This window comes from Nocardia anocheti, assembly GCF_029675105.1.
Taxonomy (GTDB): domain Bacteria; phylum Actinomycetota; class Actinomycetes; order Mycobacteriales; family Mycobacteriaceae; genus Nocardia.
In genome coordinates this window covers 461,374-517,748 of sequence record NZ_JAQQFV010000002.1, presented here as the reverse complement: position 1 = coordinate 517,748, position 56,375 = coordinate 461,374, and the positions used below count along the sequence as shown (strand labels likewise).

Below are 56,375 nucleotides of genomic sequence, written 5' to 3'. Positions count from 1 at the left end.
CGAGCTGCGATGTTCGCTGATGTCGAGGGTCTTGCCCAGCGGCGGGAAGGCGCGCTGGGGGCAGTTGGAGCGGACGCAGACGCGGCAGCCAGCGCCGATGGGGGTGGCGGAGGCTTCGCCGAGATCGATGCCGTCGGCGTAGACGACGCGGCTCGCGTGGCGCAGTTCGCAGCCGAGGCCGATGGCGAAGGTCTTGCTGGGTTGGCCGTAGCGGGTGGCGCGGCGTTCGACGGTGCGGGCGACCCAGAGGTATTTGCGGCCGTCGGGCATCTGGGCGATCTGGGTCATGATCTTGCCGGGATAGGCGAAGGTCTCGTAGACATTCCAGAGCGGGCAGGTGCCGCCGCTGGAGGAGAAATGGAAACCGGTGGCGGACTGGCGTTTCGACATGTTGCCCGCGCGATCCACGCGGACGAACGAGAACGGGACTCCGCGTAGGGAAGGCCGTTGCAGCGTCGAAAGGCGGTGGCAGATCGTCTCGTAACTCTGCGAGAAGAACGCCGAGAGGCGCTCGATATCGTAGCGGAAATCCTCGGCGACTTCGTGGAAGTGGTTGTAGGGCAGCACGGTCGCGGCCGCGAAGTAATTCGCCAGGCCGAGCATGGCGAGTTTGCGCGACGCCTCGGAACCGAAATTGCCCTCCTCCACCAATTTGTCCAGCAGCGGCCCGCATTCGAGATAGGCCAGTTCGGCGGCGAGTTTGAAGGTGCGCTGGCCGCCGGACAGGTGCGGGGAGATCTCGAGCTGTTTGGTGTCGGGGTCGTAGCGGTGCAGTACGCCTTCGCCGAGGTCGATGCGCTCGCTGATCCGCACGCCGTGCGCGCGCAGCAGCCGCACGATCTCGGTGCTCACCTCGCCGCCGTGGAAACGGATACGGGTGGTGAGATCCTCGGCGGCGGTATCCAATTCGTGGATGTAGTTCTGCCGCTGGTAGAAGTAGTCGCGCACTTCCTCGTGCGGCTTGGAGATGGCGGCGCTGCCGGAGCCGTCGGAGAAACGGTCCTCGGTGGCGGCGGCCAGCTGGGCGCTGGTGTTGCGGTACCGGTTGTGCATGGCGACCAGGGCGCGCGCCATCGACGGATGCGCCGAGACCATGTCGGCGATCTCCTTGGTGTCGGCCTCGATGCCGAGTTCGGCGTCCATCACGACTTCCTGGAGTTCGGCGATGAGCCGGGTGTCGTCGTGGGCGGAGAAGAAGGCGGGATCGACGCCGAAGACCTCGTTGATCCGGGCCAGCACCGGCACCGTCAGCGGGCGCACATCGTGCTCGATCTGATTGAGATAGCTCGCCGAGATCTCCAGTTTCTGGGCGAGAGAAACCTGGCTCAGACCGCGTTCGGTACGGAGCTGGCGCAGCCGCGCACCGACATAGGTCTTGGCCATATGTCCAGTTTAGGGGCGCTTTCGCAGGGTTGCCAATGGATTCTTAACAGCGTGGGCTGAGCGATGTGTCACACCCCGTCGCTAGGGTCGGGGGGTGCTGTTCAGCGAGGTGGTCGCCGCGTCGGCGGCCGTACGGGAGACCCGGTCGCGCAAGGCGAAGATCGCCGCGCTGGCCGCGCTGTTCGGTGCCGCGAGCACCGAGGAGATCGGGACCGTGGTGGCGTGGCTGTCCGGCGAGCTCACCCAGGGCCGCATCGGCGCGGGCTGGCGCACGGTGACCGGCCTGGACACCCCACCCGCCGCCGAGGCCCGGCTCACCATCGACGCGGTGGACGAGGTCTTCGATCAGCTCACCGGGCTCAGCGGCACGGGGTCCACGCTGCGCAGGCGGGAGCTGCTCACCGCGTTGTTCACCGCGGCCACCGCCGAGGAACAGTCGTTCCTACTGCGGCTGCTCACCGGGGAACTGCGCCAGGGTGCGCTCACCGCGATCGTGGTCGAGGCGCTGGCCGTGTCGACCGGGATTCCGGTCGAGGTGGTGCGCCGGGCGCACATGCTCTCGGGGCGGCTGCCCGAGACGGCCGTCGCCGCCGTCACCGGGGGCGCCGAGGCGCTGGCCGCGTTCCGGCTCGAGGTGGGCAGGCCGATCTCGCCGATGCTGGCCTCGCCCGGCGGCTCGCTCGACGAGGCGCTGGCCGAGCTGGGCCCGGAGGTCAGCGTCGAACACAAGCTCGACGGCGCGCGCATCCAGGTGCACCGCGAGGGCGAGCGGGTGTGGGTGTTCACCCGCACCCTGCGGGACATCACCGCGAGCGTGCCCGAGCTGGCCGCCCTGGTCGCGGGGCTGGACTGCGCGAGTGTCGTCCTCGACGGCGAGACCCTCGCGCTCACCGACGCGGGCCGTCCGCGCCCGTTCCAGGAGACGATGAGCCGCTTCGCCACCGTCAGCGATCCGGGCGAGCTGCTGCTGCACCCCTATTTCTTCGACTGCCTGCACCTGGACGGGCGCGACCTGCTCGACGAGCCGCTGCGGGTGCGCCGGGCGGCGCTGGAAGGGGTGGCGGGACCGCACGTCATCCCGGCGCTCATCGCGCCCGCCCCCGAGGCGGCCGCCGAGTACTACGACAACGCGCTGGCCGTCGGCAACGAGGGCATGATGGTCAAATCCCTCGACGCGCCCTACGCCGCGGGCCGCCGGGGCAAGGCGTGGCAGAAGATCAAACCCGCGCACACCCTCGACCTACTGGTGATCGGCGCGGAATGGGGATATGGCCGACGCACCGGCTTCCTGTCGAATCTGCACCTGGCCGCGCTCGACCCGGAAACCGGCGAGCCGGTGATGGTCGGCAAGACCTTCAAAGGGCTCACCGACGAATTGCTGCGCTGGCAGACCACGGAGTTCCCGAACCACGAAAGCCATCGCGACGCGCAGACGGTCTATCTGCGTCCGTCGCTGGTCGTGGAGATCGCGCTCGACGGCGTGCAGACCAGTACGCGCTATCCCGGCGGGGTCGCGCTGCGTTTCGCCAGGGTGTTGCGGTACCGGCCGGACAAGGAACCGGCCCAGGCCGACACGATCGCGACCGTGCGGGCCTTACGCCCCAGCTCATGAGACTTTCCCGCAACGGTTTGGCAATCCGGCGGCAGCATACGACACACTGTTCGGGTGAGCGCCGAACTATTGGTCCTGTTGATCGTCATCGTCACAGCTCTCGCATTCGACTTCACCAATGGATTCCATGACACGGCCAACGCCATGGCGACCTCCATCGCCACCGGCGCGCTCAAGCCGCGCGTGGCGGTCGCGCTGTCGGGACTGCTGAATCTGATCGGCGCGTTCCTGTCGGTCTCGGTGGCGGCGACTGTGGCCAAGGGCATCGTCCAATTGAACGAAGTGAGCGGGCAGGACCTGCTGGTCATCGTGTTCGCCGGGTTGGTCGGCGGCATCCTGTGGAACCTGCTGACCTGGCTGCTGGGCCTGCCGTCGAGTTCCTCGCACGCGCTGTTCGGCGGCCTGATCGGCTCGACCATCGCCGCGCTCGGCTGGAACGGTGTCATCTGGGCCTCTGGCTCGGAGGGCGTGCTGATCAAGATCGTGCTGCCCGCCGTGCTCGCCCCGGTGATCGCGGCGCTGGTCGGCGCGATCGGCACCTTCCTGGTCTACCGGATCACCCGCGGGGTCGATCAGGACAAGGCGGCCGAGGGCTTCCGCTGGGGCCAGGTCGGCTCGGCGTCGCTGGTCTCGCTGGCGCACGGCACCAACGACGCGCAGAAGACGATGGGTGTCATCTTCCTGGCGCTGGTCGCCTACGGCTCGCTCGACAAGGACGACCACCTGCCGCTGTGGGTGATGGCCTCCTGCGCCATCGCCATCGCGCTGGGCACCTACCTGGGCGGCTGGCGCATCATCCGGACCCTGGGCAAGGGCCTGGTGGAGATCGACTCGCCGCAGGGCCTGGCCGCGGAGTCGACCTCGGCGGCGATCATCCTCACCTCCGCGCACTTCGGTCTGCCGCTGTCGACCACCCAGACCGCCACCGGCGCGATCCTGGGCACCGGCATCGGCAAGGGCGCCGAGGTGCGCTGGCGGGTGATGGGCCGCATGGCGGTGGCCTGGCTGCTGACGCTGCCGATGGCGGGCATCGTCGGCGCGATCTGCTGGGCATTGGCGACCGTCATCGGTGGGCTGCCGGGCGTGCTGGTGGTGTTCGGGGTGCTGATCGCCGGTTCGCTGGGGATCTATCTGCGGTCGCGCCGCGACCCGGTCGGCACCCACAATGTGAACGAGTGGCCGGAAGGGACGCCCACTCCGTCGCCGCAGTCGTCGATCGAACAGAACCACGCCGGGTAGAAGGAAACGATTGTGCAGACTGTGATCACCAATCTGAGTTCCCTCTGGGAAGTGGTGCTGGCCGCGGTGGTGTTCGGGGCAGGGGTACCGACCGTGTTCGCCTTCGCCGTGCGGTGGTGGGCCCAGGCCGAGACCGTCGACGCCGACGGTCGGGTGCGGCGCAACTATCCCGCGCTGGCCGGGGCGCTGGCCTGCCTGGTCGTCATCGTGGTGGTGGTGATCGCCGGAATCCTGTTCACGGCGAAGGCCTTCATCGCCCACCAGTTCGGTATCCACCTGTTCGGCGAAGCGTGAGTGAGGGAGATTCGATGACCGAGACGCCAGAGACCCCCGCGGTTCGCGGAAATCTGCTCTCCCGTGTCCTTGGCTGGCTGCGGGCCGGATATCCGCAGGGGATTCCGCAGTCCGATTATGTGGCGCTGTTCGCGGTGCTGCACCGTCATCTCACCGACTACGAGGTGGTGGTGATCGGCGAGAAACTGGTCGAAGCCAATCCGAATCGGGAATCGATCAGCGAGGCCGAGATCGAGGCGGCGATCACCGATTTCGCCAAGCAGCAGCCCGCGCCCGACGACGTCTCGCGCGTGGCCTCGCACCTGGCCGCCGGTGGCTGGCCACTGGCCGAACCGCTCGACGACAGCGAACCCGCCACCGAGCCGGAGTGACAATTCCACGCGGCCAGGGGAATTCACGGTATACCGCTGTTGGCGAATCGACTGGCAGCACGACGGGCGCACGCTAGCATTCATGCGTGGTTCGGCGTGTGAATGAAACCGAGAGTGGTCGCAGTTACGGTGGATTGTCGCGCCAGCAACGAGTCGCGTTGCGCCGCAGCCGATTGACCGACGCGGCACTGGAACTATTCGGCACCCAGGGATATTCGGCGACCTCGATCGAGCGCTTGTGCGCGACCGCGAATGTGTCGACGCGCAGTTTCTACGAAGACATCGGCAGCCGCGAAGCGCTGCTGATCGCCCTGGTCGACCGGCTCAACACCACCGCGCTGCGCCGCCTCGACGAGGCGCTCGAGCGCACCAGCGAGGAACCGCTGGTGGTACGCGTGGTGGAGAGTTTCCGGGCCTTCCTGGCCGTGACCTGCCGTGATCGTCGCGCCGCCCGGGTGTTCTATGTCGAGGTGGTCGGGGTGAGCCCGGCGGTGGAGGAATGGCGGCGCGGTCAGCGTCGCGCCATTTCCGGCCTGCTCACCCGCGAGGCCGAACGCGCCGCGGAGCGCGGCGAAGCGGAATCGCGCAGCCTGCACCTGTTCGGTCTGGCGGTGATCGGCGCGGTGAATTCCCTGGCCCAGGAGATGGTGCACGCCAGCGTCCCCGGCGACGCCATTTCCGTCGACGAGATCTGCGACGAGATCGCCTACTTCATCCGCTCCGGACTGACCGTCCGCCCGGCGGTGCTGCCCGCGAGCTGAACCGTCCGACGAAAAAGGGAGGCATCCGAATCGGATGCCTCCCTTTCACCGGCTGTGATCAGGCCGGGGTTGCCATGCCTTCGGCGAGCAGCGGCCACGAGTCGTGCAGCGCCTGCTCCCAGTAGGGCCAGTAGTGGGTGCCCATCGGAGTGAACTGGTAGGTCGCCGGGATGTTCAGCGAATCCAGCTTGTTCTTCAGGTTGTGGGTGCAGGCATTGGTCGCGGCCTCGATACCCACACCGAGACCCAGGTTGATCACGCCCATCGGGCCGGGCGCGCCCTGGAGGTAGTACTCCACGTCGGCGTTGGTGGGCATACCGCTACCGCTGGAGACGTAGAGCAGGGTGCCGCGCAGCTTCTCGGCGTTGATGACCGGGTCGTTCTCCACCCAGGCCGGGTCGTCGTCGGCGCCGTACATGTTGGCGACCTTGCCGCCCGCCCAGGTCTCGACCGAGAACTTCACGGCCTGCTTGCCCATCGGGTCGGCGATCTGCGCGCAGCCGGAGTAGGCGGCCACCGACTTGAACAGGCCGGGCTTGGCCTCGGCCAGCTGCAGCACCGAGGTGCCGGAGGTGGACAGACCGGCCAGCGCGTTGAGGCCGGTCGAGTTCAGGGTGGAGTCCAGCAGCGGGGGAAGCTCCTCGGTGAAGAAGGTCTTCCACTTGTTCAGACCCAGGCGCGGGTCTTCCTGCTTCCAGTCGGTGTAGTAGCTGCCACGGCCACCGATCGGCAGCACCACGTTGACGTGCTTGTCGGCCAGGAAGCCGAGCGCGTCGGTCTGGGCCTGCCAGCTCGCCGAGCCCTCACCGGCGTCCAAGCCGCTGAACATGTAGAAGTTCGGCGCCGGGGTCGACTCGTCGGCCGGACGCTGCACGTCGACCGTGATGTCCTTCTTCATCGCCGCCGAGTACACCTTCAGGTGCCAGGTGCGCCCGTCCTTGACCACCGAGGTCACGGCGGAGGGCTTCTCGGGCGCGGCGGAGGCGGCGCCACCACCGACGATCAAGGCCGCCGACAGAGCGGCGGTCAGGGCCACGGCGGTGGTGCGCAGGGCGGCCACGTTTCGTAGTGCGGAGAGCTTCATCGAACAGTCGGTTCCAGTCCACGGGCCGTAGCGGCGCCGTCGTCGCAGTGGTTCCCCCCTGGGCACGGCGATGCGCTCGCCGCCACGGGGCTGTCAGTCCTTCTCGACACTCTATGTCCTATGGCAGGACCGAATCGTTACCGGTTCACATTCGACGGTGATCTCGAGCACCGTCGACGCTGGTCGACGGCTCAGATCGCGAGGCCGACGGCGGAGGAGCCGTAGTCGCGCTGGGCGGCCAGGCGCAGCCCGGCACGCGAGGCCAGGAAGTCGGCGGTGACGAACACGGCCGTCTCGGCGGGCGTGCGGGCGCCGGATTCCAGTCCGGCGGGCACGTGCAGCCGGGCCAGGGTCGACTCGTCGAAGCCACCGGCGCGCAGGTCGTCGAGGCGGCGGGCCTGGTCGGCAGGGGAGCCCAGCGCGGCCAGATAGCCCAGTTCGGGCAGCCGCAGGGCCACCGTGAGCAGCGGGATCTCGAAGCGCGGCTCGTTGGCCAGCACCACGATGCCGGTGGTCGCGTCGATCTCCCCGGCGGCGGCGAGGGTGTTGAGGTAGCGGTGCGGCCAGTCCACGACCACCTCGGCACCGGGGAAGGAGGCCGGGTCGGCGAACTCGGGCCGCGAATCGCAGATGCTGACCCGGTAGCCGATCATCCGCGCCTGGGCGGCCAGGGTGGCGGCGTAGGCGTTGGCGCCGAAGATCAGCAGCCGCGGCGGCGGGCAGTAGGAGGCGACGAACAGATCCGACTCGGGCAGCGCGACCAGTTCGGTGGCGTGCTTGCGATCGGTGACCAGATGCTGACCGATGACATCGGGGTCCTGATTCCACACCACGGTGAACACGGTGACCCGGCGATGGGCCTGGATGTCGGCGGCGATGGTCGGGAACTCCGGGAAATCGCGGCAGGAGAACGGCTCGATGAAAATGTCGACCAGGGTGCCGTCGTCGGAGGTCGATTCCATCCCGGTGATCATGCTGTAGCGGCGTAGTTGCCGGATGCCGGTGCGCGCGGCCTCCAGTGCCGCCTCGTACACGGTCTCTTCCAGCCGCCCGGACGCGATGGATCCGAAGACGCCGCCATTGGGAGTGACGAGCATCGCCGAACCGATCGGCAGCGCGCTGGTGCCGATGGTGCGGACCACCGTGGCCATGCCACCGGTACGGCCCGAATGCCACACTCGCAGAAGGTCATCGACGATATCGCGCATATCTCAAACTCCGATCACTGTGCGCCGACTTCCGGGAAATCGCGATCGGTCCCTGTCGCCAAGTCGTCGCACGTGACGCACACCATATCCTGTCGGGCGCCCAAATAGGAACCGCCCCCGCGATCGCCTACGGCCACAGCGGAAATCGCTTCCCAGTGCTTGTTCTTTATCACAGCGGGATGGCCGGGTGTGTTGTGGAACACAGCACGTGCCAGTCCGCTCTCGCTCGCGCGGGCCGCCGTGAGGACTCGGTCGACGACCCGGGCGTCGATATCGGGGATGTCGACGGGCAGGAACGCCACGTACTCCGTGCCCGCCTCGGCGGCCGCGCGCAGGCCCGCGCGCACCGTCGCCCCGAGCCCGCTCGCCCAGTCCTCGACCCACCGCCACGCGACGCCGGGAGGCAGGTCGACCGCCGCCGGATCGGGGCCCGTCGCACCGAGCAGGACGACCACCGGGTCGCAGCCGCCCTCGCGCAGCGCGGTCACCGCGTTGCGCAACCAGGCGCCGTCGTGGGCGAGCACCTTGGGTGCGCCGTAGCGGCGCCCGGCACCGGCCGCGAGGACGATGCCCGTGCAGGTCAGCGGCGCGATCGGGGGCATGGCGGCCAAGGTAGCGGCGCAATGTTGCCCGGTGATTACGGACGCGCGGCGCCGGGACGACGACACGCCGACAGGCGGACTCCCGCAGCGGTGGCGGGCCGAGCGCGATGGGGTGATGCTGGACCGATGGACAGCGAAGCGATCGGCCTCGCCGGTTTCAACGACCTGTCGGCGGCGGCCGCCGAGCGGGCATTGCTTGCCTGTTGCGCCGCGCCTACCTGGGCGCGGGTGCTGAGCGAGACCCGCCCCTATCCCACCGTGGCCGCGCTGCTGGCCACCGCCGACGCCGCGCTGGCCGGGCTCGACGAGGCCGCCGTCGACGCGGCGCTGGCCGCGCACCCGCGCATCGGCGACCGGACCGATTCGCCCGCCTCGGCCCGCGAGCAGGCGGGCGTCGAGGACGAACTGCGCACCGCGCTGGCGGCGGGCAACAGCGCCTACGAGGCGAAATTCGGCCACCGCTATCTGGTCTGCGCGGCGGGCCGCACCGGCACCGAACTGCTGGCGATCCTCACCGCGCGCCTGGACAACGATCCCACGACCGAAAGGCAGGTCATGCGAACCGAATTGGCGAAGATCAACCGGCTGCGCCTGGCGCGATGGGTGGGCCGTTCATGACCGGGCTGAGTACGCATGTCCTCGATGCCGTACGCGGAATTCCGGCGGCGGGCGTGGCGGTGTGGTTGCTGCGCGGGGACCAGCGGATCACCGAGGCGCTCACCGACGACGACGGACGCGTGCGCGAACTCGCGGCCGGACTGAATCCGGGCGACTATCGCCTCTTCTTCGACACCGGCGCCTATTTCGCGGCGCAGGGCACCGAAACCTTCTATCCGGAGGTGTGTATCGCGTTCACGGTGGATGGGCAATCGCATCTGCATGTGCCACTGCTGTTGTCGCCGTACGCCTATTCCACCTATCGAGGGAGTTGAGCGATGGCATTGAGCGGTCCGATCGTGTTGACCGACAACAGATACGGCAAATCCGAGAACCGGATCGTGCGTTTCCACAAGGAGAACGCGCGCCACGAGATCCGCGATGTGAACGTCTCCACCACGCTGCGGGGGGATTTCGCGGCGGCCTATACCGACGGTGATCAGCGGCAGGTGCTGCCCACCGATTCGCAGAAGAACGCCGCGTTCGTCTTCGCCAAGAAGCCGGGTCTCGACACCATCGAGGATTACGCGCTCGCGTTGGGACGGCATTTCGTCGAGACCGTCGGGCCGGTGACGAGCGCGCGGATCGATGTGGATTCCTTCGGCTGGCAACGGGTCTCGGTAGACGGCACCGAGCACGACCACACCTGGGTCCGGCGGGGGCCGGAGGTGCGCACGGCGGCGGTGACCGTCAGCGGGGAGGGCGCGTGGGTGCTCGGTGGGGTGCGGGATCTGGTGCTGCTCAAGTCGACCGGCTCGGAGTTCGCCGACTTCCTGGAGGACGAGTACACGACCCTCGCGCCGACCCGTGATCGCGTGCTCGCCACCTCGCTGACGGTGTGGTGGCGCTTCGCCGAGAGCGGCGGGGTCGACTGGGACCAGACCTACGACGGTATCCGCGCGACCCTGCTGGAACTGTTCGCCACCACCTACTCCAAGGCCGTGCAGCAGACGCTCTACGCCATGGGACACGCGGTGCTGGAACGCTTTCCGGTGCTGGCCGAGATCCGGCTGTCCGCGCCGAACAATCACCATTTCGGCTACGACCTGGCCCGGTTCGGCATCCTGAACGCCGACGAGGTGTTCTGGGCCGCCGACCGGCCCTACGGGTCCATCCACGCCACCCTGGCACGCGCGGACGCGCCGGACGCGGGAATCGCGTGGCAGCCGTGAGCGGGCCGGATCTTGTGATCGAGGGGTGCGCGGTGGTGACCGTCGACGCGGCGGGCACCGAGTACCGCGACGGTTGGGTTTCGGTGCGCGGCAACGTCATCGAGGCGGTCGGGTCGGGCCGAGCGCCCGCTTTCGGACCGGAGACCCGCCGGATCGACGGGCGCGGATGCCTGCTCACGCCGGGACTGGTCAACACCCATCACCACCTGTACCAGTGGATCACTCGCGGGGTGGCCGCCGACAACACCCTGTTCGAATGGCTGACCACGCTGTATCCGGTGTGGGCGCGTATCGACGAGAAGTCGGTGCGGATCGCGGCGACCGGGGCGCTGGTGTCGCTGGCCCGCAGCGGCTGCACCACCACCTCCGATCACCACTACGTATTCCCTCGGGGCGGCGGTGATCTGCTCGGGGCCGAGATCGGCGCGGCCGCGGCGGTGGGGTTGCGGTTCCATCCGGCGCGCGGGTCGATGGATCTGGGGCGGAGCCAGGGTGGGTTGCCACCGGATGAGGTGGTCGAGTCGATCGACGACATCCTCGCCGCCTCGGTGGCCGCCGTCGAGCAGTGGCACGATCCGTCCTTCGACGCGATGGTGCGGATCGCGCTGGCGCCCTGCTCGCCGTTCTCGGTGACCGCCGATCTGCTGCGCGAATCGGCGGCGCTGGCCAGGGCGCACGGCGTGCGGCTGCACACCCACCTCGCCGAAACCGTCGACGAGCTGGACTTCTGCCGCGAGAACTTCGGCTGCGCACCCGCCGAGTACATGGAGCGGTTGGGCTGGCTGGGCGAGGACGTCTGGTTCGCGCACGGCGTGCACCTCGACGATCCGGCCATCGCGGCCATGGCCCGCACCGGCACCGGCGTGGCCCACTGCCCGACCTCCAACGGCAGGCTCGGCGCTGGCATCGCGCCCACCGCGGCGCTGGTGGCGGCCGGAGTGCCGGTGGGGCTCGGCGTCGACGGGGCGGCCAGCAACGAGTCCAGTTCGATGATCGAGGAACCGCGCAACGCGCTGCTCTACGCCCGCGCGGTCGGCGGGCCGCGCGCCATGACGGTGCGGACCGCGCTGGAACTGGCCACCCTCGGCGGGGCGCGGGTGCTGGGACGGGCGGCCGAGATCGGCTCGATCGAGCCGGGCAAACTCGCCGACCTGGCGCTGTGGCGGCTCGACACGCCCGCGCACGCCGGGATCGAGGACCCGGTGGTCGCGCTGGTGCTCGGCGCGGCGCCGCCGCTGGCACTGACGCTGGTGAACGGGCGCGAGGTGGTGCGCGACGGGGTGGTCACCACGGTGGACGAGGCGGGCGTGGGTCTGGAGGTGGCCGCGGCGCAGGCGGCGCTGCGGCTGGGAAGTTGATCTTCTCTGGCGCGCTGAACTGTCGTTTCGGCGAATTCGGAGCACACTGGAGGTCATCGGGTTAACCACGGCGCGGTCGTCGCGCAACGTCGTGGCAACTCCCCGCCCCTAGCCTGGCCGGTGAGGTAAGCGAGGTGGAACGTGGATCTGGATACCGTCCGGGAGGTGGTTCTCGCCCGCGACCGCGCCGACCTGGCCCAGGTCGGCGCGCACAGTGCGGTGCTCGCCGGTGGCACCTTCCTGTTCTCCGAACCGCACGACCACCTGCACCGCCTCGTCGACATCACCACCCTGGGCTGGCCGCCGCTGCTGGGCCGCTCCGACGGGCTCGAGATCGCCGCCACCTGCACGCTGGCGCAGTTCGCCGGAGCGCGACCAGGCCGCGAACTCGGCACGCCGACGCTGCGACCGGAATGGCCGGGGACCGCGCTGTTCGCGCAGTCGTGCCGGGCGCTGCTGGCCTCGCACAAGATCTGGCGCACGGCCACGGTCGGCGGGAATGTGTGTCTGTCGCTGCCCGCCGGGGCGGTGCTCGGCGCGCTGGTGGCGCTGGACGCGACCGCGGTGATCTGGCCGCGCGGCGGCGGTGAGCGGCGGATCATGCTGCGCGACTTCGTCACCGGTCCGGGCGAGAACATCCTGTCGTCGGACGCGGTGGTGCGGTCCTTCGTGGTGCCGATGGCGAGTCTGTTGGCGCGCACCAGCTTTCGCAAGATCTCGCTGGCGCCACTGGGGCGATCCGGCTCGGTGGTGATGGGCAGGCGGGAGGCGAGCGGGCGGTGCGCGATCACCGTCACGGCCGCGACCGTGCGGCCGGTGGTCGTCGAGTTCGCCTCGGTGCCCTCGGAATTCGAGGTCGAGGCGGCGCTGTTGGAGTTCGAGCCGGAGCTGTGGTTCGACGATCCGCACGGCGCGCCGGACTGGCGCAGGCACGTCACCGGGCTGCTGGTCGGTGAGGTGGCCGCCGAGCTCAGGAGGTCGTCGTGAGGTCAGGACCGGGCGTCGTAGGCGGCGCGGGCGCGCAAAACCTGGTCCATGTGGTCCTCGGCCCAGCTCTTGATGGTGCGCATCACCGGGAGCAGTTCCTCGCCGAGCGGGGTCAGCCGGTAGTCGACGCGGACCGGGACCTCGGGCAGCACGGTGCGGGTCAGCAGGCCGTCGCGTTCCAGATTGCGCAGGGTCTGGGTGAGCATCTTCTGACTCACCCCGGCCAGGCGCTGGTTGAGCTCGCTGTAGCGCAGCGGGCCGTCGGCCAGGGCGTTCACGGTCAGGCTCACCCACTTGTCGCCGATGCGGTCGAGCAGTTGTCGCGCCGGGCAGGCGGCCACATAGGCGTTGTAGGCCGCGCTCGCCTCCGCGCGGCGCTGGGCGGCGGTTCGTGTGCTCATCGCTCTCCCTCGCGTGCGATACGCACTTCACGGTGCGTACTTCCCGACAGAGAGTAGCTCTCCCTAGGTTCGTAAGCACCTACGGAAGAGGAGAAACCAGCATGCGCGCAGTGGTCGTCCAGCGATTCGGCGGACCGGAAGCACTCGAACTGATCGAGGTCGCGCGGCCGGAGCCGGGGCCGGGGCAGGTGCGGATCCGGGTGGCGGCCGCGACGGTGAATCCCGTCGACGCGGCGACCAGGTCCGGTGCGCTGGTGGCGGCCGGGTTGATGGCGCCGCGCGCGGTGACCGGGATCGGCTGGGATGTGGCCGGGGAGATCGACGCGGTCGGCCCCGTGGTGGCCGGGTTCGCGGTGGGTCAGCCGGTGATCGGGCTGCGTGACCTGCTGGATCGGTCGCTGGGCAGCTACGCCGAGTACCTCGTGGTGGACGCGTCGGCGGTGGCGCCCGCACCCGCCGGGGTCACCGCGGTGGAGGCCGCGACGCTGCCGCTGAACGGGCTCACCGCACTCCAGTCGCTGGATCTGCTCGCGCTGCAATCGGGTGACACCCTGCTGGTCACCGGTGCGGCCGGTGCGGTGGGTGGGTTCGCGGTGGAGATCGCCGCGCGGTGGCGTGGGGTGCGGGTGATCGCGCAGGTCGGGGACGCGGACGCGGCTGCCGCGCGGGGGCTCGGGGCGGAGTGGGTGGTCTCGCGGGAGACGCCGGACTTGGCCGAGGCGGTGCGCGCGGTGGTGCCGGGTGGGGTCGATGCCGTGCTCGACACTGTCGGCCTCGGCGCCGCCGCGCTGGCCGCCGTGCGCAATCGCGGGGCCTTCGTGACCGTCGTCGGTGGCGCTGACCCGAAACCGTTGCGCGGCATCCGGGTTCACCACACCTGGATCACCGCCGACGGTGCCGCCCTCGCCACCCTCACTGGCTACGACCTCCACCTGCGCGTCGCTGACACCTTGCCGCTGGACCGCGCCGCCGACGCCCACACGCGGTTGGCCGGGGGCGGATTGCGCGGGCGGATCGTGCTGACCACCGGTGGTGGCCTATGAGTCGGGGAGGTGGGGTATGCGACTGACTGTCGACGGTTCGTCCGCCGAGGTGACCGCGCGGCCCGGTCAATGTCTGCGCACGTTGCTGCGCGAACAGGGGCATCTCGCGGTCAAGAAGGGTTGTGACGCGGGCGATTGCGGTGCGTGCTCGGTGCTGCTGGATGGTGAGCCGGTGCATTCGTGCCTCATCCCCGCCCACCGTGCGGAGGGGCGGGTCGTCACGACCGCTGCCGGGCTCGGTGCCGTTGACGCGCCTGATGCGGTGCAGCGCAGCATGGTTGCGCGGGCTGGGTTCCAGTGTGGGTTCTGTACGGCCGGTATGGTCGTCACAGCCAGTGGGCTCGCTGCCGCCCGGCAGGTCGAGCTGCCCGGGTCTGTCGATGATCCCGGACCTTCGATCATCGACGATGAGCGCGCGGAGCTGTTGAAGGGGAACCTGTGCCGCTGCACGGGTTACCGCGCCATCGCCGACGCCCTGTCCCCCTCCTGTGCATCGGTGTGCACAACTTCAGATGATGCGGTTGCGACGCCGGACGGTGTGCGGTCCGTGGGTGAGGGGCGCGGAGAGTCAGGAGAGAACGGCCGTCGCGGGCCTGAGGGTGAAGGTGCTGCGGAGTCGGTAGCGCCTGGGAGTTCGCAGCTCGCCGGTGAAGTGGAGCTGCTGACCCCCAGGCGCGCGAGTGATGGGGGCGCGGGAGATCGTGGTGCCGAGGCATCGGGTGTGGTGGCGGAAGGGCCTGGGGTCGAGTCGTTTCTGAGGCCGGACGCGGGGGAGTGGACGGCGGTGTCGGTGGGGGCCGGGCCTTCGGTGGGAGCGGCGGAGGTGCTGGGGGCGGCGGCCGCGGTGAGTGCGGGGCGGCGGTTCGGGGTGGGGCGCGTGGGGGATGGGGTGGGGGCGCCGGGTGGGGAGCGGATTGTGCGGGGTGGGGAGGCGTTCACGCTGGATGTGGCAGTGGGGGAGCCGGGGGCGGGGGCTTGGCATCTGGCGGTGTTGGGGAGTCCGGTGGCGTATGGGCGGGTGGTGTCCGTCGAGGTGGCGGGGGCGTTGGCGGTGCCGGGGGTGCGGGCGGTGTTGACGGCGGAGGACGCGCCGGGGGTGGCGTTTTCGACGGCTCGGCACGAGTTCAGGGAGGACGATCCGGACGACACCGTGGTGATCGATCGGGTGATGCGGTTCGTGGGGCAGCGGGTGGCGGCGGTGGTGGGGGAGACGCTCGACGCGGCGCGGGCGGGGGTGCGGGCGTTGCGGGTGGAGTACGAGGAGTGGCCCGGGGTGTTCACGCCGGAGGAGGCGTTGGGTGCGGGGGCGCCGAAAATCCATGCGGACAAGACGGAGGCGGCGCGGATCGCGGACCCGGAGCGGAATCTTGTCGCCGAGATTCATGGCGGGGTGGGTGATTTCGCCCGTGGCATGGCGAGCGCCGCGAAAGTAGTGCGGGGAGTGTGGCATTCGCCCCGGGTGCAGCACGTGCATCTGGAGACGCACTGCGGGATCGGCTGGCTCGATGACGCGGGGCGCCTGGTGGTGCGGTCGAGTACCCAGGTGCCGTTTCTGGTGCGCGACGAGTTGTGTCACATTTTCGGGCTGACGCGGGATCGGGTGCGGGTCTTCGCGACTCGGGTCGGTGGGGGGTTCGGGGCCAAGCAGGAGATGCTGGTCGAGGATCTGATCGCGCTGGCGGTGCTGCGGACGGGGCATCCGGTGCAGTACGAGTTCACCAGGAGCGAGGAGTTCACCGCGGCGATCTGTCGGCATCCGATGCGCGTCGAGGTGACCGCCGGGGCCGACGCGGACGGGATGCTCACCGCGCTCGCCGTGGACGTACTGGCCGACGCGGGCGCCTACGGCAACCACAGCGCGGGCGTGCTGTTCCACAGCGTCGGGGAATCGGTCGCCGTGTACCGGTGCCCGAACAAGCGCGTCGACGCACAGGCGGCGTACACCAACAACATTCCCTCTGGCGCGTTCCGTGGCTACGGGCTCGGCCAGGTGATCTTCGGTGTCGAATCGGCCATCGACGAGCTGGCCCGCGAGCTGGGTATCGATCCCTTCGAATTCCGCCGTCGCAATGTCGTGGTGCCCGGCGATCGGTTCACGGCCGCCGAAGTGGACGAAGGCGACCTGGTCTTCGGCAGTTACGGGCTCGACCAGTGCCTCGACACGGCCCAGAACGCCTTGCGTCGGGGGAATGGGGTCACCGCGCCCGGCCCGGACTGGCGGGTGGGCGAGGGAATGGCCGTCGCCATGATCGCGACCATCCCCCCGCGCGGACATCACGCCGACGCCAGCGCGCGCCTGCTCGCCGACGGTCGGTACGAAATAGCCGTGGGCACCGCGGAATTCGGCAACGGGACGACCACCGTGCACGCCCAGCTCGCGGCGACCGCGCTGGCCACGAGTGCGGACCGCGTCGCGGTCCGCCGCGCCGACACCGATCTCGTCGGCCACGACACCGGCGCCTTCGGTTCCACCGGCACCGTCGTCGCGGGTAAGGCGGTCTACGCGGCGGCATTGGAACTGCACGCGATGCTGCTGGCCAGGGCCGCGAAGATCACCGGTCATCCCGAACGGGACGGTGTGCTGGAGGCGGCGGGGGTGCGCTGTGGCGCGGAGTTCGTCGGTCTCGGTCAGCTGCTCGCCGAGGGTGAGCTGATCGCGCACGGGACCCACGCGGGCACGCCGCGCTCGGTGAGTTTCAATGTGCACGCCTTCCGGGTCGCGGTGCAGCCCAGCACCGGGCTCGTGCGGATTCTGCAGTCGGTCCAGGTGGCCGACGCGGGCACGGTGGTCAATCCCGTGCAGTTGCGCGGGCAGGTGGAGGGTGGGATCGCGCAGGCGTTGGGGACCGCGCTCTACGAGGAAATGCGCACCGAGCAGGGCGTCGTCAGCACGCGCACGCTGCGGCACTATCACCTTCCGCAGTTCGCGGATCTGCCCCGCACCGAGGTGTATTTCGCCGAAACCAGTGACGAGTTCGGTCCGCTGGGCGCCAAATCGATGAGTGAGTCCCCCTACAACCCGGTCGCGCCCGCGCTGGCCAATGCCCTGCGCGACGCCGTCGGCGTGCGACCGGACCGATTGCCGATGACCGCCGATCGCGTGTGGCGGCACATCCAGGAAGGAGCCGCCGGGTGAGCGCCCGTCTGCCCGAACACATCCGCGCGCGTGTCGAGTCGGTGCTCGACAGCGTCGACGCCGAACTGCGGGCCCGATACCCGGGTGCGGGGGAACGCGCGCAGCCCGTGCACACCGCCTACGTCAGCGCCGACCGCGCGTCGACCGACACCCCGGCCGAGTGGGGCGCCGCCGCGCTGGACCTGCTCGACCGGCACCCAGACTTCCTCGCCGACCTCGACGCCACCGGCTCGCTCCCCGCCGTCCGACGCAGGCTGACCGAGCAGCCGATCCAGGACCTGCGCATCGACTTCGAGGACGGTTACGGCATTCGCGCCGACGACGAGGAGGACGCTGCGGCCGTGGCGGCTGGCGAGGCGCTGGCGAGCTGGGCCGGAAAGGACAGTGCGCCTTCGTCGTTCGGTGTGCGGATCAAAGGGTTGGCCGGTGGAGAGCGGAGCCGGGCCCTGCGCACGCTGGAACTGGTCCTGGCGGGTGCGGGCGGCGTGCCACCGGGATTCGTGTTCACGGTGCCGAAGATCAGGGCGGCCCAGCAGGTATCGGCGCTGGTGGACCTGTGCGCCGGACTCGAGCGCGGCTACGGGCTGCCCGACCACACCTTGCGCTTCGAACTCCAGATCGAGAGCCCGCAGGCGATCATCGCCCCGGACGGCACCGCCCCGATCGCGCGCATGATCCAGCTGTCCGACAAGCGATGCGGCGCCCTGCATTTCGGCACCTACGACTACACCGCCGCCTGCGGCATCGCCGCCACCGACCAGGCCCTGGACCATCCGGCCGCCGATCACGCCAAGACCGTCATGCAGGTGGCGGCCGCGCAGACCGGTGTGTGGATCTGTGACGGCTCCACCCAGATCGTCCCCGGCGACGACCCCGAAGCCGCCCTGCGCAACCACCACCGCCTGGTCACCCGCGCCCTGCGCCGGGGCTACTACCAGGGCTGGGACATGCATCCCGGCCACCTGATCACCCGCTGGCTGGCGACCTACGACTTCTTCCGCACCGCCACCGACGTGGCCGTGCCCCGCTTGCGGGCGTATCTGGACCGCCGTGCCGAGGGCATCGTCGACGAGCCCGCCACGGCCGAGGCGCTGGCGGCCACGGTCCTGCGCGCGGTGCGATGTGGGGCCGTCGACGGCGGCGAACTACTGTCTCGCGCACCAGAACTCACCTCCGAGGTGCTCGACGGATTAGTGACACGGTCGACCACACCGCAGGGCAGGTGAGGCGACGACGGAATCAGCGACGGCGGCACAGCGATACGCACCCGAGGTAGAGGAGGCACGGTGAGCACAACCCACAGCGAGGACTTCACCCTCCTGCCCGACCTGGCGGGACGGGCCCTCGGCGGCTCGGTGATCTGGGCGAACGACGAGTTCTTCGCCGAGAAGGAGAACTTGATCAAGCCGGGTCCGGCCGAGTACCGGCCGTCGACCTTCGGGCACCGGGGACAGGTCTACGACGGCTGGGAGACCCAGCGCCACCGGGGCCGACCCGGCGACGACGCGGCCGTGATCCGGCTCGGGATTCCGGGCGCGATCCGGGGCGTCGTGGTGGACACCGCCTGGTTCACGGGCAACTATCCCCCCGAGATCTCGGTGGCGGCGCTCGCGATCGAGGGGTACCCGCCCGCCGACGAGATCGCCGCTCGGACGGATTGGGTGCCGCTGCTGGAACGGGTGAAAGTCGTGGGAGACAGCCTCAATGCGTTTCCCGTCGGCGACGAGAACCGCTGGACCCACGTGCGACTCACCCTGCACCCCGACGGGGGCGTCGCCCGACTGCGCGTCCACGGCGAGGGCCGACCCGACCCCGAACTGCTCGGACTCGGCCCCTTCGACCTGGCCGCGCTCGAGAACGGCGCGCTGGTGCTGGACTGCTCGAACCGCTTCTACAGCTCACCCAACCACCTGCTCTACCCCGGACTCGCCCGGGTGATGGGTGAGGGCTGGGAGACCGCGCGGCGCCGTGATGACGGAAACGACTGGGTACGCATCAGATTGGCCGGTCCGGGCGCGGTCCGGCTCGCGGAGGTCGACACCTCCTGCTTCCTCGGCAACAGCCCCGCCGCCGCGTCGATCACCGGATTCACCACCGACGGAACCGAAGTCGAACTGCTGCCCCGCACCACGTTGCTGCCCGACACCCGCCACCGTTTCCCACTGGCCCCCGCGGCGGCCTCGGTCGAGGAAGTGCGGCTCGACATCTACCCGGACGGCGGACTGGCCCGGCTGCGGCTCTACGGGGAGCTGGGCGGGTGAGTGTGGTGCGGGACTTCGTCGGCTACGGTCCGACGCCGCCCGACCCGCACTGGCCCGGTGACGCGCGGATCGCGGTGCAGTTCGTGCTGAATTACGAAGAGGGCGGGGAGAACAATGTCCTCGACGGTTCACCGGCTTCGGAGACGTTCCTGTCCGAGATCACGCCCGCCGAGGCTTTCCCGAATCGGCACATGAGCATGGAATCGCTCTACGAGTACGGTTCGCGGGCCGGATTGTGGCGGGTGCTCAGGGTTTTCGAGCGGCATGGCTTGCCGCTGACCGTCTTCGCGGTGGCGCAGGCCATGCGGCGCAATCCCGAAGCGGTGGCGGCCTTTCGGGAACTCGGGCACGAGATCGCCTGTCATGGCCTGTGGTGGAAGTCCTATCAGCTGGTCGACCGCGAGACCGAACGGGCCGAGATGGCCGCCGCGGTACGGATTCTCACCGAACTCACCGGTGCCGCGCCGCGCGGCTGGTACACCGGCCGCGACTCGCCGAATACCCGGGAACTGGTGGTCGAGCACGGCGGGTTCGTCTACGACGCGGATTCCTACGCCGACGACCTCCCGTACTGGACCGAGGTCGCGGGCCGGTCGCACCTGGTGGTCCCGTACACCCTCGACACCAACGACATGCGCTACGCGTCCCCGGCCGGATTCCCCAGCGGTGAACAGTTCTTCACCCATCTGCGCGACGCCTTCGACGTGCTGTATCGCGAAGGGGTGCGGGGGCATCCGAAGATGCTGTCGGTCGGCCTGCACTGCCGCCTGGCGGGGCGCCCGGCGCGCACCGCCGCGCTGGAACGCTTCCTCGACCATGTGCGGGCCCACGACCGGGTGTGGGTCGCGCGCCGGATCGATATCGCCGAACACTGGGCGCGGACCCACCCGCCGCGCTGACTAGGCCAGGCCGCAGCGTTCGATGTTGCTCAGGGTGACCTGGCGGTCGTTCTCCTTGGCCTGCGGGACGCGGGTGTAGGCGCCCATCGAGTCCAGGTAGTTCACGAACGCGTCCGCGATCTGCTCCGGCGTCGCCTCCGGATTCGTGGCGCGGACATTGTCGACCAGGCTGCGGGTGGCCGCGCACTCCTCCTCCTGGGAGAAGATCGGCGGCGGCGGATCGGCCTGGGCCAGGGCCGGGGTCAGCAGGAGCGCGAACGAGGCGAGGGCAACGGAGGCAAGGATTCTCACCGTGGCGACTGTACGCACGCTCAGCGGAACAGGTCGCGGACGAAGGGCAGGGAGTCCGGCAGCGACGCGTTGACGGTGTCGTTGTGATCGGTGGGGTAGGTGCGCACGGTGACCGGCTCACCATTGGCCTCGAGCACCGCCGCGTAGCGCAGGGTCTCGGGGGTGACGACGTCGGTGTCGCGCAGGCCCTGGCCCAGGAACAGTGGGCGGTCGAAACCGGACTCGGGCAGGCCCATGTAGCGGGTGAGCACGCCGTGGATGTCGGGGATGCTCGCCAGGGGGCGGGCGAACAGGTCGCCGACGGCGGGCTTCGCGGCGGCGAGTTCGTCACCGAGGGGGCCGATGCAGGCGGACTCGGCGCGGTCGACCCAGGCGCGGCCCGCGTCGGTGAGCAGGGCATCGATACCGAGGTCGGGGTAGGTGGTGCGCAGGCCGTTGAGGATGTAGAGCACGTAGGCGGTCAGGTGCGAGCTCAGCGCGATCGGGGGGACGCCGGGGCCGACGAGCCCGACGATGTCCTCGATGTAGGCGGGCACGCCGGTGCCCACGGCGCCGCGGTAGTCGAGGGCGGGGCCGCCGAATTCGGTGGCGTGCCGGGCGGTGAACACCGCGGCGCCGCCACCCTGGGACTGGCCGACCACGGCCCACCGGTTCGACAGCGTGGGGTAGTGGGAGGTCGCCGCGCGCACGGCGTCGACCACATTGTGGGCCTCGACCACGCCGTTGAGGTACGGGTGCTCGCCGGGGCCGCCCAGGCCCGCGTAGTCGGCCGCCACGATCGCGTAGCCCTGCGCCAACCAGGTGCCCAGATAGGCCCAGTCGCGCTCGACCGCCGCCGGGCCCGCGACGCTGTAGGCGCAGTCGTCCCCGAGGCCGACGGTGCCGTGCGCCCACGCGATGACCGGCCAGCCGCCCTCGGGCGCGGGACCGGGCGGGAAGTAGACGGCCGCGCTCGTGGTCACCGGGACCTCGCCCGCGGTGGTGGAGCGGTAGAGCAGTCGCTCGGCGTCCACCGAGCCGGGCAGCGTGGCCGCCGCCGTGAGTGCCTCGGTGCCGACGACCCCGCCCGCGGCGGCGTCGGGCTGCGCGCCCGCCGTCGTCTGCGGCAACACACTCAGCGTCGCCAGTGCCGCCAATGCCACGATTCCCGACTTGCGCATGATCCTCATTTCCTCGTACCGGCAGCACGATCTTGCCCGAACCCACGATCCAGTGACGACACGCACAGCGCTGAGGCCCGGCGTGGTGTGTGAATCAACTCACAGAGTGCGAGGCTGGGGTGTATCGGGGCCCGCCCGGCCGAAGATCGCTAACAGTACAAGCGTTATGCTAAAACTCCAGGTCAGCACTACCCGTCGGTAGGCCCGATGCTTGCAATCCGCCTGCAAATTTCGCAAAGTTAGCAAACGCGACGGCAAACCTAGCTGAGATTCACATAAGCAACAGGTAGACGGCTATTTCTCGGTGTGCCATCGTGTGGAAGTACACCCCTCAGGCCCTAGGTAGCCCTAGCAAGCCTGCAAATTGCTCCAGCAGTACGACCCGTGCAACCGAAAGCCTTCCGCCGCCGGTTGATTCACCCGGGCCCGCGCTGCCGGAGCACCGACCACACCGAGGAAGTGGAGTCAGAGATGTCGACTGTCGGCACCCCGAAGACCGCCGCGGAGATCCAGAACGACTGGGACACCAACCCCCGTTGGAAGGGCATCACCCGCAACTACACCGCCGAGCAGGTCGTCGCCCTGCAGGGCAACGTCGTCGAGGAGCACACCCTCGCCCGTCGTGGTGCCGAGATCCTCTGGGACCTCGTCAACAACGAGGACTACATCAACTCCCTCGGTGCCCTCACCGGCAACCAGGCCGTGCAGCAGGTCCGCGCCGGTCTGAAGGCCATCTACCTGTCGGGCTGGCAGGTCGCCGGTGACGCGAACCTGTCCGGCCACACCTACCCCGACCAGTCGCTGTACCCGGCGAACTCGGTCCCGTCGGTGGTCCGTCGCATCAACAACGCGCTGCTGCGCGCCGACGAGATCTCCAAGGTCGAGGGTGACACCTCGGTCGCCAACTGGCTGGCCCCGATCGTGGCCGACGCCGAGGCCGGTTTCGGTGGCGCGCTGAACGCCTACGAGCTGCAGAAGGCGATGATCGCCGCTGGTGCCGCCGGTGTCCACTGGGAGGACCAGCTGGCCTCGGAGAAGAAGTGTGGCCACCTCGGTGGCAAGGTGCTGATCCCCACCCAGCAGCACATCCGCACCCTGACCTCCGCGCGCCTGGCCGCCGACGTCGCCGGTGTGCCGTCGGTCATCATCGCCCGCACCGACGCCGAGGCCGCCACCCTGCTCACCACCGATGTGGACGAGCGCGACCGTGAGTTCCTGGACGGCACCCGTACCGCCGAGGGCTTCTTCGGTGTGAAGAACGGCATCGAGCCCTGCATCGCGCGTGCCAAGGCCTACGCCCCGTACTCCGACCTCATCTGGATGGAGACCGGTGTGCCGGACCTCGAGGTCGCGCGCAAGTTCGCCGAGGCCGTCCGCGGCGAGTTCCCGGACCAGCTGCTGGCCTACAACTGCTCGCCTTCGTTCAACTGGAAGGCGCACCTGGACGACGCGACCATCGCGAAGTTCCAGCGTGAGCTCGGCGCGATGGGCTTCAAGTTCCAGTTCATCACCCTGGCCGGTTTCCACTCGCTGAACTACGGCATGTTCGACCTGGCGCACGGCTACGCTCGCGAGGGCATGACCGCGTTCGTCGACCTGCAGGAGCGCGAGTTCAAGGCCGCCGCCGAGCGTGGCTTCACCGCCATCAAGCACCAGCGTGAGGTCGGTGCCGGGTACTTCGACACCATCGCCACCACCGTCGACCCCAACACCTCGACGGCCGCCCTGAAGGGCTCCACCGAAGAGGGTCAGTTCCACTGATCCCCTCGGGGTTGCTTTGACCGGCAACACCTTTCCTCTACTCCGGTAGGGGTGTACGCCCTCCCACGCCGAACAGCCCCGGCGTGGGAGGGCATCCCTATAACTTGGTCGCTATGACCACCCCAGCCACCCCAGACCCAGACACACAGCAGGAGCGGGACGTGAGCGAGAAGATTCAGCGCGTCGGGATCATCGGCGCCGGACAGATGGGCGCGGGCATCGCGGAAGTGTGCGCACGCGCGCACGTCGACGTCCTCGTCTACGAGACCAGTCGTGAACTCGCCGCGGCGGGCCGCGCGCGCATCCTGCGCTCGCTGGATCGTGGCGTGAGCAGCGGCAAGATCACCGAGCGCGAGCGGGAGCAGGCGGCCTGGCGGCTGCGCTTCACCTCCGACCTGGGCGATTTCGCCGACCGGCAGCTGGTCGTGGAGGCCGTTGTCGAGAACGAAGAGGTCAAGACGGCCATCTTCGCCGAGCTGGACAAGGTGGTCACCGACCCCGACGCCGTGCTCGCCTCCAACACCTCCTCCATCCCGATCATGAAGATCGCCGTGGCCACCGCCAACCCCGAGCGCGTGGTGGGCCTGCACTTCTTCAACCCGGTGCCGGTGCTGCCGCTGGTCGAGCTGGTCACCACGCTCAAGACCAGCGAGCCCGTCGCCAAGCGCGCCGAGGCGTTCGCCGCCGACATCCTGGGCAAGCAGGTCGTGCGTTCGGCCGACCGCTCCGGCTTCGTGGTCAACGCGCTGCTGGTGCCGTACCTGCTCTCGGCCATCCGCATGGTCGAGTCGGGCTTCGCGACCAAGGAAGACGTCGACAAGGCCATGGTGCTCGGCTGTGCCCACCCGATGGGCCCGCTGGCGCTGACCGACCTGGTCGGTCTGGACACCGTGAAGTCGATCGCGGACTCGATGTACGCCGAGTTCAAGGAGCCGCTGTACTCCGCTCCGCCGCTGCTCATGCGCATGGTCGAGGCAGGTCTGCTGGGCAAGAAGACAGGCGCCGGTTTCTACCAGTACGGCAACTAGGTTTGCTCACCGGAGGCCACCGTCATCACCCACTACGCGATGACGGTGGCCTTCGGCCTTTTCCGGGGTGTTTGCAGGGGGAACGGCGAAGGGCCGTGCTCGCGGCCTAAGCTGCAGTAAGCCGGACGCGCTCGCGCGGTCCGGCGCTATGTCGAGCGCAGCAACGCGCGGGACCGGGTCGCCCTGGTCGCCCGCGCAGGTGATCGAAAGGGAGTATCCCGGTCATGGTCAACGTCACCGATGGATTCGGGTCGAGCGTTCTCGGTTACCCGAGGATCGGTCCGCACCGCGAGCTCAAGCGTGCCCTCGAGGAGTACTGGCGCGGATCGCTCGAGCGCGAGGAACTGCTCGCGGTGGGTCGCGACATCCAGCAGCGGCAGTTCGACGAGCTGGCCGCGACCGGCCTGACCCAGGTTCCGGGCAACACCTTCTCCTTCTACGACCACGTCCTCGACAACGCGCTGCTCTTCGGCGCGGTGCCCTCGCGCTTCAAGGAGCACCAGCAGGGTCTGCACCCGCTGGACTTCTACTTCCTGATGGCACGCGGCAATCCGGATCTGCCGCCGCTCGAGCTGGTGCGTTTCTTCGGCACCAACTACCACTACCGTCAGCCCGAGCTCGACGCCGACACCACGTTCTCGCTGCATCCCGAGGCCCTGCTCGACGAGTGGGACCGGGCCATCGCGCGCGGGATCGAGCTGCGTCCGGTGGTGCTGGGGCCGGTGTCGCTGCTGCTGCTGTCGAAGGCGGGGCACGTGCCCGGCGAGGCCGAGTTCGACACGTTGAGCCTGCTGGACAAGCTGCTGCCGTTCTACGAGCAGCTGTTCGAGCTGCTGGCCAAGCGCGGGTCGACCTGTGTGCAGCTCGACGAACCGTGCTTCACCGGCGAGCGCTCGGCGGCCGAGCTGGCCGCCTTCGAGCGCGCCTACCAGCGGCTGGCCAAGGCGCCGCTGCGTCCGCGCATCCTGGTCACCGGGCAGTACGGCGATTTCGGTGAGGCGCTGCGCATCCTGGCCGCCAGCAATGTCGAGGCGATCGGGCTGGACCTGGCCTCCTACCGGATGACGCCGGAGGAACTGGCCGCGATCCCGGGCATCAAGCGCAAGCGGATCTACGCCGGTGTCATCAGCGGGACCAATGTCTGGCGCGCGGATCGTTACGTGACGCTGAACTACCTCAACGCGATCGCCGAGGTGTGCCCCGATCTGGTGGTCTCCACCGGCACCACGCTGCTGCACGTGCCCTACGACGTGCTCGCCGAGTACGACATCGAGGGCAATGTGGCCGACCGGCTCGCCTTCGCCAAGCAGAAGGTGGGCGAGGTGGTCTCGCTGGCCAAGGCGCTCACCGAGGGCCCCTCGGAGAAGTGGCGCAAGAGGCCCACCGAGGTGCACTTCAAGCAGAAGCACGCGGTGCGCCAGCGGGTGTACGCGATCACGCCGCAGATGCGCGAGCGCGAACCGTACGCGGTGCGTCGCGCCGCGCAGCAGGAACGGCTGAATCTGCCGGTGGTGCCCGCCACCACGCTGGGTTCGTTCCCGCAGAGCGGCAAGCTGCGGCAGGCGCGCTACGAGGTGGCCTCGGGACGGCTGTCCGAGCAGGACTACCGCAAGCAGGTCGAGGCCGAGATCGAGGCGACGATCCGGCTGCAGGAGGACATCGGCCTGGACGTGTTCGTGCACGGTGAGCACGAACGCAACGACATGATCCAGTACTTCGCCGAGCAGCTCGACGGCTTCGCCACCACCCGCTTCGGCTGGGTGCAGGTGTACGGCTCGCGGTGCGTGCGGCCGCCGATCGTCTACGGCGATGTCGCGCGGCCCGCGCCGATGTCGGTGGAGTGGACCACCTACGCGCAGTCGCTGACCGACAAGCCGGTCAAGGGCATGGTCACCGGGCCGGTCACCATGCTGGCGCGCTCGTTCGTGCGCCAAGACCAGCCGCTCTACGAGACGGCCGACCAGGTGGCGCTGGCCATTCGCGACGAGGTGGTGGATCTGGAACGGGCGGGCATCGCCATCATCCAGGTCGACGAGCCCGCCATCCGCGAGTTGCTGCCCGCGCGCCCCCGCGGCCGCGAGGAGTACCTGCGCTGGGCGGTCGGCGCCTTCAAACTGGCCACCTCCGGCGTGCGGGCCGATACCCAGATCCACACCCACATCGGCTATTCCGGGCGCACCGACGTGGTCGACGCGATCGAACAGCTCGACGCCGATGTCACCGCGATCGTGGCCACCCGCTCGATCGAGTGGGTCATGCAGGCCCTCACCGAGGACCTGTCCACCGGCCACGGCCTCAGCCACGGTGTGGGCCCCGGCGTCTACGAGAGCCGCTCGGCCCGCATCCCCGACATCGACGAGCTCGACGAACTCCTCACCCAGGCCGCGAAAGCGGTGACCCCGCAACGCCTCTGGGCCAACCCCGATGGTGGTCTGAAGACCCGCCACTACTGGCAGCTCGAGCCCTCGCTGCGCAATATGGTCGCCGCCGCGCGCCGCGTGCGCCGCCGGGCGCTGGCCGCCGAGGCGGAGGCCGCCGCGCAGTAGCACGGATGAATCGGGAAGGGACGCACCGGGTTCGGTGCGTCCCTTTTCGTGTCAGTGGGTGTGGCTCAGGGAGGCTACGGCGAACATGGCGATGACGCCGAGGACGGTGAGCAGGAGGGTGAGGCGGGAGGGGTGGTCGGCGTGGGCTTCGGGGAGGATGTCGGCGGTGGCGAGGTAGAGCAGGAAGCCCGCGAAGTAGCCGAGGTAGAGGCCGATGAACTGGTCGGGGACGGGGATGAGGGTGCCCAGGATGGCGCCGACGACGGGGGCGATGGCGTCGAGACCGAGCAGGGTGAGGGCGCGGCGGCGGGCGCTGCCGTAGAGGGTGGGGATGGTGAAGGTGTTGAAGCCGTCGGCGAAATCGTGGCAGATGACGGCGATGGCGACCGAGAGGCCGACGGTGGCACCCGCCTGGTAGCCGATGCCGATGCCGAAACCGTCCAGGGTGCTGTGGAAGATCAGGCCCGCCGCGGCGAGCAGCCCGACGGACTCGAAGCCGTGGTGGTGGGAACCGAATTCGTCCTCGTGCCCGCGATGGATGGCGACGGCGCGTTCGAGGATGTGCAGGCTGAGGAAACCGACGACGGCCGCGATGAGCACCACCGGCACACCACCCAACTCGCCGGTGGACTGCTCGAGTGCCTCGGGGATCAGGTCGAAGGCGACCAGACCGAGCATCACGCCCGCGGCCAGACCCAGCACCAGGTGTTTGCGGTCGCCGATACGCATGGCGACGAAACCGCCGAACAGCGTCGACAGCATCGAGACCAGCCCGAGCAGGATGGCCACGCGCTACTCGCCCGTGGTGTCGGCGGGCGGCGGGGTCTTGCGTTTCTTCTTCTTGACCGGTGGCGCGTCGGCCCCCTCGGTGACCTCGTAGCGCCGCACATACGCGCCCGCGAAACCCTGCAGCGTCGCGGTGACCGGAATGGCCAGCAGCGCACCGGTCGGCCCTAGTAACGCGGCACCGGCGATGACAGCGCCGAAGGCCACCGCCGGATGCATGTCCAGGGTGGTCGCGGTGATGCGCGGTTGCAGCACGTAGTTCTCGAACTGCTGGTAGGCGATGATGAACAGCAGAATCCAGACTGCGGTGATCGGATCGTGCACCAGGGCCACCAGCACCGGCAGCGCGCCCGCCAGGTAGGTGCCGACGGTCGGGATGAACTGCGAGACCACACCCACCCACAGCGCCAGCGCGAATGCCGAGGGCACGTCGAAGATTCGCAGGGCGATGTAGTGCGCGACCGCCGAACACAGGGCCAGTAGCGCGCGCGAGTAGATGTAGCCGCCGGTCTTCTCCACCGCGATGTCCCAGGCGCGCAGCACGTGCTTCTGCTGCTTCGGGGGCAGCAGCGAGCACACCCAGCTGCGGAAACGCGGGCCGTCGGCGGCGAAGTAGAAGGTGAACAGCAGCACGCCGAGCAGTTGGAACAGCGCGCCGATCGCGACCGTGCCGATGCCCCAGACGTTTCCGGCGATGCCGACCAGGTACTTCTCGATCGTGGAACTCCACTCCGAGGCGTAATTGGTCAGGTCGTCGCCGGAAAGGTCCTGGTTGAAGGTGGAGTTGATCCAGTCGACGATGTCCTGCACGTAGTCGGGCGCGTTCTGCACCAGCATGGTCACCTGGTTGACCAGCAGCGCGCCCAACGTCCACACGAACGCCACGATCAGCACCAGCAGCAGCAGGAAGACCGCGCCGGTGCCCGCCCCGCGCCGAACCCCGCGCGCGGCAAGCCAATTCACCGCAGGCTCGATCGCGAAGGCCAGGAACAGCGAGACCATGAGCACGGTCAGCAGGCCCTGCAACTTGCCCAGGATCCAGAACGCCGCGATCAGCCCCGCCACCGCGAGCACCGCGTAGAGCAGGGCGCGCGGCAACCAACGCGGCGGCCGCGGCACCGACCAACTCGGCGGAAGCGCGCTCAGCTCGGCGGCCGCGGGCCCGGGTTTCGATTCGTCATCGGCAGCCACGACGTCACGGTACCGACGAGAGGCCGTGAGACCAGCCCACGGCACGCCAATCGACCACTAACCGCACTCCCAGCCCACCAAACGACTGCGAGCACGTCAGCATCCCGCCAAAACCCGGCCCCGCCCCCGCGACCCCTAGGGACCGCGACTCGAGCGCGCCAGCGCTCCAAAAACTCAGATGGTCGCCACGTCGATGACGAAGCGGTACTGCACGTCGCTGGCGATGACGCGGTCGTAGGCCGAGTCGATCTCGTCGGCGGAGATCAGTTCGATGTCGGCGCCGATGCCGTGGGAGGCGCAGAAGTTGAGCATCTCCTGGGTCTGGGCGATGCCGCCGATCATCGAACCGGCCAGGGAGCGGCGGTAGGCGGCGAGGTTGCGGCCGTGGACGGTCATCGGGTTCTCGGGCAGGCCGAGGATGACCAGGCTGCCGTCGAGGGCGAGCAGGCGCAGGTAGTTGTCGATGGGCAGGTCGGCGGAGACGGTGTTGATGATCAGGTCGAAGCTGTTGCGCAGCTGCCGGAAGGTTTCCTTGTCGCTGGTCGCGTAGTAGTGGGTGGCGCCCATGCGCAGGCCGTCGTCGCGCTTGCGCAGCGACTGGCTGAGCACGGTGACCTCGGCGCCCAGCGCGGCCGCGATCTTCACCCCGACGTGCCCGAGCCCGCCCATACCGATGATCGCGACCTTCTTGCCCGGCCCGGCGTTCCAATGCTTGAGCGGGGAGTACAGCGTGATGCCCGCGCACAGCAGCGGCGCGGCGACATCGAGGTCGATGCCCTCGGGAATCGCGACGACGAAGTTCTCGGTGACCACGATCTGGGTCGAGTAGCCGCCGAGGGTGTAGCCGCCGGGCTGGGTCTGCTCGGGGACCGGTGAGTTGTAGGTCCAGCTCGCGCCGCGCGCGCAGTACTGTTCCTCGCCCGCCAGACACGGCTCGCAGGTGCCGCACGAGTTCACCAGGCAGCCGACGCCGACCCGGTCGCCGACCTGGTACTTGCGCACGGACGAGCCGGTGGCGGCGACGATGCCCGCGATCTCGTGGCCGGGCACGCACGGATATTTGGTGCCGCCCCACTCGTCGCGGGCGGTGTGGATGTCGGAGTGGCAGATGCCCACGAACTTGATGTCGATCAGTACGTCGTCGGGGCCGAGCTCACGGCGCTCGATGGTGACCTTCTCGAAGGACCCGTCGGCGGACGGCAGGGCGTAGGCAGCGGCTTTGCTCATGTCCCTATGCCTACCGGCGCATGTGTCGTTTGCCAACCCACCGCGTCCGGATCGAGACCGGCGCGTGGGGAATCGCGGGTAACAATGGAGGAGTCGGCTCGCGAGAGAGGACACACACGTGCGAGGTGGACGGGTGCTGGCGATGCTGGTCGTCGCCGTGTTCGGGGTCGCCGCGTTTCTCGGCGTCCGCGGTGAGCTGACGCTTCCCGGCTCCGGCCCGGTGGGTGAGGTGGCCGCGATCGCGCAGGCCCCGCCGCTGATTCCGCTGGATCCGGTGCTGGTGGCCGACCAGGTGCAGCCCGCGCTGGTCAATATCGAGGTGGAGGCGGCGCCGTTGGGGATCGCCGCGGCCGGGTCGGGGATCGTGCTCACCGAGGACGGCCAGATCCTCACCAGCCACCACGTGATCAAGGGTGCCGATCAGTTGACGGTGACCGATATCGGCAACGGGTTGATCTACGAGGCCACCGTGCTGGGCTACGACTCCTCGGCCGATATCGCGCTGCTCTCGCTGGCTGGCGCGTCCGGGCTGACGGCCGCGCGGCTGGGCACCTCCGCCGACCTGCGCATGCGCCAGGACGTGCTCGCCATCGGCGACGCGGGCGGCGACGGCGGCGCGCCCACCGCGGTCGCCGGTCCGATCACCGACCTGGACGCGGCGATCGTGGCGATGAACTCCGCCGACATGTCCCGCAAGTCGCTGCGCGGCATGGTCGAGATCGCGGCGCCGGTGGTCGGTGGGCAGTCCGGTGGCGCGCTGGCCGACGGCACCGGCGCGGTCGTCGGGGTGATCACCGCCGCCTCCGGCGAGCGCACCCCCGCCGAACTGGAGAACAGACCGGCCAACGGCTACGCGGTGCCGATCGACACCGCCATGCGGATCGTGGACCAGATCCGCTCCGGCACCCCCACCGACACCGTCCACATCGGCCCCACCGCCACCCTCGGCGTCCAGATCGTCGACGCCCATCCCACCGCCGGAGCCCGCGTGACCTGGTCCTTCTACGGCCAACCCGCCCGCCAGGCCGGTATCTCCGACGGCGACGTGATCACCGCCGTCGACGGCACCACCGTCACCACCGCCAAGGCGCTCAGCGCCGCCATCAACGTCCGCAAGCCCGCCGACCTGGTCCGCCTCGAAGTCACCGCCCCCGACGGCACCACCCGCGTCGTCGACGTCGTCCTCGCCACAGGCACGCCCAACTGACCTCCAACCACGCCGACCTTCGTACATTGGGTGTGTCAGCGATGTCGAGCCGGAACGGTTCGGTCCATTGATCGACCAGCTGGAGCCGCAGGCGAGGGAGGCTGTTGTGATCACTTTTGAACAGTTGGTGGCTCGTGGTGAGGCCCGTGGGGAAGCGCGGGCCAGGGTGGAGACGTTGCTGCGGTTGCTCGGTCGCAAGTTCGGGGAGGTTTCGGAGGGGGTGGGTGAGCGGGTTCGGGGGGCGAGTGTGGTCGAGCTGGATCGGTGGATCGATCAGGTGCTGACGGCTACTTCCGTGGAGGATGTGCTGCGCTGAGCGGGCGGTTAGGGTGGGGCGTTCGGTCGTTCGATTCGGTGGGGGGATTGTGGTGGCGTTCGGGAATTCTTGGCGGATGTTCAAGACGTCGGCGGCGGTGTTGAGGTCGTCGAAGGAGTTGACGGTCTTTCCGGTGTTGTCGGGGGTGGCGAGCTTGGCGGTGACGGTGACGTTCGTCGTGCCGATCGCGGCCTCGGATCTGTGGGATCGGTCGGCGGTGCTGACGTATGTGCTGTTCGGGGCGATGTATCTGGCCTCGGCGTTCGTGACGGTGTTCTTCAATGCCGCGTTGATCTCGCAGGCCGATCTCGCGATGCGCGGTGGTGATCCCAGTGTGGCCGGTGGGGTGCGGGCGGCGGGGGCGCGGTGGCCGCGGATTCTGGTGTGGGCGTTGATTTCCGCGACCGTGTCGCAGGTGTTGCGGATCGTGCAGGACCGGCTCGGGTTCCTCGGCACGATTCTGACCGCGATCGCGGGGACCGCCTGGCAGGTGGTGTCTTTTCTGGTGCTGCCGAAGATGGTGCTGGCCGATCGGGGGCTCGTCGACGCGGTGAAGGACTCGGCGGAGTCGATGAAGCGGACCTGGGGCGAGAACGTCGTCGGCAATGTGGGACTCGGGGTCTTCGGTGTGCTGCTGATGATTCCCGGTGCGCTGCTGGTGATCGCGGGTCTGCTGGCGGTCGGGACGAGTGTCGCCGTGGCGGTGCTCGGGGTGCTGCTGGGCAGCGTCTGGGTGATCCTGGCCGCGGTGGTGGTCTCGGCGCTGACCGGGATCTATCAGACCGCGCTGTACCGGTACAGCGTTGACGGCGTGGTGCCGGTCGCGTTCGGTAACGCGGATCTGGCGCACGCCTTCGGCCCGCGCTGACCACGGCGGGCACACCGCGCCCAGCCTGAGCGGCCGGAGCCGCTGTCGGCGGTAGCGTGCGCGGGATGGACACGCTGAATTCGGTGGTAGTCGATGTCAACGATGTGTTCTGGAACTGGTTGCTGATTCCGCTGGTGATCGGGGCGGGGGTCTATTTCACGGTGCGCAGCGGGGTGGTGCAGCTGCGGATGGTGCCGGAGATGTTCCGGGCGGTGACGGAGAAGGGGGCGCCCGCCGCGGACGGGAAGAAGTCGGTGTCGGCGTTCGGGGCGTTCAGTATCTCGGCGGCGGCGCGGGTGGGGACGGGCAATATCGCGGGGGTGGCGACGGCGATCAGTGTCGGCGGGCCCGGCGCGGTGTTCTGGATGTGGGCGATGGCCACCTTGGGGGCGGCCTCGGCGTTCGTGGAGTCGACGTTGGCGCAGCTCTACAAGCGGCCGGAGCGGGAACCGGGGACCTTTCGCGGCGGGCCCGCGTACTACATGGAACATGGGTTGCGGCGGCGCTGGCAGGGGCTGGTGTTCGCGGTGATCATCACGCTGACCTTCGGTTTCGTGTTCAACGCGGTGCAGTCCAACACCATCGTCGCGACGGGGCGGGCCTCGCTGTCGGGGCTGGACGGCGACTGGTTCGCGCCGCTGATCGGGCTGGGGCTGGTGGTGTTGCTCGGCCTGGTGATCTTCGGCGGGGTGCGTCGGATCAGCCACATCACCGAGGTGCTGGTTCCGGTGATGGCGATCGTGTATCTGCTGCTGGGGATCGCGGTGGTACTGCTCAATATCGACGATCTGCCGCGCGTGGTGGCCGATATCGTCGGTGGGGCGTTCGGGGTGCGCGAGGTGGTCGGCGGCGGGATCGGGACGGCGATCGCGCAGGGCATCCGGCGTGGGATGTTCTCCAACGAGGCCGGATTGGGGTCCTCGCCCAATGCCGCCGCGGCCGCCGATGTCTCGCATCCGGTGAAGCAGGGGCTGGTGCAGTCGCTGGGCGTCTACTTCGACACGCTGCTCATCTGCTCGATCACCGCGTTCATCATCCTGACCAGCGACCCGGACCTGTCCGAACGGCGCAGCGCCGACCTCACCCAGAGCGCGCTGCAAGCCAGCCTCGGCAGCTGGGCGGGGCACGTGCTCACCGCGGTGGTGTTCATGCTCGCGTTCAGCTCGATGATCGGCAATTTCTACTACGGCCGATCCAATATCGAGTTCATCACCGGCAGGCCCGAGGTGCTCACCGGGTTCCGGGTGCTGGTGTTGGTGGCGGTGTTCGGCGGCGCGCTGGGCTCGGTGAGCCTGATCTGGAACCTGGCCGATGTGTTCATGGGCGTGATGGCGCTGGTCAACCTGGCCGCGATCCTGCCACTCGGCGTGGTGGCGTTCCGGCTGCTGGCCGACTATCGCGCGCAGCGGGCGGCCGGGGTGGACCCGGTCTACGTGCACCGGGCCGAGATCGCCGACCCGGCGGGGGTGGCCTGCTGGCAGACAACGATTGCGTCGAGCTTGCCCGGCAATCGCGCGCAGTAGTGGTAGGCATGGGAAATGGCGAAACACTGGGCCGAGCCCGTCACCACCGCGCTGCGCGCCGACGGACAGAACGTGGCCGATCTCGACACCTCGGCCACGCCCGGCTTCACCGGCGACAAGCGGCTGGGCAAGCAACTGCTCACCGAACGCGGCGAGGTGCTCTCGGGACTGCAGGAGAAACTGTTCGCGCACGGACGCACCGGGGGAAACCGCAGCGTGCTGCTGGTGCTGCAGGGCATGGACACCGCGGGCAAGGGTGGCATCGTGCGGCACGTCATCGGGTCGGTCGATCCGCAAGGCGTCGACCACGCGTCCTTCGGCGTGCCGACCTCCGAGGAACTGCAGCACGATTTCCTCTGGCGCATCCGCAAGCGGCTGCCCGCGCACGGCCAGCTCGGGGTGTTCGACCGCTCCCACTACGAGGACGTGCTGGTGGTGCGGGTGCACGAGCTGGTGCCGCAGTCGGAGTGGGAACCGCGCTACGACCTGATCAACGCCTTCGAGAAGGAGGTCGCCGAGATGGGGACCGTCATCGTGAAGGTGGCCATGTTCGTCTCCCTCGACGAGCAGAAGCGCAGGCTGCGCGAACGGCTGGAACGCCCGGACAAGTACTGGAAGTTCAATCCCTCCGACATCTCCGAACGCGCCTATTGGCCGGAATACCAGAAGGCGTACCAGGACCTGCTCGCGCGCACGAACACCGATCACGCGCCCTGGTACGTGCTGCCCGCCGACCACAAGTGGTACGCGCGACTGGCCGTCACCGAACTGCTGATCGACGCGCTGACCGGACTCGATCTCGACTGGCCACCCGCCGATTTCGACATCGACGAGCAGCTGCGCAGGCTCGACGAATCCTGATCCGGACTTTTCGGAAAATCTCAGGTTCGGCCCGCATGATGTCCCCGACGGGGGTGACACCGAACGAAAGGCGTGTGACGACGTGAGCACCGGCAAGAACCCGCTGGCGGCGGCCGAAGCAGCCGACAAGCGGCGCAAGGTGGCGATCCAGATCGGTGTCGCCGCGGTCCTGGTCGCGTTGATCGCGGCCATCGGCATCGGGATCGCGGTCAACCGCTCCGATTCCGACACCGACACCGCGACGGGCTCGGCCGCGCAGCTACCCGCCACCGGCGGTTCGGTCACCGACACCGGCACGGTGCGCATCGGCAACCCGGACGCCCCGGTGAAGGTGCGCGTCGTGGCCGACCTGCAGTGCCCGGCCTGCAAGGAGTTCGAGGCCGCCAACGGCGCCGCGCTGGCCCAGGCCACCGCCGACGGCACCGCGGTCGTCGAGTACCAGATCATCTCCTTCCTCGACAAGGCCTCCACCAACCAGTACTCCTCGCGCGCGGCCAACGCCTCCTTCTGTGTGGCCAAGTCCGACCCGAGCAAGTACCAGACCTGGCTGCAGACCATGTTCGAGAAGCAGACGCCCGAGGGCGGCGCCGGTCATACCGACGACGAGCTGATCGAGATCGCCACCGAGGTCGGCTACACCGATCCGGCCGTGGCCGAGTGCATCAAGGGCAAGCCGTACGCCGACTACATCCAGCAGGTCACCCAGACCACGCTGACCAGCGGCGTGAAGTCCACCCCGTCGGTGTTCATCAACGGCCAGTTGAACCAGACCGACGCGATCTTCACCGAGAACGGCCTGGCCGCCGTGATCGCTGACGCCGCGAAATGATCACCGCCCCCGCCCGCGCCGCCTGGCTGTTGCTGATCGCCGGGCTGGCGGGCTGGCTGGCGTCGTTCGCGCTCACCGTCGAACGGTTCAAGCTGTTCGTCGACCCCGACTACGTCACCTCGTGCAGCATCAATTCGGTGCTCTCGTGCGGGTCGGTGATGAAGACCGACCAGGCCGCGGTGTTCGGCTTCCCCAACCCGCTGATCGGCGTGGTCGGCTTCTCGGTGGTGGTCACCCTCGGCGTGCTGTCGGTGGTCGGGGTCGGGTTCCCGCGCTGGATCTGGGGTGGGCTGTGGGTGGGCACCGTGCTGGGCGTCGGCGGCATCTGCTGGCTGATCTTCCAGAGCCTCTACCGGATCAACGCGCTGTGCCCGTACTGCATGGTGGTCTGGGTGGCGACCCCGGTGCTGTTCGCGGTCGCCACCCAGGAGGCATGGTCCCGCTCCCGGGGCCCGATGCGCATCCTCGCCGAATGGCGCTGGACGCTGGTCGTGGTCTTCTACGCGGTGGTCCTGCTGCTGGTCTTCCTGAAGTTCCAGGACTACTGGCTGAGCCTGGTCTAGGCCGGGCGGCTGGCCTCCACGTACTGCATGAAGCGGTGGACGCGCTGGTCGACATCGGTGAGGCCGGATTCGGCGAACAGGTGCGGGAAGGTGTCGCGGTCGAACAGGCGCAGGCCGCCGAGGCTGGCGGCGACGGTGCTGGCGGTGCCGAAGAGGTTGTCCTCGCGGAAACTGGTGGTGATGGCGATGCGGCCGCCGGGAGCCAGCACGCGGATCATCTCGCGGGTGGCGGCGATCGGGTCGGGGATGAGGTAGAGCGCGCCGAAGCAGCAGACGGCGTCGAAGGTGCCGTCGGCGAAGGGCAGGACGCGCGCGTCCCCGCGCACGTAGCCGACGCGTGGGCCCGCGTTGTCGGTGGTGGCCTTGGCCAGCATCGGCTCGGAGTAGTCCAGGCCGGTGACGTACCCGTCGCCGGTGAGGTGCTCGCTGAGGTAGCGGGTGAAATTGCCGGGGCCACAGGCCAGATCGAGGACCTTGTGCTCGGTGCCCGCGATCCGCAGCGCGGCCACGGCGTCACGCCGGTCGCTGCCGGTGGTCCGGCCGCTGGCGAGGTAGAACAGCGCGGGTCGCCACGCGTGCTCGTATACCGCCGCCAGCGCCGGGGCGTTCATGGTCTTGCGCGCGAGATTCACCGCCGAGCGACCTCGATGGTCATGCCCGCCTCGCGCAGCCGCGCGGTGAGCGCCTCGCCCATGGCCGAGGCCGGGGTGAGCACACCGGCGCGCTCGGGCAGTTGGTCGAAGGCCAGACACAGCCCGCTCTGGCCGAGCAGCACGGCGGTGGCCTGGTAGCCGGGGTCGCCGGTGCCGGAGAAAGTGGCCTGGTACTTGGCGCCGGAGCTGGTGCGCGCGAAGGTCTTCATGGTGAACCAGCCGCTGCGGCGGGCCTGCTCGCTGGGGCCGGTGCCGGGCTTGGGCAGGATCCGGTCGAGCAGCTTGCGGCCCAGCGACACCCGCGACAGCACCGCGCCCGAGGCCATCCCGGCCACGATGCCGCCCGCGATCCCGGCGGCGACCAGCGGCGCGGCGGGGGAGTTGCCCGCGTTCATCACCTCGCGGTAGCGGAACTGCTTGCCGTAGGCCCAGCCGAGCAGGCCGTTGGTGCGGCGCACGACCTTGGTGTTGTGCGAGGCCATCACGAAGGTGGTGACCCAGCCGTCCAGGCTCGGGTCGATGCTCTCGGCGCGGGCCAGGGCCTGGTCGGACTGGCGGCCCACCTCGGGTTCCATCGCGCGGTCCGGGCTCAGCGAGTACGGGTGGGCGATGATCTTGGCGCGGCTCGAGTCGGCGGCGATGTCCTCCATCATGGCGCGGCCGGAATCGATGGTGCCACCGCTCATGCCGCCCTTGAGATAGGCGACCAGGGTGGTGTCCTCGAGTTCTCCGGTGTCGTCGGTGACGGTGGCGCGATAGATCTCGTAGACGCTCAGGTCCGACGGAATCGAGTCGTAGCCACAGGAATTGACGATCTTGGCGCCGGTCTCCACCGCGGTCTGCTCGAACTGCTCGATGGCGTCGTGGATGAACAGCGGCTCGCCGGTGAGGTCGGCGTAGTGGGTGCCCGCGGCGGCGCACGCGCCCAGCAGTGCCATGCCGTAGCGCAGGTAGGGGCCGACCGTGGTGACCACCACGGTGGTGCGCTCGGCCATCGCGGCCAGCGAGGCCGGGTCGCTGGAATCGGCGATCACCAGATCCCAGTGCGCGGCGGCCGGGCCGAGATCGGCGCGGGTCGCGGCGAGCTTGCCCGCCGAGCGACCGGCCAGCGCGATCTTGGCGCCCGCGGGCGCGGCGGTGAGCAGGTATTCGGCCGTGAGTTTGCCGACGAATCCGGTCGCGCCGAACAGGATCAGGTCGAACTCGCGGGACTGCGGCATGGAGCTGCCTTTCATCGGGAGGTGGCCTTGCGGGGTTTCTTGGCCGGTTTCTGCGGGCGGGCGGCCAGCCACTCGTGATGGGCCCGGCCCAACTCGGTGACCGGCGGTTCGTCGTAGAGCCATTCCCTGGCGATCGAATGCCAGTTGGCGGTGCAGTCGAGCTGGCCGAGCATGCCGAAGGTGAGGAAGTCGGCGCGGCGGGAGAACAGGTGCTCGGGCGGCAGATTCTGCTGCTTCATGCCGGTGAACTCGCTGGCACGCGGGTCGACGGCGAGCAGGAACGCGCCGCTGGCCAGCTCGGGAGTGATGGTGAGGGTCTCGTCGACGAGGCACCACTCCGAGGCCGCGAGTACGTACTCGAGACACTCCTCGGCGCCGATCTCCTCGGGCGAGTCGATGACGCCCCGGTCGATCATGAGCTGGCGCAGGTCCTCGGCGCGTTCCTCGGCGGCCGCGCGCAGGCACAGCTTCTCGAAGTGCACCAGCTTCGGGTCCATCCGGTTGAACAGGCCGAAGTCCAGGAAGGCGACGCGGCCGTCGGCGGCCAGCAGGACATTGCCCGGATGCGGGTCACCGCAGAACTCGTTGAAGGTGAACAGCGAGCCCACGTAGAACCGGTAGACGATCTCGCCCACCCGGTCGCGCTCGGCGGCGGGCATCTTGGCGATGTCCTCGAAGCCGGTGCCCTCGATGAACTCGCTGACCAGCACGCGCGTGGTCGACAGCTCCGGAACCGCGTCCGGCACCACGATGAAGGGGTGCCCGCGATAGAGCTCGGCGATCTCGGACTGGGTGGCGGCCTCGGCCCGGTAGTCGAGCTCGGCCTCCATATTGAGCTTCAGCTCGTCGAGCACGGCCGGGGTGATCCACGGCATGGCCGAGGCCAGCACCCGGCGGAACATGGTGAGGTTCTTCAGATCGGCGCGCACCGCGATGTCGACGCCGGGGTACTGCACCTTCACCGCGACGTTGCGTCCGTCGTGCAGGCGCGCCTTGTAGACCTGCCCGATCGAGGCGGCCGCGATCGGCTCGGCATCGAACTCGGCGAACAACTCGGTGAGCGGGCGGCCGAAATCCTGCTCGATCACCTCGCGCATGGACTCGAACGACACCGTCGGCGCCGCATTGCGCAGCACCGCCAGGCGCTGCTGGAAGCGTTCGCGATGGTCCTCAGGCACCAGATCCAGATCCAGCACCGACATCATCTGCCCCAGCTTCATGGCGACGCCCTTCATGGTGCCCAGCACCATGACCACCTGTTCGGTGGTGCGGATCATCGACTCCTCGGCCATCCGGGCGCGTACCGCCTCTGACCTGCCGCGCATCGAGAGCCGGGTCTTCTTGGATCGGATGACCGAACTCGCCGCCACCGCCCCCAGCTTCGTCCCGCGGGCCAGCCGGGATGTCGGCACGTTCTTCGCCATCGAGGTACCTCCGTTGGTGCCGACGCGCATGACGGCACACGGCCGCCTGCGGTGACGCAAGCCACAGCGCCCCGCTCGGTTCAGCGTAACCAACCACGGCTCGATGTCGAGCCCCCCTCCCTCGAACGGAGGAAAGCGCCGGTCAGGACGTGGCGGGTGGGATCTCGGGGAGTTCGTGGGTCTGGGCGGTGAAGACCTCGGGCGAGCCGCCCGCCTTGGCCACGCCCTCGATGGCGCTCCACGCCATCATCGTCAGGTAGTCGATGACGTCCTGGCGCGGCATGGCCTTCTCGGTGGTGGTCCACCAGTGCGTGGCCAGCTGGATGCCGCCGACCAGCACATAGGACCACAGCATCGCGCCGTCGGTGCGCACACCCTTGGCCCCGGCCCGGTCGATGAGCACGGCGGTGACCACCTCGGCGAAGAGGCGCTCGAACTCCGCCAGCGAGGACTTGTCGCCCGCGGTGTTGCTCATGATGAACCGGTAGACCTCGGGGTCGTCGTCGACGGTGCCGACGTACTCGGTCATCGCGGCGCGCACCAGCTGGTACTCGTCGGCGTCGAGGTTGATCGCGCCGTAGACGCGCGGCAGCAGCGTGGTCTCGATGAAGCGCTGCATGGTGGCGTGCACCAGGTCGTTCTTGTCCGCGAAGTAGCGGTACAGGACGGTCTTGGACACGCCGATCTCGGTGGCGATCTCGTCCATGCCCGCCTGGCTGCCGCGGGTGCGGATGGCGTTGAGCGTGCCGTCGACGAGCTCTTCGCGGCGGTCGATCTTGTGCTGCCGCCACCGCCGTTTGCGGCCGTCGACGCCGCCGCCGCGCACGGCGGCTCGGCCGGTCGGCTCGCCGATCTCGACAAGGTCTTCGGTGGACAGAACAGCCCCCTTGTGATCGATGTGGCCTCTCTCGGCATACAGCTTATGCCCGGTTGTGTGGGGCGTCGCTCGTTTGGCCCACGTTGGGGCATTTACCACACTCCGGTCGGTACCCGCGCGTTATCGCGAACCGCGCGGTCGGATCGATGCGTGCGCGGCGCCACGCGGGTGGGCGGCGGCGTAGGCGGCCCGCGCACAGCAGAATGGTGGCTATGGAGAAAGCTCCCGGCACCACGGCGGTTCTCGCGCCGCGCACCGAGCCCGCGGGTTTCGCGGTCATGACCGACGAGGCGGGCAAGAAACGCGACCTCTTCAAGATGAAAGCGCTGGCCACCGGCTTCCTGGTGGTGGCGAGCGTGGTGTACCTGCTGTGCCGCTGGATCGAGTCGCGCGGCGGCGGTGGCGAGTGGGTGGGTTATGTGCGGGCCGCCTCGGAGGCGGGCATGGTCGGCGCGCTGGCCGACTGGTTCGCGGTGACCGCGCTGTTCAAGCACCCGCTGGGCCTGCCCATCCCGCACACCGCGATCATCCGCAAGAAGAAGGACCAGCTCGGCGAGAGCCTCGGCGCGTTCGTCGGCACCAACTTCCTGGCTCCCGATGTGGTCTCCGCGCGCCTGGACTCGGCGCAGATCTCGCTGCGGGTGGGTCGGTGGATGGCCGATCCGGGACACGCCGCGCGGGTGGCGCAGGAGAGCGCGACCATTCTGACCGCGGTGGTGGGCGTGCTGCGCGACGAGGACGTCGAGCAGATCATCGACAACACCATCGTCAAGCGGATCGCCGAACCGCTGTGGGGCCCGCCGATCGGGCGGGTGCTCAGCGAGCTCATCGCCGACAACCGCCAGCTGCCGCTGATCGACCTGCTGGCCGAGCGCGCGCACCAGTGGGCGCTGGGTTCGCAGGAGACGATCGACCGGATCGTGCTGCGCGACGCGCCGCAGTGGGCGCCGAAGTTCGTCAACACGCTGCTCTCGGAGCGGATCTATCGCGAGCTGGTGGAGTTCACCTGGAAGGTGCGCTCGGACCCGGAGCACGAACTGCGCCGCGCGGCCACCCGCTTCCTGCAGGAATTCGCCGACGACCTGCAGCACGACGAGGCCATGATCGCCAAGGCCGAGAAGGTCAAGGCCGAGATCATGGGCCGCGAGCAGATCACCGGCATGGCCGAGGCCACCTGGCGCGCGGCCAAGCGGCTGATCCTGGAATCGGCCGAGGACCCCGATTCCACGCTGCGCCGCAAGGTGGCCGAGAATGTGCAACAGCTCGGTGAGCGCTTGCGCGACGACCCGGCGATGCGCGGCAAGGTGGACGGTTGGATCGACCGGGGCGCTCGCTATCTGGTCGGTAACTACTCCGCCGAGATCACCACCCTGGTCACCGACACGGTCGCGCGTTGGGACGCCGACGAGGCGAGTCGGAAGATCGAACTGCAGGTCGGCCGGGATCTGCAGTTCATCAGGATCAACGGCACGGTCGTCGGCTCACTCGCCGGTCTGACCATCTACACGATCTCGCAGCTGATGTTCGGCTGAGAGAATCGTTAGCGGAACCTGTGCTAACACAAGTGCTTGCAATAGCTAGCACCCTGCCCTAGTATTGAAGACACAACGCCAGAAGGTGAGTGATGGCAGACCAGCCCGAGGGTCGCGTAGCGCACGCGGCTCAAGACATCGGAGGTTTCATCAGGTCCCAGCGCGAAGCCGCGCAGGTGTCCCTGCGTCAGCTCGCCGCCCTGGCAGGGGTGAGCAATCCGTACCTGAGCCAGATCGAACGCGGATTGCGCAATCCCTCCGCCGAAGTACTCGCGCAGATCGCCAAGGCACTGCGGGTCTCTTCGGAGGTGTTGTACGTGCGGGCCGGATATCTCGAGCAGCGGCCGCACAGCCCGGTCAGGGACGCCCTGCTGGCGGACACTTCGGTGACCGAACGGCAGAAACAGGTGTTGCTGGAAATCTATGAGTCGTTTCGCCGGGAGAACGGGGAGGAAACCGGCTCAGGGGGGAACGAACGGGACAGCGACGTTTCGTTCACGACAACTGACACTCCGCCACGCCAGGAGAACGAAGACTGATGACCGAGAAGACCGCTACCGTGACCAAGCCCCTGTTCGCCACCGTCGGTGCCGGTGACGCGATCTACACCGCCGTGAACGACGTCGTCGCCGACGTCCGCGAGCGCGTCGCCACCACCGATGTGCAGGCCCGCGTCGACGAGGCCCGTGAGCGCTTCGCCAACGTGCCCGCCGACGTGCAGGCGCAGTTCGAGACCATCCGTGAGCGCCTGTCGGGCCTGCCCTCGGAGCTGCCGGAGGACCTCGCCGAGCTGCGCGAGAAGTTCACCACCGAGGAACTGCGCAAGCTGGCCGAGCAGTACTACCGCCAGGCCCTCGACATCTACGCCGACCTCGCCGTGCGCGGTGAGGAGACCGTCGACCGGCTGCGTGCCAACCAGGCCGTCGACGAGCAGATCGGCCGCGTCGAGACCCTGTACAAGGACGCCTCCGCGCGCGCCGAGGACGCCCTGGCCAAGGTCAACGACCTGCTGGGTCGTGGCAAGGTCGAGGCCGAGAACGTCGTCGCCAAGGCCGAGACCGCTGTCGCGAAGGCCGCGGCCGTCGTCGACGCCGAGGTCGTCGAGGTGACCACCGAGGCCGTCGCCGCCCCGGTCACCAAGGCGCCCGCCGCCAAGAAGGCTCCGGCCAAGAAGGCCCCCGCCAAGAAGGCCGCGCCCAAGAAGATCTAGGGGTTGTACGACGATCCTTTTTTGGGGAGCCCTGCGGCCCCGCGCACTCCTGGTGCGCGGGGCCGCTGTTCGTATGATGGGGGTGTGAACATGGTGCATGGATTGACGTCGATGATCCTGCTGGTCCTGTGGCTGGCGGCGCTCGGCGCGACGATTTTCGCCCTGATCCATGCCGTGCGGCAGCGCGCGGAGGCGTTCACGGCGGTGGACAAGCTGACCAAGCCGATCTGGTTGGCGATCCTGGCCGGTGCGTTGATCTTCCTGCTGCTCGGGGTGGGCGGTTTCATGCTCACCTCGTTCATCGCGATCATCGCCACGGGCATCTATCTGGCCGACGTGCGGCCCAAGGTGGACGAGGTCCAGCGCCCGCGCTGGTAGGGAAATCGCCCGCGCGGCGACCCTCGCGTTTCAGTGGTACGCGGTGTTACTGTATCTAGCAGTAACACGAAGGAGTGTGCCGATGCGCGCAACGATGCTCGCCGCGATCAAGTCCACCCTGGCTGCCCACCGGGCCGACCTGCGGACCCGCAGGCACGGGGTCGCCGCCTTCGATCCGCCCCGGGCCACGCCCGAGGTGATCCCGGTGGTCACCGCCGACGGCGCGCGACTGCGGGTACACGCCTACGGACCCGTCGACGCGCCGGTCATCGTGTTCGCCCACGGCTGGACCTGCTCGATCGAGTACTGGAACGCCCAGATCAACGCCTTCGCCGGGGAATACCGCGTCATCGCCTACGACCAGCGCGGCCACGGTGAGTCCACCGACGGCTACGCCAAGCCGAGCCCGGCCCTGCTCGCCGACGACCTCGAGGACGTGCTCGAGGCGGCGCTGCTGCCCGGTCAGCGCGCGGTGCTCGTCGGCCACAGCATGGGCGGCATGACGCTGATCTCCTGGGCCGGGCGCTACCCGGAGAAGGTCGCCGAGCGGGCCGCCGCCGTGCTGCTCACCAACACCGGCGCGCACTCGCTGGTCGAGGTCTCCACCATGGTCCCCGGTCTGAACAAGCCGCTGCGCCTGCTGCGCGGTCGCGCCATGCCGACGCCGGACTGGCTGGGCAAGCTCATCCTCGGCACCCCGGTGGTGTTGCCGCCGATCAAGCCGGTGCGCTGGATCTTCGCGCGTCAGGTGATGACCCTCGACGCCCCGCGCCCCACCCTGGACTACGCGCTGTCGGTGGTGCGCGGCTGTCCGATGATGGCCCGCTCGCGCTGGGGCCTGGTGCTGGCCGCGCTGCACCTGGGCGACGACGCGCGCAACCTCGCGGTGCCCACCACCGTGCTGGCCGGAGACCGCGACGACCTCACCCCGCCGCTGCACGCCGAGCGCCTCGCCGAACTGCTCGACGCCGCGGGCAACCTGGCCGGGCACAAGGTGCTGCCCACCGGTCATCTGGGCAATGTCGAGCGCTACGACCTGTTCAACGCCGAGCTGGCCGGGGTGCTCGCCTCGGTCCGTGAGCCCGCGCGCGCCCTGGCCTGACCGCCTGCGAGACTGGGGGCATGAGTTCTGCCCCCCTGACCTCGGATGATCGCCGGTTCGTGCTCACCCTCGGGTGCCCCGACCGGCCGGGCATCATCGCCCGCATCTCCTCGTTCATCGCCGAGTTCGGCGGCTCGATCGTGGAGGCGGGCTACCACTCCGACGGGGACACCGGCTGGTTCTTCACCCGCCAGGCGGTCAAGGCCGCGACAGTGCCCTTCGGCATCGACGAACTGCGCGCCCGCTTCGCCGAGGTGGCCGCCGAGTTCGGCCCCGAGACCGACTGGCAGCTGCACGACTCGGGCGCCCCGCGCCGGGCCGTGCTGCTGGTGAGCAAGGACGGGCACTGCCTGCACGACCTGCTCGGCCGCGCCGCCGCCGGTGAACTGCCCGCCACCATCGAGGCCGTCATCGGCAACCACCCCGACCTGGCCGGGATGACCGAGGCGCACGGCGTGAAGTTCCACTACGTGCCGTTCCCGAAGGACCCGGCCGAACGCGGGCCCGCCTTCGAGCAGGTGCGCGAGCTCGTCGACGGCCACGACCCGCACGCGGTGGTGCTGGCCCGCTTCATGCAGGTGCTGCCCGCCTCGCTGTGCGAGCACTGGGCCGGGCGGGCGATCAACATCCACCACAGCTTCCTGCCCTCCTTCGTCGGCGCGCGGCCCTACCACCAGGCCTACGCGCGCGGGGTGAAGCTCATCGGCGCGACCTGCCACTACGTCACCGCCGAACTGGACGCGGGACCGATCCTCGAACAGGACGTGATCCGCGTCGACCACGCCGACGACGTGCGCGACATGGTGCGTCAGGGCCGCGACATCGAACGGGTGGTGCTCGCCCGCGGCCTGCGCTGGCACCTCGAGGGCCGGGTGCTCGTGCACGGCAGGCGCACGGTGGTCTTCGAGTGAGGGCTCAGAGCGCGTAGAACGGGGCCGGGTAGCGGAATTCGCCGGTGACGGCCGGGTCGTAGGCGGTGAGCTGCCGCACCTGGAAGTACTCGGCCCACTCGGCCTCGTCGGGCACGATGCCCAGGCGGGCACCGGGGACGAAACCGAAGCGCGAGTAGTAGATCGGGTCACCGACCAGGCCGACGACCGGTTCGTCCATCGCGTCGGCCGCGCCGAGGGCCGCGTGCATCAGCGCCGAACCGATCCCGGTCTTGTGCCGGTCGGGGTCGACGCCGAGCGGGCCCAGCGCCAGCACCGGGAACGGGCCTATCCCGGCGCGGGTGAGCAGGATGTGGCCAACGACGGTGTCGTTCTCCAGGGCGACCAGCGACAGGGTCGGCATCCACGACTCGTCGGCGCGTAGCGCCTCGACCAGGGCGACCTCGGGCGGCTCGGTGACGGCCGGGTCCTCGGCGTAGTGCGCGGCGAACGCGCCACGATGGATCTCGGCGATGGCCGCGGCATCGTTGGGGATCTCACGACGGATGAGCACAATCGCCTCCGTGATATCTGGGTGGTGGTTGGTGGAACCGCCAGGTGTAAGTCTTCCCGACCTGGGTACGGCAGCGCAATGAAGTTTCGGTTTTCGCCGGTGTGCCAGACTCGTTTTCATGACCGTCTCGACGCCGCTGACCCGGGCCGACGTGGCCGCGCTGATCGACCACACCCTGCTCGCGCCGCAGGCCACCGCCGAGCAGGTGAGCGCGCTGATCGAGGACGCGCGGGCTTTGGGGGTGTACGCGATCTGCGTGTCGCCCTCGATGCTGCCGGTGCGGGCGCCGGGGCTGGTGGTGGCCACCGTGGCCGGATTCCCGTCCGGAAAGCACCACTCGTTGGTCAAGGGGGCTGAAGCCCGGCTGGCGGTGGATCAGGGCGCGCACGAGGTCGACATGGTGATCGATGTGGGCGCCGCGGTGGCCGGTGATTTCAACGCCGTGCTGGCCGAGGTGATCACCGTGCGCGAGGCGATCGGCGACCGGGCGGTGCTCAAGGTGATCATCGAGTCGGCCGCGTTGAGCGACGAGGCGATCGTGGGCGCGTGCCGGGCCGCCGAGCGGGGCGGCGCCGATTTCGTGAAGACCTCGACCGGGTTCCATCCGGCGGGCGGGGCCAGCGTGCACGCGGTGCGGCTGATGGCCGAGACCGTCGGCGGCAAGCTCGGGGTGAAGGCCAGCGGCGGGATCCGCACCGCCGAGGACGCGGCCGCGCTGATCGCGGCGGGCGCCACCCGGCTCGGCCTCTCGCAGTCGGCCGCGGTGCTGGCTGGCTTCCCGGCCTGAGCCCGGGTCAGCAGGTGAACTGGGCCTGATCGGTGCCATTGGTGGTCGATTCCAGGGTGGTCCGGCCGCCTTCGAGGTGCACGATGATGCCGTCGTCGGTGACCTGGAGGTCCTTGGCCCGCAGGCCGAGCGGGTAGCTCTGCAGGCTCTGGGTGAACGTCTCGACGATGCCCTGCACCAGGTCGGTGGGCAGGCCGATGCCGAGCAGCTGCGCGGACTTGGTCTCGATCGAGACATTGCCGTCGCGCACCGAGGGCACCACCTGGAGCTGGGCCAGACCGCCGAGGACGTCGAGAGTGAGCGTCTTGTCGCGCGCCGAGGACGACACGCCGCTGACCATGCCACCGAGGGTCTGACGGATGCCGTCGTTGTCCCAGGTGACCTCGGCCCGCGAGCTGCCGATGGTGCCGCCGCCGTTGCTCTTGTCCAGCTCGATGTCCTCGAACTCGGCGTGCACGACCATGCCCACGGCGGGGCCGAATTTGTTGTCCTCGCTGTCGATGGTCACCGAGCCGACCTTGCCGTCGAGGTAGGTGAGCAGCATCGGTTTGGGGCCGAAGCCCACGTCGATGCTCGAACCCATCTGCTGCTCGAACGAGCTGCTGATGCAGCGGGAGACCTGGTGGCGGGCATAGGCTTCGGTGCCCGCGATGGCCGCCACGAGCAGCACGGCGACCACGGCGACCGCGATCACCAGCGTGCGCCGACCGATCTTGGGACGTTGGGGCGTCTGCGTGCTCATGCCAACGGATTCTTCCTCGAGATTCTGTGCCTGCTCTGAGGACGCCGTGAAAGCCCTCACAGCAAAGTGTGACCTGGCGCACTTTCGGCGGCGTAGCCTGGATCCATGACTGGCGAGGGTCGGCGCCGGGTGGCGGGGACGGCGGAACATCGGTGGCGGGTGCTACGGCGCCTGGCGGGGCGCCACGCGGGCTTCTTCACCACCCGCCAGGTCCTGCGCACCGGCTGCGAACTCCAGGTCAGGGCGGCCCTGGGCGACGGTTCGGTGACCAGGGCCGGGGTCGGCATGATGCGGCTGACGCAGTGGCGGGCCGGCCCGCTCGACGAGTACGCGATGTGGGCGGCCTGGTTCGACGGGGCCGCGGCGGTGTCATATCAGAGCGCGGCCGAACTGCACGGTCTCGGGCGATTACAGCCGCGCTTCCTGCATCTGTCGGTGTCGGCGGGGCGCCCGCCGGTGACGCCGCGACTGGTGCTCACCCGGCGCAGGTTGGCCGATCCGGACATCGAGTCGGCGGGGGCGTTCCTGGTCACCACGCCGGTGCGCACGGTGCTGGATCTGGCCGAGACCGAGATCTCGCAGCGGGCCCTGGACGAGGTGGTCGCCGACGCGGTGGCCATCCACCGCTGCGACACCGACGAGATCCAGTGGGGCGGGCGGCAATTGGCGCCCAGGGCGGCGGCGCGGGTGCGGCGCGCGTTAGCCGGTGTCTGACCAGCCGTTCGGCGCGACGGTGGTCCACGGCACCGACAGCACGCAGTCGCGCATCCGGCGCCGATAGCGACGGACCGGGAAACCGTTGGCGCGCAGCATCTTCGCCGCCTCGCGCCAGCGGATGCGCGGGCCGTACGGTGCCAGCGCGGCGGTGCGGTCCCAGACCTGGTCGGCCGCGGTGAGCAGGGCGTGCACGCGTTCGCCCGGAATGTTGCGGTGGATCAGGACTTTCGGGAGCCGCTCGGCGATGTCGGAGGGGCGGTCGACGGTGAACGGGTCCCAGGCCAGGGTGAGCGAGAGCGGGCGGTGGCGGTCCAGCAGCACCCAGGCGCTGCGGCGGCCGAGTTCGTCGCAGGTGCCGTCGACGAGCAGGCCGCCGGGGGCGAGATGGCCCTGGATGCGCGACCACGCGTCGGGCACCGCGTCCTCGGGGTACTGGCGCAGCACGTTGAACGCGCGCACCAGGACCGGGCGCAGACCGGCCAGTTCGAAGCCGCCGCGGGCGAACCGCACGCCGTCGCGCCCCGGCACCACGCGGGCCGGGTCGATCTCGAGCCCGACCACGCGCAGGTCCGGGCGTATGGTGCGCAGGCGCGCGGCCAGTTCGAAGGTCGTCCAGGGGGCGGCGCCGTAGCCGAGGTCGACCACCAGCGGATCGGCAGCGTCGCGCAGGCGGGAGCCGACGAGGTCGTCGTTGACCAGCCAGCGGTCGCAGCGGCGCAGCCGGTTGACCCCGGTGGTCCCGCGCGTGATCGTGCCGACCGGGGGCAGGATCTTCCGGCGGGAGCGGGGGTCGGTCACGGGGTCAGACGGACTTCGCGGTTTCCAACCAGCGCGAGGTCTCCTCCTGCTCGGCGCGGAACAGGTCGACCAGGTTCACCAGCATGAGCTGCTCGAGGCGCGGGCCGACCATGGGGATGAACACCTTGGCGGTGGGGGAGAAGCGCATGGTGGCGCCGGTCTCGGTGGGGAACAGACGGATGGTGCCGTTGAGGCTGCCCGGGCCCGCGGGAATCGAGGCGGAGAACCGGCCCTCGGTCTCCTCGTGCTCGAACGGGCCCCAGCTCTCCTTGCGGGTGATGACCATGTCCTTGCGCATCACCGTCTGGGCGATCTCGGGCAGCATCTCCCTGGGCAGGGTGTGCGCGAGCACGACGTCGATGCCGTCCTCGCTCACCTCGTGGCTGACCACCTCGTTGTGCGGTGCGTACTTACGCATCTCGGCGACGCGCGCTTCCCAGTAATCCCTGCTCCGCAGCGCCGCGTACAGCTCCTCGGTGGTGTGCAGCGGATAACGGGCGGAGTAATCCAGTCGACGTGCCATAGCGAGACAGGTTACCGCTCAGTGCGTGGCGAGCCACTGTTCGGTGAAGGCGGCCTCGTTGTTCAGCAGCTCGAGCAGGTGCTCGGAGATGGCGGCCTCGATCTTGCCGCCGAAGAGTGGGATCTTCACCTCGATGGTGCCGGTGACGGTGGCGGTGGAGCCGGTGCCGTCGGCGGCCAGGGTGGCGGTGGCGGTGACCTTGGCGGGGGCGCCGTCGACGTGGGCCTCGACGGTGCCGGAGGTGCCCTGGTAGGTCTCCACGCGCGGGATCACCAGGTCGCCGGGGCGCACCGCGGTGATGGCGGGCGGCAGCTGCTCGGCGGGGATGGCCTGCACCATCTGCACGCGGACCTGGTCGCCCTCGGCGTGGAAGGAATCGATGCGGGCGCCGGGGCCGCCGACCTCTTCGATCCGGGCCTTCCAGTACTGCTCGTCGGAGAACGCCGCGCGCACCGCTTCGACCGGATGGGTGTAGCGAGCGGTGTACGCCAGAGGTGTAGCCATGCGCGACACGCTACCGTCCTAGACGTGCGAACAACACGGGTGGTGTCCTCCGATCAGCTGCGTGACCTCCTGTCCGGGGCCGGGGCGGTGGTCCGCGAATCGGTGCGATTGTCCGAATTGACGACGTTGCGCGTCGGCGGACCGGCCACGCTCGCCGAATGCGACAGCACCGAGGCGCTGATCGCGACCGTGCGCGCCCTGGACGCGGCCGAGATCCCGCTGCTGCTGATCGCGGGTGGCTCGAATCTGCTCATCGACGACGCGGGCTTCGACGGCGTCGTCGTGCGGGTCGCGAACACCGCGGTCGAGCTGGGCGCCGACAGCGTGACGGCCGAGGCGGGCGCGAACTGGGACGCGGTGGTCGCGGCGACCGTGGCCGCCGGGCTCGGTGGGCTGGAGTGCCTGTCCGGGATTCCCGGCTCGGCCGGGGCGACCCCGGTACAGAACGTGGGCGCCTACGGCGTGGAGGTCGCCGCGCTGCTGCGTCGGGTACGGCTGCTCGACCGCCGCACCGGCGAGGTGCGCTGGGTGCAACCCGCCGAACTCGGCTTCGGCTACCGGACCAGCGTGCTCAAGCACAGCGACGACGCGGTCGTGCTCGCCGTCGAGTTCGCCCTGGACCCCAGCGGCGAGAGCGCCCCGCTGCGCTACGGCGAGCTGGCCAAGGTCCTGGGCGCCGCCGAGGGCGAGACCCGGCCCGCCGCGCAGGTGCGGACCGAGGTGCTGCGGCTGCGCGCGGGCAAGGGCATGGTCCTCGACCCCGCCGACAACGACACCTGGAGCGCTGGCTCGTTCTTCACCAACCCGGTCGTCCCCGAGGACCGGTTGCCGCAGGTGCTGGCCGCCATCGCCGAGCACGTCGGCGCCGACGTGCGGGTGCCCACCTATCCCGCGCCCGACGGGACCAAGCTCTCGGCGGGCTGGCTGATCGAGCGGGCCGGGTTCGCCAAGGGCTTCCCCGGCGCGGAGGCGGCGGCGCGGCTGTCGACCAAGCACACCCTGGCCCTCACCAACCGTGGTTCGGCGCGTGCCGCCGACATCGTGGCGCTGGCCAGGACCGTGCGCGCGGGTGTCGAGGAACGGTTCGGGGTCAGCTTGGAGCCGGAACCGGTCACCGTGGGTGTGACCCTCTAGACAGCTTCGCCGGGCGGTCGGCCCGAAATCGCGGCGTACATTCGATGCGTGAGCAAACATTCGGTAACCGCCTCGTTGCGCGCACGCGGGGCGGCGGGACGTGCTGTGGCCGCCAAGCGGCGTGTACTGGGCCTTCGCGGTGCGGGCTCGGCGGTTGCGGTGATCTTGCTGGCGGTGCTCGTGGTGCTGACCGGCTGCTCGTCCGACGGTCCTGGACCGGCTGCGGGGCCCGCCGCCGCTGTCGCGCAGGTCACCCTCGAACCCGGCGACGGCGCGACCGACATCGCCCCGGCCGCGCCCGTCTCGGTGAGCGTCACGAGCGGGCGGATCGACCAGGTCGCCCTCACCAATGCCGACGGCAAGCAGGTCGCGGGCGAGTTCACCGCCGACCACACCGGCTACCGGATCACCGAGCCGCTCGGCTACGGCGCCGCCTACACCTGGACCGGCGCCGCCACCGGCGCCGACGGCAAACAGGTGCCGATCGAGGGCGGCTTCCGCACACTCACCCCGAAATCGACGCTCCCGGCCACGATCAATATCGGTGACGGCCAGGAGGTCGGGATCGCGGCGCCGATCATCGTCAAGTTCACCGGGCCCGTCACCGACAAGGCCGCCGTGGAGAAGGCGCTCACCGTCACCACGAACCCGGGCATCGAGGGGTCGTGGGCGTGGCTGCCCGACGACGGCGGGTCGCGGGCGCACTGGCGACCCAAGAACTACTGGACGCCGGGCACCACCGTGCACGTGTCCGCGAAGCTCTACGGCGTCGACCTGGGCGGCGGGGTCTACGGCGACTCCGATCTGACCTCGGATTTCACCATCGGCCGCAGCCAGGTGGTGATCGCCGACGCGCCCAGTCACCGCATGCAGGTGGTCCGCGACGGCGCCACGATCTTCGATTTCGCCGTCTCCTACGGCGAGGGCAACGAGGCGCGCAATGTCACCCGCTCGGGCACCCATGTGGTCACCGAGAAGTACGAGGATTTCCTGATGTCGAACCCGCCGTTCTACACGAATGTGCGGGAACGCTGGGCCGTGCGCATCTCCAACAACGGCGAGTTCATCCACGCCAACCCGGAATCCCTCGCGGCGCAGGGCTCCTCGAATGTCACCAACGGCTGCATCAACCTCTCCCCGAGCGATGCGCAGGCGTACTTCCCGACCGCGCTCTACGGCGATCCGGTCGAGGTGACGGGCACCTCCATCGACCTCTCGGCCGCCGACGGCGACATCTACGACTGGGCGATCGACTGGCCCACCTGGCAGTCCATGTCGGCGCTGGCCGGGAGCACGCCGTCCGGGGGAGTGGCCGCCCAGCCGCGGTGACGCGCTGCGTGTCGAGGCTGGATGCTCCCTCCGTCGGCATAGTCTCTGCTGGTCGGAGCCGGTAACCGGAGGGAGAAGGCCGTGTCGGATGTCGTCCTCGTCGCGGGCACGGTGATCACCATGGACCCCGATCGGCCCCGCGCCGACGCCGTCGCCGTCTCGGGCACGCGCATCGTCGCGGTCGGCACGCTCGCGCAGTGCCAGGCCGCCGTCGGGCCCGGCGCGCAGGTGATCGATACCGGTGCCGCCGCGCTGCTGCCGGGCTTCGTGGAGCCGCACGGACATCCGTTCCTCGGCGGGGTGAGCACCCAGCCGCCGGTCGGGCTCATCGCGCCGTGGGTCGCGCCCACCTGGGACGACGTGCTGGCCGTGTTCCGGCAGGCGCTCGCCTCGACCGATCCGGACGAGCCGCTGGTGTTCAGCGGCTTCGACGCGCTGCTGCACGAGCACGCGGCACCGGACGCGGCCGAACTCGACCAGATCTTCGGTGACCGCATCGCGGCCGTCCTGGACAACTCCGGCCACGGCATCTATTTCGGCACCGCCCTGATCCAGCGCTACGGCTGGGCCGACAATCCGCCGCCCGACCCCGAGGGCGGGCACTTCGGCCGCAATCCCGACGGCTCGCTCAACGGCCAGGGCTTCGAGGTCCCGGTGCTCGGCGCCGTCATGTACCCGCTGATCGACCACCTCGACGACCCGCTGCGAGCGGGCGCCCTGTTCCTGGCGCAGATGTCGCGCGCGGGCTACACCTCCACCTCGGACATGGCCTACAACCCGGATCAGAAACCCGCCTACGAGGCGCTGGCCGCGACGGTCTCGTGTCCGCTGCGGGTGAATCTGTGGGAGATGTCGACCACCGACACCTACGTCGACACCGATACCTTCGCCGCCGGGGACGAGATGCTGCGCAAGGCCGGGGTGAAGTTGTGGACCGACGGCGCGGTGTGGGTGGGCAGCGCGGCCACCTCGTTCCCCTACCTCGACACCGAGGCCACCCGCCGCGCGAGCATCGACCCGAAGACCGCCGGGGGCACCGGCGCGCTGAACTACTCGCGGGCCGACCTGGACGCCATCCTGGACAAGGCCGCGCCCGCCGGATGGCAGATGTCGTTCCACTCCAACGGCGACCTGGCCGTGGAGCTGGCCCTCGACGCCTACGAGGCCGCGCTGCGCCGCTACGACCTGCTCGGCACCGATCACCGCTGGCGCATCGAACACCTCGGCGGCGCGACCCGGGCGCAACTCGACCGCGCCGCGAGTCTGGGCCTGTACCTGTCGATGTCGCCGTTCCAGACCTACTTCTGGGGCGACCTGCTCGACGGCCAGATCTTCGACCACGAGCACGGCAGCCGCTGGCAGCCCACCGGCGACGCCCTGGCCACCGGCGCCTGCGTCTCCCTGCACAACGACGGGCCGGTGTCGCCGCCTTCGCCGCTGACCAATATCCAGACCGTGGTCACCCGCCGCACCCGCGCCGGGAACGTGCGCGGCGCCGAGCAGGCGATCCCGCTCGACGCCGCCTTCCGCGCCCAGACCATCGACGCCGCCCGCACCCTGCGCCGCGACCATCTCGTCGGCTCGATCGAGGTCGGCAAACTGGCCGACTTCGTGGAACTGTCCGCCGACCCGTTCACCGTCGACCCGGCCCAGCTGGCCACGACGGTCGAGGTCAAGGGCACCTGGCTCGGCGGCGCCCGCATCGACCTCGACGCCTTCCTCGCTGGCCTGCCCACCCCCACCGACCCGAGCCCACAGCCACCCCTCGGCCGCTGCTGCTGACCTCGAGGTCCGAGGTCCGGCCGCCACGGCCTGATGCCACCGTGTGCGGTCGGCTGATCCGGCACGCGCCCCAGCGCAGATGCCGGGGCGCGTGCCGATGGATCGGTTACGCGGGGGTCAGGGTCGGCCAGCGGGGATGATCGCGGTCGATGACGTAGGTGTGGGTGTGCTGGTAGTGGCGCGGGCCCACCTTGATCGCGTCGGCCAGGATGGCCGGGTCGACGCTGCCCAGCTTGTGCACGTGGGTGATCTCGGCCGGATCGTGGCGCGGCCACAGCCGGATCGCCGCCGTGGTGCCGAGCCCCGCGATGGCCGCCAGCGTGACCCAGGTGGCGGTGAAGCCCGCGGTGGTGGCCAGCCAGCCGGTGATCGGGTAGGTGATCAGCCAGGCCACGTGCGAGAGCGAGAACTGGGCGGCGAAGAGGGCGGGTCGGTCCTCGGCGCGGGCCGAGCGGCGAAGCACCCGACCGGTGGGGGTGAGCACCAGGCCGTTGCCCGCGCCGATCACGGCCCACACCGTCAACGCGGCGGCCCAGCGCCAGTCGCCCGCGCTCACCGTCGACAGCGCGATCGCCGCGACGAGCCCGGCCACCAGCACCCCGGACCCGGTCAGCATCACCGGGCGCTCGCCGCGCCGATCCAGCAGGCGCGGCAGTGTCAGCGCCACCAGCATGGTGCCGAACCCGTTGGCCGCCAGCAGCATCGCGACCGCCGACTGCGTCCCACCGAGCACATCGCGCGCGTAGTTCACGGTATTGACCATCACCACCGAGCCCGCCGCCGCGACCACCAGGTTCAGCCCGAGCAGCCCGCGTAGCCGGGGCGTCGCCGCGAACAACCGCAGCCCCGCCACCAGCCGCTCGCGGATCGCGCTGTCACCCACGTCGGCGTTCGGGATTCGCGCCGCCAGCACCAGCGCCACCGAGACGGCGAAGCCGATTCCGGTGCCGACGAACAGCCAGTGGAAGCTGATCACGCTCAGCGCCAGCGCGGCCAGCATGGGACTGAGCAGCGTCTCCATGGTCGCCGCCAGCTGGGCGGCCGAGAGCGCCTGGGTATAGAGGCGTTCGTCGGGCAGGATGTCGGGCAGAACGGCCTGGTAGGTGGGGGTGTAGGCGGCCGAGGCGATCTGCAACAGGGTGATCAGCACGTAGATCTGCCAGACCTGGTCGACGAACGGCAGCGCCAGCACGATGGCCCCGCGAATGCCGTTGAGCGCCATCAGGAACTGCCTGCGCGGAAGCCGTCCGGCGTAGGCGCCCGCGATCGGCGCCACGGTGACGTAGGCGACCATCTTGAGCGTCAGCGCGGTGCCGAGCACGATGGCCGCGTCGCCACCGGCCAGCTCGTAGGCGAGCAGCCCGAGCGCGACGGTGGTCAGGCCGGTGCCGAACAGTGCCGCGACCTGCGCGGTGAACAGCAACCGGTAGTCGCGATGGGCGAACAGTGCGGTGGTCATGACGTCTCCCGAAGCTGGCTTATCTCTTATCTGCGTATGAATGCAATAAGCAGATCATACGGCGAGATATTCCCGCGCGTCCGGTCGCGGCTTGACCTCAACATTGGTTCAGGTAGCACGGTAGGGCGGACGGCGG

At 69.5% G+C, this 56,375-nt stretch carries 56 protein-coding genes and 2 pseudogenes (1 of these 58 running past the window's edge); 38 read left to right on the top strand and 20 right to left on the bottom strand.

Annotation, left to right across the window (positions count from 1 at the left end; all coding sequences use genetic code 11):
- Positions 1-1,383, bottom strand: partial view of an acetate metabolism transcriptional regulator RamB gene (ramB, locus tag QC180_RS06295; protein ID WP_278261636.1) — the 5' portion only. The gene continues 24 nt to the left of window position 1, outside the view; only the first 1,383 of its 1,407 coding nucleotides appear in the window; it begins with the start codon at positions 1,381-1,383; the stop codon falls past the left edge of the window.
- A 94-nt stretch (positions 1,384-1,477) separates the two neighbouring features.
- Here ramB and QC180_RS06290 point away from each other — a divergent pair, with 94 nt between their 5' ends.
- The 5 genes from QC180_RS06290 to QC180_RS06270 all read left to right on the top strand — a co-directional run bounded on the left by QC180_RS06290 (position 1,478) and on the right by QC180_RS06270 (position 5,660).
- Positions 1,478-2,995: an ATP-dependent DNA ligase gene (locus QC180_RS06290; RefSeq protein ID WP_278261635.1), complete on the top strand. Its 1,518-nt coding sequence runs from the start codon at positions 1,478-1,480 to the stop codon at positions 2,993-2,995.
- A 54-nt stretch (positions 2,996-3,049) separates the two neighbouring features.
- Positions 3,050-4,234 carry an inorganic phosphate transporter gene (locus QC180_RS06285; RefSeq protein ID WP_278261634.1) on the top strand — a complete coding sequence of 395 codons (1,185 nt, stop codon included), beginning with the start codon at positions 3,050-3,052 and terminating at the stop codon, positions 4,232-4,234.
- Between the two features lie 12 nt (positions 4,235-4,246).
- Positions 4,247-4,528, top strand: a complete 282-nt coding sequence (locus tag QC180_RS06280) for a hypothetical protein (RefSeq protein ID WP_278261633.1) — start codon at positions 4,247-4,249, stop codon at positions 4,526-4,528.
- 14 nt (positions 4,529-4,542) lie between these two features.
- Positions 4,543-4,899, top strand: a complete 357-nt coding sequence (locus tag QC180_RS06275; RefSeq protein ID WP_278261632.1) for a DUF3349 domain-containing protein — start codon at positions 4,543-4,545, stop codon at positions 4,897-4,899.
- Positions 4,900-4,997: 98 nt separating this feature from the next.
- Complete coding sequence (locus tag QC180_RS06270) at positions 4,998-5,660, top strand: TetR/AcrR family transcriptional regulator (RefSeq protein ID WP_278261631.1); 663 nt, start codon at positions 4,998-5,000, stop codon at positions 5,658-5,660.
- A 58-nt stretch (positions 5,661-5,718) separates the two neighbouring features.
- On the opposite strand, the gene QC180_RS06265 is transcribed toward QC180_RS06270, so the two are convergent.
- From QC180_RS06265 to QC180_RS06255, 3 genes are all read right to left on the bottom strand, one after another.
- Positions 5,719-6,744 carry an alpha/beta hydrolase gene (locus QC180_RS06265; protein ID WP_278261630.1) on the bottom strand — a complete coding sequence of 342 codons (1,026 nt, stop codon included), beginning with the start codon at positions 6,742-6,744 and terminating at the stop codon, positions 5,719-5,721.
- Between the two features lie 191 nt (positions 6,745-6,935).
- Positions 6,936-7,952 carry an XdhC family protein gene (locus tag QC180_RS06260; protein WP_278261629.1) on the bottom strand — a complete coding sequence of 339 codons (1,017 nt, stop codon included), beginning with the start codon at positions 7,950-7,952 and terminating at the stop codon, positions 6,936-6,938.
- A 14-nt stretch (positions 7,953-7,966) separates the two neighbouring features.
- On the bottom strand, positions 7,967-8,554 hold the full coding sequence (locus QC180_RS06255; RefSeq protein WP_278261628.1) for a nucleotidyltransferase family protein: 588 nt from the start codon (positions 8,552-8,554) through the stop codon (positions 7,967-7,969).
- A 126-nt stretch (positions 8,555-8,680) separates the two neighbouring features.
- On the opposite strand from QC180_RS06255, the gene uraD reads away from it, so the two are divergent.
- The 5 genes from uraD to QC180_RS06230 all read left to right on the top strand — a co-directional run bounded on the left by uraD (position 8,681) and on the right by QC180_RS06230 (position 12,728).
- Positions 8,681-9,172, top strand: a complete 492-nt coding sequence (gene uraD / locus QC180_RS06250; RefSeq protein WP_278261627.1) for a 2-oxo-4-hydroxy-4-carboxy-5-ureidoimidazoline decarboxylase — start codon at positions 8,681-8,683, stop codon at positions 9,170-9,172.
- Positions 9,169-9,486, top strand: coding sequence for a hydroxyisourate hydrolase (gene uraH, locus QC180_RS06245; protein WP_278261626.1), 318 nt, complete (start codon positions 9,169-9,171; stop codon positions 9,484-9,486). The genes uraD and uraH overlap by 4 nt, the downstream gene beginning before the upstream one ends.
- Positions 9,487-9,489: 3 nt before the next feature.
- Complete coding sequence (pucL, locus tag QC180_RS06240) at positions 9,490-10,383, top strand: factor-independent urate hydroxylase (protein WP_278261625.1); 894 nt, start codon at positions 9,490-9,492, stop codon at positions 10,381-10,383.
- Positions 10,371-11,741 (top strand): 8-oxoguanine deaminase, encoded by a 1,371-nt coding sequence (locus QC180_RS06235; RefSeq protein WP_278261624.1) that lies wholly within the window; start codon positions 10,371-10,373, stop codon positions 11,739-11,741. Before pucL ends, QC180_RS06235 begins: the two co-directional genes overlap by 13 nt.
- A 141-nt stretch (positions 11,742-11,882) precedes the next feature.
- Complete coding sequence (locus tag QC180_RS06230; protein WP_278261623.1) at positions 11,883-12,728, top strand: FAD binding domain-containing protein; 846 nt, start codon at positions 11,883-11,885, stop codon at positions 12,726-12,728.
- Positions 12,729-12,730: 2 nt separating this feature from the next.
- Here the strand turns inward: QC180_RS06230 and QC180_RS06225 are convergent, their stop codons facing one another.
- Positions 12,731-13,129 carry a winged helix-turn-helix transcriptional regulator gene (locus tag QC180_RS06225; protein WP_278261622.1) on the bottom strand — a complete coding sequence of 133 codons (399 nt, stop codon included), beginning with the start codon at positions 13,127-13,129 and terminating at the stop codon, positions 12,731-12,733.
- Between the two features lie 101 nt (positions 13,130-13,230).
- Between QC180_RS06225 and QC180_RS06220 the strand changes: the two genes are divergently transcribed.
- From QC180_RS06220 to puuE, 6 genes and pseudogenes are all read left to right on the top strand, one after another.
- Positions 13,231-14,172 (top strand): NADP-dependent oxidoreductase, encoded by a 942-nt coding sequence (locus tag QC180_RS06220; RefSeq protein ID WP_278261621.1) that lies wholly within the window; start codon positions 13,231-13,233, stop codon positions 14,170-14,172.
- A gap of 16 nt (positions 14,173-14,188) precedes the next feature.
- Positions 14,189-14,710 (top strand): annotated as a pseudogene (locus QC180_RS30305) ((2Fe-2S)-binding protein); the annotation flags it as partial.
- 342 nt (positions 14,711-15,052) lie between these two features.
- A pseudogene (locus tag QC180_RS06215) lies at positions 15,053-17,308 on the top strand (xanthine dehydrogenase family protein molybdopterin-binding subunit); the annotation flags it as partial.
- Positions 17,305-18,534, top strand: coding sequence for a DUF6986 family protein (locus QC180_RS06210; RefSeq protein WP_278261619.1), 1,230 nt, complete (start codon positions 17,305-17,307; stop codon positions 18,532-18,534). The pseudogene QC180_RS06215 and the gene QC180_RS06210, both read left to right, overlap by 4 nt.
- Before the next feature lie 60 nt (positions 18,535-18,594).
- On the top strand, positions 18,595-19,569 hold the full coding sequence (gene alc / locus QC180_RS06205; RefSeq protein ID WP_278261618.1) for an allantoicase: 975 nt from the start codon (positions 18,595-18,597) through the stop codon (positions 19,567-19,569).
- Complete coding sequence (gene puuE, locus QC180_RS06200) at positions 19,566-20,468, top strand: allantoinase PuuE (RefSeq protein WP_278261617.1); 903 nt, start codon at positions 19,566-19,568, stop codon at positions 20,466-20,468. The genes alc and puuE overlap by 4 nt, the downstream gene beginning before the upstream one ends.
- Here puuE and QC180_RS06195 read toward each other — a convergent pair whose 3' ends face one another.
- The gene (locus QC180_RS06195; RefSeq protein WP_278261616.1) at positions 20,469-20,759 is read right to left on the bottom strand and encodes a hypothetical protein; all 291 of its coding nucleotides are present in this window, start codon (positions 20,757-20,759) and stop codon (positions 20,469-20,471) included. It abuts the gene before it with no gap.
- Between the two features lie 20 nt (positions 20,760-20,779).
- A complete protein-coding gene (locus tag QC180_RS06190; RefSeq protein WP_474646396.1) occupies positions 20,780-21,928 on the bottom strand; it encodes an alpha/beta hydrolase in 1,149 nt (382 codons plus the stop codon).
- A 462-nt stretch (positions 21,929-22,390) separates the two neighbouring features.
- On the opposite strand from QC180_RS06190, the gene aceA reads away from it, so the two are divergent.
- The 3 genes from aceA (at position 22,391) to metE (ending at position 27,254) form a co-directional block, all read left to right on the top strand.
- On the top strand, positions 22,391-23,680 hold the full coding sequence (aceA, locus tag QC180_RS06185) for an isocitrate lyase (protein WP_278261614.1): 1,290 nt from the start codon (positions 22,391-22,393) through the stop codon (positions 23,678-23,680).
- Positions 23,681-23,793: 113 nt separating this feature from the next.
- Entirely contained in the window at positions 23,794-24,708 is a 915-nt protein-coding gene (locus QC180_RS06180; RefSeq protein WP_474646395.1) for a 3-hydroxybutyryl-CoA dehydrogenase, read from the top strand.
- Between the two features lie 224 nt (positions 24,709-24,932).
- Entirely contained in the window at positions 24,933-27,254 is a 2,322-nt protein-coding gene (gene metE, locus QC180_RS06175) for a 5-methyltetrahydropteroyltriglutamate--homocysteine S-methyltransferase (RefSeq protein WP_278261612.1), read from the top strand.
- A 51-nt stretch (positions 27,255-27,305) separates the two neighbouring features.
- Here metE and QC180_RS06170 read toward each other — a convergent pair whose 3' ends face one another.
- The 3 genes from QC180_RS06170 to QC180_RS06160 form a co-directional block, all read right to left on the bottom strand.
- Positions 27,306-28,043, bottom strand: coding sequence for a ZIP family metal transporter (locus tag QC180_RS06170; RefSeq protein ID WP_278261611.1), 738 nt, complete (start codon positions 28,041-28,043; stop codon positions 27,306-27,308).
- Between the two features lie 3 nt (positions 28,044-28,046).
- Positions 28,047-29,231: an AI-2E family transporter gene (locus QC180_RS06165; RefSeq protein WP_278261610.1), complete on the bottom strand. Its 1,185-nt coding sequence runs from the start codon at positions 29,229-29,231 to the stop codon at positions 28,047-28,049.
- 174 nt (positions 29,232-29,405) lie between these two features.
- Entirely contained in the window at positions 29,406-30,458 is a 1,053-nt protein-coding gene (locus QC180_RS06160) for an NAD(P)-dependent alcohol dehydrogenase (protein WP_278261609.1), read from the bottom strand.
- A 118-nt stretch (positions 30,459-30,576) separates the two neighbouring features.
- Here QC180_RS06160 and QC180_RS06155 point away from each other — a divergent pair, with 118 nt between their 5' ends.
- From QC180_RS06155 to QC180_RS06125, 7 genes are all read left to right on the top strand, one after another.
- Positions 30,577-31,665, top strand: coding sequence for a S1C family serine protease (locus QC180_RS06155; RefSeq protein ID WP_278261608.1), 1,089 nt, complete (start codon positions 30,577-30,579; stop codon positions 31,663-31,665).
- Between the two features lie 67 nt (positions 31,666-31,732).
- Positions 31,733-31,981, top strand: a complete 249-nt coding sequence (locus tag QC180_RS06150) for a DUF4351 domain-containing protein (RefSeq protein ID WP_278261607.1) — start codon at positions 31,733-31,735, stop codon at positions 31,979-31,981.
- A gap of 76 nt (positions 31,982-32,057) precedes the next feature.
- A complete protein-coding gene (locus QC180_RS06145) occupies positions 32,058-32,849 on the top strand; it encodes a DUF6159 family protein (protein WP_278261606.1) in 792 nt (263 codons plus the stop codon).
- Between the two features lie 65 nt (positions 32,850-32,914).
- Positions 32,915-34,372: an alanine/glycine:cation symporter family protein gene (locus QC180_RS06140; RefSeq protein WP_278261605.1), complete on the top strand. Its 1,458-nt coding sequence runs from the start codon at positions 32,915-32,917 to the stop codon at positions 34,370-34,372.
- 15 nt (positions 34,373-34,387) lie between these two features.
- A complete protein-coding gene (locus QC180_RS06135) occupies positions 34,388-35,233 on the top strand; it encodes a PPK2 family polyphosphate kinase (protein WP_278261604.1) in 846 nt (281 codons plus the stop codon).
- 82 nt (positions 35,234-35,315) lie between these two features.
- Positions 35,316-36,062, top strand: a complete 747-nt coding sequence (locus QC180_RS06130; RefSeq protein WP_278261603.1) for a DsbA family protein — start codon at positions 35,316-35,318, stop codon at positions 36,060-36,062.
- Positions 36,059-36,625 (top strand): vitamin K epoxide reductase family protein, encoded by a 567-nt coding sequence (locus QC180_RS06125; RefSeq protein ID WP_278261602.1) that lies wholly within the window; start codon positions 36,059-36,061, stop codon positions 36,623-36,625. The genes QC180_RS06130 and QC180_RS06125 overlap by 4 nt, the downstream gene beginning before the upstream one ends.
- On the opposite strand, the gene QC180_RS06120 is transcribed toward QC180_RS06125, so the two are convergent.
- From QC180_RS06120 to QC180_RS06110, 3 genes are read right to left on the bottom strand one after another with little or no spacing between them, the layout of a single operon-like run.
- The gene (locus QC180_RS06120) at positions 36,622-37,257 is read right to left on the bottom strand and encodes a class I SAM-dependent methyltransferase (protein WP_278261601.1); all 636 of its coding nucleotides are present in this window, start codon (positions 37,255-37,257) and stop codon (positions 36,622-36,624) included. The two genes, QC180_RS06125 and QC180_RS06120, sit on opposite strands and share 4 nt — an antisense overlap.
- Positions 37,254-38,498 (bottom strand): saccharopine dehydrogenase family protein, encoded by a 1,245-nt coding sequence (locus QC180_RS06115; RefSeq protein ID WP_278261600.1) that lies wholly within the window; start codon positions 38,496-38,498, stop codon positions 37,254-37,256. Before QC180_RS06115 ends, QC180_RS06120 begins: the two co-directional genes overlap by 4 nt.
- An 11-nt stretch (positions 38,499-38,509) precedes the next feature.
- A complete protein-coding gene (locus QC180_RS06110) occupies positions 38,510-39,775 on the bottom strand; it encodes an ABC1 kinase family protein (RefSeq protein WP_278261599.1) in 1,266 nt (421 codons plus the stop codon).
- Between QC180_RS06110 and QC180_RS06105 the strand changes: the two genes are divergently transcribed.
- Positions 39,747-39,977 (top strand): hypothetical protein, encoded by a 231-nt coding sequence (locus QC180_RS06105; RefSeq protein ID WP_278261598.1) that lies wholly within the window; start codon positions 39,747-39,749, stop codon positions 39,975-39,977. The two genes, QC180_RS06110 and QC180_RS06105, sit on opposite strands and share 29 nt — an antisense overlap.
- An 87-nt stretch (positions 39,978-40,064) precedes the next feature.
- On the opposite strand, the gene QC180_RS06100 is transcribed toward QC180_RS06105, so the two are convergent.
- Positions 40,065-40,748: a TetR/AcrR family transcriptional regulator gene (locus QC180_RS06100; RefSeq protein WP_278261597.1), complete on the bottom strand. Its 684-nt coding sequence runs from the start codon at positions 40,746-40,748 to the stop codon at positions 40,065-40,067.
- 263 nt (positions 40,749-41,011) lie between these two features.
- Here QC180_RS06100 and QC180_RS06095 point away from each other — a divergent pair, with 263 nt between their 5' ends.
- The 6 genes from QC180_RS06095 to purU all read left to right on the top strand — a co-directional run bounded on the left by QC180_RS06095 (position 41,012) and on the right by purU (position 45,932).
- On the top strand, positions 41,012-42,331 hold the full coding sequence (locus QC180_RS06095; RefSeq protein ID WP_474646394.1) for a DUF445 domain-containing protein: 1,320 nt from the start codon (positions 41,012-41,014) through the stop codon (positions 42,329-42,331).
- Positions 42,332-42,423: 92 nt separating this feature from the next.
- Positions 42,424-42,870: a helix-turn-helix domain-containing protein gene (locus QC180_RS06090; protein WP_278261596.1), complete on the top strand. Its 447-nt coding sequence runs from the start codon at positions 42,424-42,426 to the stop codon at positions 42,868-42,870.
- Positions 42,870-43,541, top strand: a complete 672-nt coding sequence (locus QC180_RS06085) for a heparin-binding hemagglutinin (RefSeq protein ID WP_278261595.1) — start codon at positions 42,870-42,872, stop codon at positions 43,539-43,541. The genes QC180_RS06090 and QC180_RS06085 overlap by 1 nt, the downstream gene beginning before the upstream one ends.
- Before the next feature lie 90 nt (positions 43,542-43,631).
- Positions 43,632-43,919, top strand: coding sequence for a DUF2516 family protein (locus QC180_RS06080; RefSeq protein ID WP_278261903.1), 288 nt, complete (start codon positions 43,632-43,634; stop codon positions 43,917-43,919).
- A gap of 82 nt (positions 43,920-44,001) precedes the next feature.
- Complete coding sequence (locus tag QC180_RS06075; protein WP_278261594.1) at positions 44,002-45,021, top strand: alpha/beta fold hydrolase; 1,020 nt, start codon at positions 44,002-44,004, stop codon at positions 45,019-45,021.
- Positions 45,022-45,041: 20 nt separating this feature from the next.
- On the top strand, positions 45,042-45,932 hold the full coding sequence (gene purU / locus QC180_RS06070) for a formyltetrahydrofolate deformylase (protein ID WP_278261593.1): 891 nt from the start codon (positions 45,042-45,044) through the stop codon (positions 45,930-45,932).
- A gap of 4 nt (positions 45,933-45,936) precedes the next feature.
- On the opposite strand, the gene QC180_RS06065 is transcribed toward purU, so the two are convergent.
- Positions 45,937-46,464, bottom strand: a complete 528-nt coding sequence (locus tag QC180_RS06065; RefSeq protein ID WP_278261592.1) for a GNAT family N-acetyltransferase — start codon at positions 46,462-46,464, stop codon at positions 45,937-45,939.
- Between the two features lie 118 nt (positions 46,465-46,582).
- Here QC180_RS06065 and deoC point away from each other — a divergent pair, with 118 nt between their 5' ends.
- A complete protein-coding gene (gene deoC / locus QC180_RS06060) occupies positions 46,583-47,251 on the top strand; it encodes a deoxyribose-phosphate aldolase (protein ID WP_278261591.1) in 669 nt (222 codons plus the stop codon).
- A gap of 7 nt (positions 47,252-47,258) precedes the next feature.
- On the opposite strand, the gene QC180_RS06055 is transcribed toward deoC, so the two are convergent.
- The gene (locus QC180_RS06055; protein WP_278261590.1) at positions 47,259-47,993 is read right to left on the bottom strand and encodes an LmeA family phospholipid-binding protein; all 735 of its coding nucleotides are present in this window, start codon (positions 47,991-47,993) and stop codon (positions 47,259-47,261) included.
- A 105-nt stretch (positions 47,994-48,098) separates the two neighbouring features.
- Between QC180_RS06055 and QC180_RS06050 the strand changes: the two genes are divergently transcribed.
- Positions 48,099-48,707 carry a hypothetical protein gene (locus tag QC180_RS06050; RefSeq protein ID WP_278261589.1) on the top strand — a complete coding sequence of 203 codons (609 nt, stop codon included), beginning with the start codon at positions 48,099-48,101 and terminating at the stop codon, positions 48,705-48,707.
- Here the strand turns inward: QC180_RS06050 and QC180_RS06045 are convergent.
- The 3 genes from QC180_RS06045 to QC180_RS06035 are packed head-to-tail and all read right to left on the bottom strand — an operon-like array spanning position 48,693 to position 50,535.
- A complete protein-coding gene (locus QC180_RS06045) occupies positions 48,693-49,508 on the bottom strand; it encodes a class I SAM-dependent methyltransferase (RefSeq protein WP_278261588.1) in 816 nt (271 codons plus the stop codon). The genes QC180_RS06050 and QC180_RS06045 overlap by 15 nt on opposite strands.
- Positions 49,509-49,512: 4 nt before the next feature.
- A complete protein-coding gene (locus tag QC180_RS06040) occupies positions 49,513-50,031 on the bottom strand; it encodes a DUF2505 domain-containing protein (RefSeq protein WP_278261587.1) in 519 nt (172 codons plus the stop codon).
- A gap of 18 nt (positions 50,032-50,049) precedes the next feature.
- Positions 50,050-50,535 (bottom strand): DUF2505 domain-containing protein, encoded by a 486-nt coding sequence (locus tag QC180_RS06035; RefSeq protein ID WP_278261586.1) that lies wholly within the window; start codon positions 50,533-50,535, stop codon positions 50,050-50,052.
- Between the two features lie 39 nt (positions 50,536-50,574).
- On the opposite strand from QC180_RS06035, the gene QC180_RS06030 reads away from it, so the two are divergent.
- From QC180_RS06030 to QC180_RS06020, 3 genes are all read left to right on the top strand, one after another.
- On the top strand, positions 50,575-51,669 hold the full coding sequence (locus QC180_RS06030) for a UDP-N-acetylmuramate dehydrogenase (protein WP_278261902.1): 1,095 nt from the start codon (positions 50,575-50,577) through the stop codon (positions 51,667-51,669).
- A 126-nt stretch (positions 51,670-51,795) separates the two neighbouring features.
- Complete coding sequence (locus tag QC180_RS06025; RefSeq protein WP_474646400.1) at positions 51,796-52,998, top strand: L,D-transpeptidase; 1,203 nt, start codon at positions 51,796-51,798, stop codon at positions 52,996-52,998.
- 81 nt (positions 52,999-53,079) lie between these two features.
- Positions 53,080-54,780 carry an amidohydrolase gene (locus tag QC180_RS06020; protein WP_278261585.1) on the top strand — a complete coding sequence of 567 codons (1,701 nt, stop codon included), beginning with the start codon at positions 53,080-53,082 and terminating at the stop codon, positions 54,778-54,780.
- A 106-nt stretch (positions 54,781-54,886) separates the two neighbouring features.
- Here the strand turns inward: QC180_RS06020 and QC180_RS06015 are convergent, their stop codons facing one another.
- The gene (locus tag QC180_RS06015) at positions 54,887-56,239 is read right to left on the bottom strand and encodes an MFS transporter (protein ID WP_278261584.1); all 1,353 of its coding nucleotides are present in this window, start codon (positions 56,237-56,239) and stop codon (positions 54,887-54,889) included.
- Positions 56,240-56,375: the final 136 nt, after the last annotated feature.

Excerpts from the sequence above, each read along its gene's own strand:
- QC180_RS06275 (WP_278261632.1), top strand. The coding sequence starts at position 4,543 with ATGACCGAGACGCCAGAGACCCCCGCGGTTCGCGGAAATCTGCTCTCC.
- QC180_RS06265 (WP_278261630.1), bottom strand. The coding sequence starts at position 6,744 with ATGAAGCTCTCCGCACTACGAAACGTGGCCGCCCTGCGCACCACCGCC.
- QC180_RS06260 (WP_278261629.1), bottom strand. The coding sequence starts at position 7,952 with ATGCGCGATATCGTCGATGACCTTCTGCGAGTGTGGCATTCGGGCCGT.
- QC180_RS06255 (WP_278261628.1), bottom strand. The coding sequence starts at position 8,554 with ATGCCCCCGATCGCGCCGCTGACCTGCACGGGCATCGTCCTCGCGGCC.
- uraD (WP_278261627.1), top strand. The coding sequence starts at position 8,681 with ATGGACAGCGAAGCGATCGGCCTCGCCGGTTTCAACGACCTGTCGGCG.
- uraH (WP_278261626.1), top strand. The coding sequence starts at position 9,169 with ATGACCGGGCTGAGTACGCATGTCCTCGATGCCGTACGCGGAATTCCG.
- pucL (WP_278261625.1), top strand. The coding sequence starts at position 9,490 with ATGGCATTGAGCGGTCCGATCGTGTTGACCGACAACAGATACGGCAAA.
- QC180_RS06225 (WP_278261622.1), bottom strand. The coding sequence starts at position 13,129 with ATGAGCACACGAACCGCCGCCCAGCGCCGCGCGGAGGCGAGCGCGGCC.
- QC180_RS06220 (WP_278261621.1), top strand. The coding sequence starts at position 13,231 with ATGCGCGCAGTGGTCGTCCAGCGATTCGGCGGACCGGAAGCACTCGAA.
- QC180_RS06190 (WP_474646396.1), bottom strand. The coding sequence starts at position 21,928 with ATGAGGATCATGCGCAAGTCGGGAATCGTGGCATTGGCGGCACTGGCG.
- aceA (WP_278261614.1), top strand. The coding sequence starts at position 22,391 with ATGTCGACTGTCGGCACCCCGAAGACCGCCGCGGAGATCCAGAACGAC.
- QC180_RS06180 (WP_474646395.1), top strand. The coding sequence starts at position 23,794 with ATGACCACCCCAGCCACCCCAGACCCAGACACACAGCAGGAGCGGGAC.
- metE (WP_278261612.1), top strand. The coding sequence starts at position 24,933 with ATGGTCAACGTCACCGATGGATTCGGGTCGAGCGTTCTCGGTTACCCG.
- QC180_RS06160 (WP_278261609.1), bottom strand. The coding sequence starts at position 30,458 with ATGAGCAAAGCCGCTGCCTACGCCCTGCCGTCCGCCGACGGGTCCTTC.
- QC180_RS06145 (WP_278261606.1), top strand. The coding sequence starts at position 32,058 with ATGTTCAAGACGTCGGCGGCGGTGTTGAGGTCGTCGAAGGAGTTGACG.
- QC180_RS06140 (WP_278261605.1), top strand. The coding sequence starts at position 32,915 with ATGGACACGCTGAATTCGGTGGTAGTCGATGTCAACGATGTGTTCTGG.
- QC180_RS06135 (WP_278261604.1), top strand. The coding sequence starts at position 34,388 with ATGGCGAAACACTGGGCCGAGCCCGTCACCACCGCGCTGCGCGCCGAC.
- QC180_RS06125 (WP_278261602.1), top strand. The coding sequence starts at position 36,059 with ATGATCACCGCCCCCGCCCGCGCCGCCTGGCTGTTGCTGATCGCCGGG.
- QC180_RS06115 (WP_278261600.1), bottom strand. The coding sequence starts at position 38,498 with ATGCCGCAGTCCCGCGAGTTCGACCTGATCCTGTTCGGCGCGACCGGA.
- QC180_RS06105 (WP_278261598.1), top strand. The coding sequence starts at position 39,747 with ATGACCACCTGTTCGGTGGTGCGGATCATCGACTCCTCGGCCATCCGG.
- QC180_RS06110 (WP_278261599.1), bottom strand. The coding sequence starts at position 39,775 with ATGATCCGCACCACCGAACAGGTGGTCATGGTGCTGGGCACCATGAAG.
- QC180_RS06095 (WP_474646394.1), top strand. The coding sequence starts at position 41,012 with ATGGAGAAAGCTCCCGGCACCACGGCGGTTCTCGCGCCGCGCACCGAG.
- QC180_RS06090 (WP_278261596.1), top strand. The coding sequence starts at position 42,424 with ATGGCAGACCAGCCCGAGGGTCGCGTAGCGCACGCGGCTCAAGACATC.
- QC180_RS06085 (WP_278261595.1), top strand. The coding sequence starts at position 42,870 with ATGACCGAGAAGACCGCTACCGTGACCAAGCCCCTGTTCGCCACCGTC.
- QC180_RS06080 (WP_278261903.1), top strand. The coding sequence starts at position 43,632 with ATGGTGCATGGATTGACGTCGATGATCCTGCTGGTCCTGTGGCTGGCG.
- QC180_RS06075 (WP_278261594.1), top strand. The coding sequence starts at position 44,002 with ATGCGCGCAACGATGCTCGCCGCGATCAAGTCCACCCTGGCTGCCCAC.
- purU (WP_278261593.1), top strand. The coding sequence starts at position 45,042 with ATGAGTTCTGCCCCCCTGACCTCGGATGATCGCCGGTTCGTGCTCACC.
- deoC (WP_278261591.1), top strand. The coding sequence starts at position 46,583 with ATGACCGTCTCGACGCCGCTGACCCGGGCCGACGTGGCCGCGCTGATC.
- QC180_RS06055 (WP_278261590.1), bottom strand. The coding sequence starts at position 47,993 with ATGAGCACGCAGACGCCCCAACGTCCCAAGATCGGTCGGCGCACGCTG.
- QC180_RS06050 (WP_278261589.1), top strand. The coding sequence starts at position 48,099 with ATGACTGGCGAGGGTCGGCGCCGGGTGGCGGGGACGGCGGAACATCGG.
- QC180_RS06040 (WP_278261587.1), bottom strand. The coding sequence starts at position 50,031 with ATGGCACGTCGACTGGATTACTCCGCCCGTTATCCGCTGCACACCACC.
- QC180_RS06035 (WP_278261586.1), bottom strand. The coding sequence starts at position 50,535 with ATGGCTACACCTCTGGCGTACACCGCTCGCTACACCCATCCGGTCGAA.
- QC180_RS06015 (WP_278261584.1), bottom strand. The coding sequence starts at position 56,239 with ATGACCACCGCACTGTTCGCCCATCGCGACTACCGGTTGCTGTTCACC.